Genomic DNA, 55805 nt, shown 5'->3' with positions numbered 1-55805 from the left:
CCAAGGTGCCGCGCGATTCGGTGACCATGCTGGTGGCCGACGCCGACGGCGTGCGCCCGCCGCGGCTGGCGTGGCGCTCGCAGGTGCCGGTGAACCCCGCATCGATCATGAAGGTGGTCACCACCTACGCCGCGCTCGACCTGCTCGGCCCGGCCTACAGCTGGAACACGCCGGTCTACGTCGACGGCACGGTGAGCAACGGCGTGCTCAACGGCAACCTCTACATCAAGGGCCAGGGCGACCCCAAGCTCGTGCTCGAGCGCGTGTGGCTGCTGCTGCGCCGCGTGCAGGGCCTGGGCATTACCACCGTGAGCGGCGACATCGTGCTGGACCGCAGCACCTTCGAGAACACGGCCGAGAACGACCCCGCCGCCTTCGACGGCGAGCCGCTGCGGCCCTACAACGCCTCGCCCGACGCGCTGCTGGTCAACTTCAAGTCGGTCAACATGACCTTCACGCCCGAGCGTGGCGGGCAACACGCGCGCATCAACTACGAGCCCCCGCTCGCCAGCGTGTCCATGCAGCCCACCATCGCGCTGGCGCCCGGCGAATGCGGCGACTGGCGCGCGGCGATCAGGCCCGACTTCAGCGACCCGAACCGCATCCGGTTCAACGGCACCCTTCCGGCGGCCTGCGGCGAGAAAAGCTGGGCCGTGGCCTATGCCGACCCGCGCACCTACGGGCTGCGCGCCGTCGGCGGCATGTGGGCCGAGATGGGCGGCCGCGTCGGCGGGCAGATGCGCGACGGCCGGGTGCCGCCGGGCCTGAAGCCGGTGTTCGAGTTCGGCTCGCCGCCGCTCGCGGAGGTGATTCGCGACATCAACAAGTACAGCAACAACGTGATGGCGCAGCAGGTGTTCCTGACGCTCGGCCTCACGCAAAAGAACCGCGGCACCTTCGAGGCGTCGCGCAATGCGCTGGGCCAGTGGTGGCGCGACCGCATCGGCACGGGCGAGGGGCAGCCGGTGTTCGACAACGGTTCGGGCCTGTCGCGCGAAGAGCGCATCAGCGCCGCGGCGCTCGGCAAGATGCTGCAGGTCGCGTGGCGCTCGCCGGTGATGCCCGAGTTGGTGTCGTCGCTGCCCGCCTCGGGCGTGGACGGCACGCTCAAGCGGCGCGCGCTGCGCTCGGGCGGCGCGGCGCACCTGAAGACCGGCACGCTGCGCGACTCGTCGGGCGTGGCTGGCTACGTGCATGGCGCGAGCGGGCGGCGCTACGTGCTGGTGGCCATTGCCAACGGCGAGAACGCGGGCGCTGCGCGCGCTGCCTTCGATGCGCTGGTCGACTGGGCATATCAAGACAACTAGGCGCCTGGTCGCCTAGCCCGCCGCACCGTGTACTGAAAACTTCTGTAGGTGATAGCCGCTTGCGCGCGGCTGGGGCGCTGCACAGAATCGGACGCCCGTTCGATTCGACACCCGTGCAACACAGGAGAAACGCCTTGAAGACACCGCAACAATCTTCCCGCCTCTCGATGCAAAAAAGGGCGGCATCGGCGGCGCTCACCGGCGCCGCGCTGCTGCTGGCGGCCTGCGGCGGAGGAGGCGGTGGTGGTGGAGGCGGCATCGGAATCGGCCTTCCTCCGCCCGCGACGGATACGGGCCGAGGCTCCGTCGTGACGGACCCGCCCGAGCAGGCGTCGAAGCTGACCGCCGACCAGTTCAGGTCGCTGCTCGAGGCCGATGCTTCGGGCAGAGCGCTGCTTCAGGTGACCGGCACGCCCAAGTGCGGCATCGAGACGCGCTATCTCGAATACCGCACCATCGGCGGCAAGAACGAAGCCACCAACGCCACGGCCGCGGTCATGGTGCCCTCCGGCGCGGACGTGGCCTGCAACGGCGCGCGGCCGGTGGTGCTGTATGCCCACGGCACCACCGCCGCGCGCAACTTCAACATCGCCAAGTGGACCGAAGCCGGCCAGCCGGCGGCCGGCGAAGGCCTTTTGGTTGCCGCCATGTTCGCGGCGCAGGGCTACATCGTGGTGGCACCCAACTACGCGGGCTATGACAAGTCGACGCTGCCCTATCACCCGTACCTGAACGGCGACCAGCAAGGCAAGGACATGGTCGATGCGCTCACCGCGGCGCGCAAGACCTTCTCGGGCATCAACGCGACCGATGCGGGCTCGCTGCTGATCACCGGCTATTCGCAGGGCGGCTACGTGGCGATGGCAGCGCACCGCGAGATGCAGAACACGGGCAAGGCGGTGACGGCGTCGGCGCCGCTCTCGGCTCCCTCAGCCATCGGGCTGCTGGCGGACTACACCTTCCAGGGCTGGCCGGCGCTGGGGAGCACGCTGTTCGTGCCGCTGCTCTCGGCCAGCTGGCAGCAGCAGTTCGGCGACGTGTACGGCAGCACCAGCGACATCTACGAATCGCAGTACGCCGCCGGCATCGACACCCTGCTGCCGAGCCTGACGCCGATCACCACGCTTTTTGCCAATGGAAAGCTGCCGCAGCTGGCGCTCTTTCCGGCGGGCGCCACGCCGGGGCCGGTGAGCCCCGACCTATCGATCTTCTATGGCGCCAACAACCTGATCCGCCAGAGCTACCTGACGCAGGCGGCCAGCGACATCCAGGCCAACCCCTGCCCGGGCAATGCGCTGCCTCCCACGGCGAGTTCGCTCAGCACGACTTCGCCGCTCGATTGCCGGCCGGCCGTGGGCTTTAGAAAGGCGGCGCGCGCCAACGACCTGCGCAACTGGCTGCCGACCCGGCCGGTGCTCATGTGCGGCGGCGCCAACGACCCGACCGTCAACTTCCTGAGCACCCGCGCCACCGCCGGCTACTTCCGCGCCCGGGGCATGCCCGCCGCCGCGCTGACCGTGGTCGACCTGGAAGACAACGCCATCACCGACGCCTATTCCGCCGCGCGCGCCGGCTTTGCGCAGGCCAAGAGCATCCTCGCGCAGAACAGCCCAGGCAGTGAGGCCGACAAGGCGCGGGCGGTCACTCTGGCCTATCACGGCACGCTGGCGCCGCCGTTCTGCCTGGCTTCGGCGCGCGGCTTCTTCCAGGGCGTGCTGGCCGCCGGCGGTTAACCCTTGAGGGGTCAGCCCATCGACGCGCGTTGAAGGCGGTCGCGCACGCCTTCCCACTCGGGCGTGTCCGGCGGCGTCTCGACCCAGATCAGCTTGACGCCTTGCGCGTCGAATTCGCGCAGCACCGCGAACAGCTGGTGCGCGCTGGCCGCGGCGTCGTCGGGCATGCGCCGCTGCAGCACGCGCTGCGAATGGCTGCGCACTCCGGTGCGCGTCCACACCGCGATGTTCGCGGCGCCGGCGCCGAGCACGTCGAGCCCGGTCTGGATGGCCTTGGCATCCATCAGCCGCAGCTTGGCATTGGGGGCGTAGTGCGCCTCCAGCGTGCCGGGGGCGCGCGGATCGGGCGTTTCGAGCACCTCGCGGTCACTCAGGCGCTCGCCCAGCGCGGCCTCGACCTGCGCGCGCGTGATCAGGCCCGGCCGCAGCAGCACGGGCGCGCCGCGGCTGCAGTCGATGATGGTCGACTCGATGCCCACCTCGCAGGCACCGCCGTCGACCACCGGCAGCGAATCGCCGAATTCGTCGAACACATGCTGCGCGGTGGTCGGGCTCACGCGGCCGAACCGGTTGGCGCTGGGCCCCGCTAGGCCGGGGACGCCCTGCTCGGCGCAGGCCTCGAGCAGCGCCTGCGCCACCGGATGCGAAGGGCAGCGCAAGCCGATGGTGTCTTGCCCGCCCGCCGCCGCGGCCGCAACGCCGGGCTGGCGCGTGACGATCAGCGTGAGCGGGCCGGGCCAGAAGGCCTGCACCAGCTTCTGCGCGAACGGCGGAAGCGGCTGCGCAAAGCGCGACAGCGCCTCGGTGCCCTTGATGCCGGCCGCCACGTGAACGATCAGCGGATGGTCCGAAGGCCTCCCCTTGGCCTTGAAGATGCCGGCCACCGCCATGTCGCTGGTGGCATCGGCGCCCAGGCCATAGACGGTTTCGGTCGGGAATGCGACCAGCCCGCCCGCGCGCAGCACGCGCGCGGCTTCGGCAATCGCCTGGGGAGACTGGCCGTCGAGAATCATGCGAAGTCGGCCGCCGTGAGCGCCGGCAGGCCGAGCAGTGTGGAGGCTTGTGACGCCGCGGCGCGCACGCCCTCGAGCGTGGCGCCGGTGAAGGTGATGTGGCCCATCTTGCGGCCGCGTCGCGGTTCGACCTTGCCGTAGAGGTGCAGGTGTGCGCCAGGCAGCGCGAGCACGTCGCTCCAGCGCGGCGCCGCCGGCTTGTCACCGCCCTCGGCGGTGAACCACAGGTCGCCCAGCAGGTTCAGCATGATCGCCGGGCTGTGCTGCCGCGGCGGGGCCAGCGGCAAGCCGGCAAGGGTGCGCACCTGCAGTTCGAACTGCGACACGTCGCAGGCCTCCATGGTGTAGTGGCCGCTGTTGTGCGGCCGCGGTGCCATTTCGTTCACGACCAGCGAGCCGTCGGTCAGCACGAAGAACTCGACGCACAGCACGCCCACGTAGTTGAGCCCGGTGGCAATGCTCTTTGCCGAGTTGATGGCGGCCTGCGCCACCGTCTTGGGCATGTTCTGCGCATGCACCTCGGTCACGGCCAGGATGCCGCCCCGGTGCAGGTTGCGCTGGGGCGGAAAGTGCACGATCTGCCCGTCGCGGCCGCGCGCCACGATCACCGAGCATTCGAACTCGAGCGGCAGCAGCTTTTCGAGCACGCACGGCACGCAGCCCGCGGCCTGCCAGGCGTCGATCAGCTCGGCCCGGGTGGACACGCGCTGCTGGCCCTTGCCGTCGTAGCCGAGGCGGGCCGTCTTGAGAATGCCGGGTAGCAGCCCGTCCTCACCGGCGGCAAGCTGCGCCGCCGTCTCGATGACGGCGTACGGCGCGCACGCCACGCCGCAGCGGGTGAAATGGGCTTTTTCGGCGATGCGGTCCTGCGCGATGGCAATGGCCGCCGCGTCGGGCGCCACGGGCCGGGCGACCGACAGCTTGTCGAGCGACGGCGCGGGCACGTTCTCGAACTCCGTCGTCACCGCGTCGGCCAGGCCCGCGAGCCGCGCCAGGCCGTCCACGTCGGCGTAGTCGGTATGGATGTGGTGGTGGCTCACACGGCCCGCCGGGCTGTCGGCGTCGGGATCGAGCACGGCCGTGAAGTAGCCCATGCGCTGGGCGGCGTGCGCGAACATGCGGCCTAGCTGGCCGCCGCCGAGCACACCGAGCGTGGCGCCGGGAAGAATGGGAAGGTCGTTCTTGCTCACAGGGCACCCCCGCCTTGCGGCGAAAAAGGCGATACAGCGCCGGCATCCGCCGCGGGAGGCGGCGGCAGCGTCATGGCCTCGGCCGCGGCGGTTTGCGCGATGCGGAAGGCGTCGAGCCGGGCGCGCAGCGCCGGATCGTTCACCGCCAGCATCGCCACGGCGAACAGCGCCGCGTTGGCCGCTCCCGCATTGCCGATGGCAAAAGTCGCCACCGGAACGCCCTTGGGCATCTGCACGATGCTGTAGAGCGAATCGACCCCCTGCAGGTGGCGGCTGGCCACCGGCACGCCCAGCACCGGCACGGTGGTCTTGGAGGCCAGCATGCCCGGCAGATGCGCCGCGCCGCCCGCGCCCGCGATGATGGCGGTAAGCCCGCGCCCGGCGGCGCTTTCGGCGTACGCGAAGAGCGCATCGGGCATGCGGTGGGCCGAGACCACCTTCGCTTCGTGCTTGATTCCGAATTGCTGGAGAATCTCGACCGCGTTGCGCATCGTCTCCCAATCGGAGCTCGAGCCCATCACTACACCGACCTGAATGGTTTCGTTCATGGTTTCAATTTTACGTTTCACCCCCAGCTGGTTCCGATGATCGACATCACTCTCGAAAATTTTCAGGCCGAACTGGTCGAAGGCTCGGTCGCCACGCCGGTGCTGCTGGACATCTGGGCCGAATGGTGCGGACCGTGCAAACAGCTCGGCCCGGTGCTCGAAAAGCTCGAAACCGAGTACGCCGGCCGCTTCACGCTGGCCAAGCTCGACGCCGACAAGGTGCCGCAGATTTCGTCGCAGCTGTCCGAGATGTTCGGCGTGCGCAGCATTCCGTTCTGCGTGATGTTCAAGGACGGCCAGCCGGTCGACGGCTTCGTCGGCGCCATTCCGGCCGACAAGATCCGCGAATTCCTCGACAAGCACGTGCCCGGCGCCGAAGAGGTCGAGGCGGCTTCGGAAGAGGCTGCGGCCCAGGAAGCGCTGGCCGAGGGCGACACCGAAGGCGCGCTCGAGCGGCTGCAGCATGCGGTGGCCACCGACCCGGCCAACGACGATGCGCGCTTCGACTACATCAAGCTGCTGCTGCAAGAGGGCCGCATCGACGATGCCAAGGTGGCTTTCGCCCCCGTCATCGCCAAGACCACGCTGGTGCGCCGCTTCGATTCGCTGCAGCGCTGGATGGACGCCATCGACTTTGCGGCGCCGGCATCCGGAGCCGCGCCGTCATTGGCTGATTTCGACGCCAAGATTGCCGCCGGCAAGCGCGACTTCGACGCCCGCTTCGGCCGCGCCCGCCTGCTGATGGCCGAACAGCGTTGGACCGACGCCATGGACGAACTGCTCGAGATCCTGATGCGCGACAAGAGCTGGAACGAAGAACTCGCGCGCAAGACCTACATCGCGATCCTCGATCTCATCGAGCCGCCGAAGGTGAAAGTGGCCGACGGGCAGATTCCGCCGGACGATCCGCTGGTGGCCACATATCGCCGCCGGCTCAGCAGCGTGGTGTTGAGTTGAGCAACGAATTGCTCATTGCAATGAGCAATTAGATAGAAAAGCGACTGGAGAGTCGCTTTTTTATTGCCCTTCCTAGCCTCATATAGATATCATTACTACTCAATTCGACGTAAAAGCGTACGCTAATGATCCAACTCACTGAAGAACTCGAAAAGGCCCGGAAGGCAGCGAGCCTGAGCCAGGAGGCCTTGGCGACCCAAGCCGGCCTTTCGCGCATGACGGTGCAGCGCATCGAAAGCGGCCAGATCGATCCACGGCTTTCAACGCTGCTCGAAATGGCGCGCGTGCTGGGGCTCGAGCTCATGACGGTGCCCGCCGCGCTGCGCCCGCAACTGGAGGACTTCGTGCGATCGGGTGGCCGGCTGCTCGGCCAGCCGGCAGGCGCAGGCGCACCACCCTCCATTGCACAGAGCCTGGCTGACGAAGGCCGGTGAGCACCAGCGCCGCGTTCAACACCGGCATCCGCTATCTGCGGATGTACCTGCATGCGCCCGGCGGCAATGCACAGGCCGCGGGCCGGCGGCGTGCCATCGGCTATCTCTCGCAGTACGGCGACATTCTTCGCGTGTCGTTCGACGAGGCCTACATCGCCGATCCGGCACGCCCCACGCTCTCGCTGGCCTACCGGGGCGCCGACGAGGCCGCGACCCGGGCCATCCTGGCTTCGGCCCGCGACGCCCGGGTGTCGCGCAGCGACGGCCACTGGCCAAGCTACTTTCAGAACCTGCTGCCCGAGGGGCACAACCGCGAACGCCTGGCCTTGCAGCGCGGCTGCAGCGCGGACGACGAATTCGAGCTGCTGGCCGCCGCCGGCCACGACCTGATGGGCGCGCTCGAGGTCGAGCCCGTGCCCACGGCCGAAGGCATTCCCGACACGGTCCGGCACTGGCACACCGCGCTCGGGCTGGACGTGCTCGAACCGGGCTTCGTCGAACTGCCGGTGGAAGACGCGGCCGCCATTCCGGGCGTGGTGACCAAATTCTCCGCCGTGCAGGATGGCCGGCGCTACGTGGTGCGGCGCCATGGTGCGGCCGGCTCATTCATCCTCAAGCTGCCGACCACGCGCCACCCCGACCTGGTGGCCAACGAGCACACCGGCTATCGCCTGTGCGGCGCACTCGGCCTTGACTGCGCCGAGGCCAGCGTGATCGAGCGCACCGAAGCCGACCTGCCCGAGCAGGTGCCGTTCGGACAGATCCTTGCCGTGCGCCGCTTCGACCGCACGGCCGACGGCGGCCGCATCCACATGGAAGAGTTCGCGCAGGTGCTGCAGTACGAGCCGCGCCAGAAGTACGGCCGCGGGCTCAACGTCGACTGGCCCGCCATGCTGCGCGTGCTGGACCGGCTGTCGCCCCACCCGGTGGCCGACGTGCGCGAATGCGTGCGGCGCATCGTGGCTTTCATCCTGCTGGGCAACAGCGACGCCCACCTGAAGAACTGGGCATTGCGCTACCCCGACGGCGTGGCGCCGGTGCTGGCGCCGCTCTACGACCCGGTGTGCGTGGCGGCTTTCTTCGAAGACGTGCCGGCGGTCGACTACGCGGTCAACCGCGCCATCGATGCACGCCTGCGCGCCTTCGACTGGCCGGCGCTCGAAGCGCTGCTGCGCGCGGCCGGGCTGCTGCGCCCGTCCCGGCTCATGGCCATCGCGCGCGATAGCGTGCGCCAAGCGCAGGCCGAATGGCCCGCGCTGCTCGACGACCCGGCCACACCAGCCAGCGTGCGGACCTGCGTTCGCGCACGCCTGGCAGGCGGTACGGCATTGGCGAGCTAGGCCGGCGTCGAATACGATTGCGGGCGATTCAACTTGTTGCAATTGAGAAGAAGGAAAACCGGCCATGCGTTTCCTCGCCCGCCACCGCGCCCGCCTCGCGCTTCCCGTTTTCGCGGCCGTCGTCCTCGGGGCCGCGCTGTCCGGTTGCGGCAGCGGCATCAGCCTGGACGAACCGATCGAGGGGCCGGTCTGGCGCCTCGTGCAGCTGGGCAACGAGCCCGTGGCGCCCGGCGGCGATGCGCAGATCCAATTCGACCGCAGCAGTGGCCGCGTCAGCGGATCGGGCGGCTGCAACCGGGTGTCGGGGTCGTTCACGCGTAGCGGCAGCACGCTGCGCATCGGCCAACTGGCCTCTACCCGCATGGCCTGCGCGGACCCTGTGCGCGGCGCGAATGAAGCGCAATTCATCTCGGCGCTGCAGGCCGCCGCCACCTATCGGTTGGCCGGCCCGGGGCGGCTTGCATTGCTCGACGCAAGCGGCCGGACGGTGGCAACGCTGAACTCGGCCAGCCGCTGAGGCGGCCGGAGCCGGCTACCCAGCGAGCTCAGCCGGTAAGGCGCTCCAGCGCTTCCCGGTACTTGGCCGCGGTCTTCTCGATCACTTCGGCCGGCAGGCGCGGCGCCGGCGGCGTCTTGTCCCAGGGCTTGCCGTTGATCTTGGTGGCCTCGAGCCAATCGCGCACGAACTGCTTGTCGTAGCTCGGCGGGTTGGCGCCGGCGGCCAGCGCGGCCTGGTAGCCCTCGACCGGCCAGTAGCGCGAGCTGTCGGGCGTGAGCACTTCGTCCATCAGCACCAGCGTGCCGGCTTCGTCCAGGCCAAACTCGAACTTGGTGTCGGCAATGATCATTCCCTTGGTGAGAGCGATCTGCGCGGCGGTTTCATAGATCTCGAGGCTGGTCTCGCGAATTTGCTGCGCCAGCTTGGGACCGACGATCTCGACCACGCGGTCGTAGCTGATGTTCTCGTCGTGCTCGCCGGCCGCGGCCTTGGCGGCGGGCGTGAAGATCGGGCGCGGCAGCTTGCTTGCGTTGGTAAGCCCTTCGGGCAGCGGAACGCCGCACACGGAGCGGCTTTCCTGGTATTCCTTCCAGCCGCTGCCGGCCAGGTAGCCGCGCACCACCGCCTCGACCGGAATCGGCGTCAGGCGCTTGACCAGCATCGAGCGGCCAGTTACCTGCGGCACTTCTTCGGCCGTGACGACGCTCTCGGGCGCTTCGCCCGTCAGGTGGTTGGGGCACAGCTGGCCAAGCCGTTCGAACCACCACAGCGCCATTTGCGTGAGGATTTCGCCCTTGCCCGGAATCGGCTCGCCCATGATCACGTCGAAGGCGCTGAGCCGGTCGCTCGCGACCATCAGGATGCGGTCTTCGCCGACGGCGTAGTTGTCGCGCACCTTGCCGCGCGCAAGCAGGGGCAGGCTCTGGATGGAGGAGGTGTGGACGGTGGTCATGGGGCGATGCTGTGCGGAAACGGGTGACGGGGAAAACGGATTGTGCGCGCAGAAAAAAGCCACCGCGAACGGTGGCCTGCGAATCGCGGAAAAAGTTTCTTCTTCAGACCACTTCTTGCGCGAGCTCGCCCTTGGCGTACTTGGCGGCGACCACTTGCAGCGTCTCGCCCTTGATCTTGGCGCCCTGGCCTTCGCAGCCGAACTCGATGTAGCGCTGCTTGCAGATCTGCTTGGCGGCTTCGCGCGCGGGCTTGAGCCATTCGCGGGCGTCGAACTTCTCGGGGTTCTCGGCCAGGAACTTGCGCACCGCGCCGGTCATGGCCAGGCGGATGTCGGTGTCGATGTTGATCTTGCGCACGCCGTACTTGATGGCTTCCTGGATTTCCTCGACCGGCACGCCGTAGGTTTCCTTCATGTTGCCGCCGTACTTGCGGATGATCTCGAGCAGGTCTTGCGGCACCGACGACGAGCCGTGCATCACCAGGTGGGTGTTGGGCAGGCGGGCGTGGATTTCCTTCACGCGCGAAATCGACAGGATGTCGCCCGTGGGCTTGCGGGTGAACTTGTAGGCGCCGTGGCTGGTGCCGATGGCAATGGCCAGCGCGTCGAGCTGCGTGGCCTTCACGAACTGGGCGGCTTCCTCGGGATCGGTGAGCAGCGCGGAGTGGTCGAGCACGCCTTCGGCGCCAATGCCGTCTTCCTCGCCGGCCATGCCGGTTTCGAGCGAACCCAGGCAGCCCAGTTCGCCTTCGACCGTAACGCCGACCTTGTGCGCCAGCTGCACGACCTTGCGGGTCACGTCGACGTTGTAGTCGAAGGAAGCCGGCGTCTTGCCGTCTTCGTGCAGCGAACCGTCCATCATCACGGAGGAAAAGCCGAGGTCGATGGCACCCTGGCAGATGGCCGGGCTCTGGCCGTGGTCCTGGTGCATGACCAGCGGAATGTTCGGGTACTGCTCGATCGCGGCCTGGATCAGGTGCTTGATGAAGGCTTCACCGGCGTATTTGCGGGCACCGGCGCTGGCTTGAAGGATGACGGGCGCGCCGGTTTCCTTGGCGGCCTCCATCACGGCCTGGACCTGTTCGAGGTTGTTGACGTTGAAGGCCGGAATGCCGTAGCCGTTGGCGGCTGCGTGATCCAGCAGTTCGCGCATCGAGACGAGTGCCATGGGAAATACCTCGCGGAAATAGGGGAAAAAGAAGGCGGAAAGACGAGAGAAAACTGCCGCAATTCTATCGAGCCCCCTTGTGGGACGGCACTGACAGGTACCTCAGGGGAACGGGCAGGGCTGTGGCGCGCGCCCCTAGATCGGCAATTGCGTGGTCGACAGCACCTGCTTGAGCACCACGAAAGTCCGGATCTGCCGCACGCCCGGCAAATACAGCAGCTGCTCCGCGTGCAGGCGGTTGAAGCTGTCGTTGTCGCGCGTGCGCACGAGCATGAAGTAGTCGAACTCGCCCGTGACCACGTGGCATTCGAGGCAGCCCGACACCTTTTGCGCGGCCTTTTCGAAGTCGGCAAACGAGTCGGGCGTGGAGCGGTCGAGCACCACGCCGATCATCACCAGCATGCCGAGCTCCAGCGCGTCGGCATCGAGCAGCGCCACGATGCCCTTGATGAGCCCGGCGGCCTTGAGCCGCTCCACGCGGCGCAGGCAGGCGGGCGCGCTGAGGTTGACCTTGGCGGCCAGCGCCACGTTCGACACCGAGGCGTCGCGCTGCAGGGCGCGAAGGATGGCGCGATCGGTGCGATCCAGCTCTGCCGCCGCCTCGGCCGCCTGTGCCGGGGTGGCACGCAACTTTGTTTTGCTCATCTTTGTCTTGGCGAACCAAAAATCTCTGATCGCCCGATCTTGTCTTTTTTTACGCCGTAATTCCACCAAAATTTGCAAGCACGTTTCGGCGGCTCCTTCCTACCATCGATGCATCCCTTTTCTGGAGCAGCACCGATGAATCTCAAGAAATTCCCCCGCCACGCACTCACCTTCGGCCCCACGCCAATTCACCCGCTCAAGCGCCTGAGCGCTCACTTGGGCGGCGAGGTCGAGCTCTATGCCAAGCGCGAGGACTGCAACAGCGGCCTGGCCTTCGGCGGCAACAAGACGCGCAAGCTCGAATACCTGATTCCCGAGGCGCTCGAGGGCGGCTACGACACGCTGGTGTCGATCGGCGGCATCCAGTCGAACCAGACGCGGCAAGTGGCGGCCGTGGCTGCGCACCTGGGCCTGAAGTGCGTGCTGGTGCAGGAGAACTGGGTCAACTATTCCGATGCGGTGTACGACCGCGTCGGCAACATCGAGATGTCACGCATCATGGGCGCCGACGTGCGGCTCGACGCCGCGGGCTTCGACATCGGCATTCGCAAGAGCTGGGAAGAGGCCATGGCCGACGTGCGCAAGGGCGGCGGCAAGCCCTTTCCGATTCCGGCCGGCTGCTCGGAGCATCCGCGCGGCGGCCTGGGATTCGTGGGCTTCGCTGAAGAAGTGCGGCAGCAGGAGGCCGAACTGGGCTTCAAGTTCGACTACATCGTGACCTGCTCGGTCACGGGTAGCACGCAGGCCGGCATGGTGGTGGGCTTTGCGGCCGATGGCCGAGCCGACCGAGTGATCGGCATCGACGCCTCGGCCAAGCCGCAGCAGACCTTCGAGCAGATCGTGCGCATTGCCAAGGGCACGGCCGAATTGGTGGAACTGGGCCGCGACATCACCGAGAAAGACGTGGTGCTCGACCGCCGCTTCGGTGGACCCGAATACGGCCTGCCCAACGAAGGCACGCTGGAAGCGATTCGCCTCTGCGCGCGCCTCGAAGGCATGCTGACCGACCCTGTGTACGAGGGCAAGTCGATGCACGGAATGATCGAGAAAGTGCGCTTGGGCGAATTCCCGGCCGGCTCGAAGGTGCTGTACGCGCACCTGGGCGGCGTGCCCGCGCTGAACGCCTACAGCTTCCTGTTCAGGAACGGCTGAGCAACCTCCGTTCGCGCGACAGATCTCGGTCAGGTAGGAACCCACTCAGCCCGTCTATCGTTCCGGCGATTTGCCTCGATCCGTCATCGCGGTTTGACGCGCAGATACTCCCCGGAAGGCTTGGCAGACTTGTCCGTCCTGACACACAGGTGTCCGTCGCACAGCGTGACATCGGCCTCGTTGTAGGCCTTGAGCAATGCGGCAGAAATCTGGTTCTTCGAGATTTCGTCGTGGTATTGACTCGACAACCAAGCACCGCCCGCCAGCATCAACACCAGGCTGCCCAGCGTGATGCCTGCAACCTTCCAGATCAGGTGGCGGTGCAACGTCTCGGCACGTCGTAGCTGCGCGCTCAAGGCAAGAGAAGACTGCTGGATTTGTTCGCCTGCTTCGCGCAGGCGCCGTTCATAGTCTGAAACCGGCCGCTCGATGCCGCTGCGGACATCTGCAAGCACCGCCTCTGGCAGTCGGCCCAGCTGCTCGTTGGCGGCTTGGCGCACCACTGCCGGCAGCTGTTGGGAAAGCTTTTGCAGTTCCGAGCCGGATTGCTCGCATCGGCGCTCGAACTTTTCGACCAGTGCGCTCATCTTGCTCGCCAACGCCAGCATGGTTTGATCGTTCATTTTTATTTGCCTCGCCTGTTCCGCGCGTGGATGGAGCTTTAGTGGCGCATGACCATCACTGGCGCATTCATTGCAGGCTGCTGCTGAGCTTGAGCCTGTTGCTGCGCAACCCATTGCTCCTGGCGATTTACCTCCGCGATGCCCTCTGCAATCACCTCTCGGCCCGGCGGCAGGTCCGCCAGCGTCTGTTGCATTCTTCTGAAGGTGGCGTCATCGGCGCTCAGCATGCGGTCCAGAAATGCGGACAGGTCGTCGGTGGGTGAGGGCTCCTTGGATGGCGTCTGCGGCGTGCGTTGCGCTTCGCCCATTGCTCCTGCAGGCGCGGCGCCAGGCAGCATGCGGCTCGCCTCGACTTCACAGAATTGGCCGTAGGTTTGCCTGGTGTTCGATGTGACGTTGCCCCTGTTGTTCTGAGCCAGTTCAAAGACGGCCGCCTCCATGACCTGGGCGACGGTCATGTGGCCGGGTTCTTCCCGGGCGGCATCGGCAATGCGTTGGGCGATCAGATGGTCCTGGCCTTCGCCGCGGCTGCCGTGCACCCCTTCACCGCGCCAGCGGGATTCCAGTTGAACTTCCTGTTCCGTAAGGGGCCGTTGCTCGAGTTCGGCGGCCAAGCGATTGGTTTCCAGGATTTCTTCGCGCACTTTGACTTCGTTGTAGTGGGCGTAGCCTTCGGTCAAGTGGCAGGCGCTCTCGTAAGCGGCTTTGTCTTTTTCAGTCAGCGCGTTGGCGCGCACGGTCGCGATGGCGGCATTGGGTTCTTCGACGCGGAAGTGCCCGAGTTCGTGGGCCAGGATGCTGACTGTGCCTTCGGGGGTGTTGAAGCGGCTGGAGGCAATGTGGAGGTAGCCTGGGATGTCCTTGCTCATCGGCGTGCTGTACTCGCCCGCATCGGTCTTGGGATTGACCTTTGCAGCGACGGTGTAGTCACTGGCTGCATAAGCGCGCATGTCGGCCTTGAGGGCTTCCGACCTGTTGATCATCGCGAGTGCATCGGGCGAAATGTTGTAAGCCTTGAATTTGTTCGTTTTATCGGCCAACCACTCTGCTGTGATGGCTGTGGTAAACGTGCTCATTTCTTGCTTTCCCCTCTAATTCTTCAGTGATTCAAGGTCGCGCTGAACGGTGATGCCTCCCACGCATTCGTAGTAACTGAAATCGAATTCAATTCGCCCGTTCCTAGGCCCCTTGAAGAAGCGGTGAGTGACATAGAAGATGCCCTGGAGCTTTCCTGTTTGAAAGGGCGGCGTTGGCACCACCCCTGGCAACGCCACAGCAGGCGCTACGGTGCGGTGTGGCGAGACGGTGAAGCCATCGCCGAAGGTGGCGATCACATCCGCCAGTGTCACGCATGATTTCCTGATGTCGACGGCAAAGCTGAAATACCTTTTCCCCCCAAATCTTGGTCTGTCGTCATCTGCACGCGTGTAGTAAAAGTTGCTGACCCCCGCTGGCAAATGTCGAAGCTCTTCTGCCTCCGCCTCTGCCCCCGCTGGGATTCGCCTAGGGACGTTTCTGGACTCGCTGTCGTCCCGGTCGTTCTTGATCTTCAGCGTTTCATGAAACAAGCGGTTTGGATCGGAAAGGTCATCCGTCCGCGCGATGCACCATGCCAGTTCGACGATGGGGTGTTTCGGAGGCCGAGCTTTGGCGCTCTGGACCGCGCATGACGCTGCCGTGGAGGAGTTGAAATTCGACCCCGCCGGCAGAACGCCGCACCCTGCAACGGACACAGCCGTCGCCAAGGCCAGCAGCACCGCTTTGAATGCGTGCAATTGCTTCATTGATGTTCCTGCCCTCCGGGTGTCACGGTCACATCCGCCAGTGTCACGCAGGATTTCTTGGGGTCGGTTCAAAACCAACGCGCCTTTCCCCGCCGATCGTGAACTTATCGACGTCTATCCGTCGGAAGGATTGAAATTCGACACACGCGGCAGAACGCCGCACCCTGCAACGGACAGCGCCGTCGGCAAGGCCGGCAGCACCGCCTTGGATGTATGCAATTGCGCATTCGATGTCTCCCGCCCTTACGGCGTTCGAGACATCGTCGATGCCCGATCGATCAGCTCGCCCGGCAGATCTTCAGCATGTTGGTGCCGCCCGGGGCACCCATCGGCTCGCCGCAGGTGATCGCGTAGACGTCGCCGGTCTGCACGATGCCGCGCTTCTTCAGGTGGGCTTCGGCCTGCTCGAGCGCGGTGTCGCGGTCGCTCTCCGAATCCATCAGCAGCGGGCGCACGTTGCGGTAGAGCGCCATGCGGCGCTGCGTGGCAAGGCGCGACGTCAGCGCGTACATCGGAATGTGCGCGCGGTGGCGGCTCATCCACAGCGGCGTGGAGCCCGACTCGGTGAGCGCCACGATCGCCTTGGCGCCGAGGTGGTGGGCCGTGAACAGCGCGCCCATGGCAATCGACTGGTCGATGCGGCTGTAGGTCTTGCCGCTGAAGTCGGCGTCAAGGGTCTTGTCTTCGGCCGATTCGGCGGCTTCGCAGATGCGGCTCATCTCCTGCACGGTTTCGAGCGGGTAGCGGCCCGAGGCGGTTTCGGCCGAGAGCATCACCGCGTCGGTGCCGTCGAGCACGGCGTTGGCCACGTCGCTCACTTCGGCGCGGGTGGGCACGGGGTTGGTGATCATCGACTCCATCATCTGGGTCGCGGTGATCACCACCTTGTCCATGTCGCGCGCCATGCGGATCATTTTTTTCTGCAGCGCGGGCACGGCGGCGTTTCCGACTTCGACCGCCAGGTCGCCGCGCGCCACCATGATGCCGTCGCTCGCGCGCAGGATTTCTTCCAGCTTGGGAATGGCTTCGGCGCGCTCGATCTTGGCGATGAGCCCGGGCTTGTGCCCGTACTCGGCCGCGGCCACGTTGCACAGCTGGCGCGCCATTTCCATGTCGGTGGCGTTCTTCGGAAAGCTCACCGCCACGTAGTCGGCCTGGAAGCTCATCGCGGTCTTGATGTCTTCCATGTCCTTGGCGGTGAGCGCCGGCGCCGTGAGGCCGCCGCCCTGCTTGTTGATGCCCTTGTTGTTGGAGAGCTCGCCGCCCAGCTTGACGGTGGTGTGCACCGCCTCGCCCCGCACCGCGTCGACCGTGAGCACGATGAGGCCGTCGTTCAGCAGCAGCCGGTCGCCGGGGCGCACGTCGCGCGGCAGGTCCTTGTAGTCGAGGCCGACGGCATCGGCATCGCCCGGCTCGGTGCGCGAGGCGTCGAGCACGAACTTGGCGCCCGGCTCGAGCCAGACCTTGCCCTGCGCGAACTTGCCGACGCGGATCTTGGGGCCTTGCAGGTCGGCCATGATCGCCACCTCGCGGCCGATCTTGCGGGCGGCTTCGCGCACCATGGCGGCGCGGTCGATGTGGTCTTGCGCGGTGCCGTGGCTGAAGTTGAGCCGCACCACGCTGACCTTGTTCAGGATCATCTGTTCCAGCAGCTCGGGCGTATTGGAAGCCGGGCCGAGCGTGGCGACGATCTTGGTGGCGTGGCGGGGAAGGCGATCCGTGATCATTGAGCTTGTCTCCATTTTGTATCCGCTACTGTATACACTTTGTGCGACAACAGGAAGCGGGCACCGCGGCACGGGCGCGAAAAATCAGCCCGCAGCACGCTTGGCAAGGATTTCGAAGGCCGGGAGGGTCTTGCCCTCGAGCACCTCGAGGAAGGCGCCGCCGCCTGTCGAGATGTAGCCGACCTGCTTCTCGATGCCGTACTTGGCAATGGCCGCGAGCGTGTCGCCGCCGCCTGCGATCGAGAAGGCGCTGCTCTCGGCAATGGCCTGCGCAATGGCCTTGGTGCCGCCCGCGAAGGCGTCGAACTCGAACACGCCCACGGGGCCGTTCCAGACGATGGTGCCGGCTTTGCGCAGTTGCGCCGAAAGGATCTCGGCGGTCTTCGGACCGATGTCCAGGATCAGGTCGTCATCGGCCACGTTGTTCGCGTCTTTTACCGTGGCGGGCGCGTCGGCCGCAAAGGTCTTGGCCGTGACCACGTCCACCGGAATCGGCACGTCGGCGCCGCGCGCGCGCATGGATTCGATCACTTCCTTGGCTTGGTCGACGAGGTCGGGCTCGGCCAGGGACTTGCCGATCTTGAGGCCGGCCGCGAGCATGAAGGTGTTGGCGATGCCACCACCGACGATGAGCTGGTCGACGTTGGCCGACAGGCTCTTGAGAATGGTGAGCTTGGTGCTCACCTTGGAACCCGCCACGATGGCCACCAGCGGCCGCTTGGGCAAGGCCAGCGCCTTCGAGATGGCGTCGAGCTCGGCTGCGAGCAGCGGGCCGGCCGCGGCCACCTTGGCGAACTGCGCGATGCCGTAGGTGGTGGCTTCGGCGCGGTGCGCGGTACCGAAGGCGTCGTTCACGTAGATGTCGGTGAGGGCCGCGAGCTTGCGGGCCAGCGCTTCGTCGTTCTTCTTCTCGCCCTTGTTGACGCGGCAGTTCTCGAGCAGAACGACCTGGCCGGGCTTCACGTCGACGCCGTCGATCCAGTTGGCCACCACCGGAACCTCGCGACCCAGCAGCTCGCCCAGGCGCTTGGCCACGGGGGCAAGCGAGTCTTCGGGCTTGAACTCGCCTTCGGTCGGGCGGCCCAGGTGCGAGGTGACCATGACGGCGGCGCCGGCGTCGAGCGCCAGCTGGATGCAGGGCACCGAGGCGCGAATGCGCGTGTCTTCGGTGATGTTGCCTGCGTCGTCCTGCGGCACGTTGAGGTCGGCACGGATGAAGACGCGCTGGCCGGCGGCCTTGCCCTGCGCGCAGAGGTCGGTGAATCGAATGACGTTCATGGTCTGTGTTTCGTGGAAGACAAGTCGCCTTGCATTGTAGGTTTCGCTCAGCGGCAGCTCTACACGCCTCTTGCGGCGTTCCGATGCTTTGCGTCAACCTTTCGGCTGCGCCCTGGCGAAGCGTTCGAGCACTTCGACAAAGCTCGCCGCAGCCGGCGACAGGGTGCGCCGCGCGGCGCTGTAGATGCAGACCTCGCGGTGGAAGTCGGGCGACTCCAATCGCACCATCTGCAGGCCGTGGGCGCGCACGAGCGATGCGGAATAGGTCGGGCATACGGTCAGCCCCAGCCCCGAGGCCACCATGCCGAGCGCGGTGGTCATGTACGACACCTCCTGGGTGCCCGGGCGCAGCATGTAGTCGCGCTCCGCCGGGCCCAGTTCGGGCAGCACGCGCTGGCGAAAGTCGCGCGTGGGGGCAATGAAGGTGTACGGCCCGAGCTCATGCCAGCGCACCTTGCGGCGCCTGGCAAAGGCGTGGTCCGGCGGGCAGATCAGCCAGTGCCTGTCGCGCAGCAGCGTGCGGCGTTCGATCGCGCCGTCAACGGCCACGTCCTGCCCTACAGCGAGTTCGACATCGCCGGCCGCAACGCCGGCGAGCAGGTGTTCGGGCAAGGTATCGGCAAGGCGAACGTCGACATCGGGGTACGCCTCGCGATAAAGAGCAATCACCCGCGGCATCAGTGTGCAGGCCATCAGCTGGGGCGCTGCAAGGCGCAACACTCCTTTCTTCTTGTCACGCAAATCCGTCACGCCGGCCACCGCGCTCGTCAGGTCGCCGAGCAGCCGGTGCACTGAGGGCAGGAACTCGCGCCCCGCTTCGGAAAGCTGCACGCGCCGGGTGTGGCGGTCGAGCAGCTTCACGCCCATTTCGCGCTCGAGTTCGCGCACCAGCACGCTGAGCGCCGATTGCGTGAGATGCAGTTGCTGCGCCGCAGCAGTGAAGCCGCCCGTTTCGGCCACCGCAGCAAAGGCGCGCAATTGGCGCAGGGTCAGATTCATATGTTTATTTCATCAATCGATGAATTAATTTCGATTGCATCATAAGACGCGGCGTCGCCCAATCACGGCTCACCGGAGACAAGAAGCCATGCCGACGACCGACCCCACGGCGCCCCCACCCGCCCCACCAGTGCGTGGACTGCACCACTTTGCCTGGCGCTGCCGCGACAGCGAGGAGACCCGCCGCTTCTACGAAGACCTGCTGGGCCTGCCGCTCGCGCACGTGATCAAGAGCGACCACGTGCCGAGCACGGGCGAGTACTGCCCCTACGTGCACATCTTTTTCCAGATGCGCGACGGTTCGTACATCGCCTTCTTCGACCTGGGCGACGACATCGCCGCGCTGCCTTCGCCCAACACCCCCGCGTGGGTGAACCACATCGCGCTGCGAGTGGATTCGGTGGGCGACCTGCTCGCCGCCAAGGCGCGGCTGGAGAACGCCGGCGTTGAAGTGCTGGGCGTAACCGACCACCACATCATCGAATCGATCTACTTCTTCGACCCCAATGGCATTCGCGTGGAGCTGACCACGCCGACCGTGCCGCAGGCCGAGATGGAAGCGCATGCGCTGCGCGCCCGTTCGGACCTCGACACGTGGACCGTGCGCAAGGCCGAGCTGCGCGCCGCAAGGGGCACCGCAAATGTCTGAATTGCAGCTCGCCGTCATCGACGTGAAGCCCGGCGCTGCGATGGAGAGCCAGTCGGGCCTGCAGATGCTGCGCCCGCGCATCTACGGCGCTTTTCGCGCGCCGCAAGGCCCAAAGAAGATCGCGGCCATCGTGATGCATCCGACCAGCAACTTCATGGGCCACTACCTCATCGGCCCGCTCGCCGACCGCGGCATCTGCTGCATGGGGCTGAACTCGCGCTACATGGGCAACGACACGGTGCTGCTGATGGAGCGCGCCATCCAGGACCTGGGGGCCGGCGTGCAGTACCTGCGCGCGGCCGGCTACGAGAAGGTGTTCCTGGTCGGCAACTCGGGCGGCGCGGCGCTCGCGAGCTTCTACCAGGCGCAGGCCGAGAAGCTCACCGCCACGCACTTTCCGGACGGCGACCCGACGCACCTGCACCCGGACGACCTGCCGCCGGTCGACGGCATTGCCCTGTGCGCCGCGCACCTGGGCCGCACGCGGCTGATGCGCGACTGGATCGACCCTTCAGTCACCGACGAGCACGATCCGCTGTCGGTGGACCCCGAGCTCGACATGTACGACCCGCGCCACCGCGTGCCCTACGAGCCCGAGTTTCTCGCCCGCTTCAGCGCGGCGCAGAAGGCGCGGCTCGACCGCATCGAGCAATGGTGCATCAACCGGCTCGCGCTGCTGCGCGGCACACCGGGCGCACCGCGCGACCAGACCTTCATCGTCTACCGCACGCATGCCGACCCGCGCTGCGCGGATCTTTCGCTCGATGCCAACGACCGGCAGCCGGGCAGCGTATGGGGCGATGCGCGGCAAGTGAACTACTCGGCCAATGCGATGGGACGCACCACGTCGCTCACGGCGTTTCTTTCACAGTGGTCTTCGCGCTCGCAAGCGGACGGGCCCACTAATCTCGCGCGCACCACCGTGCCCAAGCTGCTGCTCACCTACACGGGCGACCAGTCGACCTTTCCGAGCACACGGGATGCGTGGATGGCCGCCGGCGGCGCGCGCATCCGCAATGTCGACATCGTGGGCGGCAACCACTACCTGGCGGGACAGCCTGAGCTCGTTCCAAAGGCGGCCGACGCGATTGCCGAATTTGCCCACGCGCTGTAGACCGGACATGGAAACCTTTGCATTCGCGCCGGCCTACGAGCTACCGAGCTGGCCCTTCACCCCGCCGCCCGAACTGGGCGGCACAAAGACCGTTCGCCACCCGATCGTGATCGTCGGCGCCGGGCCTTCGGGCCTCACGTTGGCCTGCGACCTGGCACAGCGCGGCGTGCGCGCCGTGCTGCTCGACGAAGACGACACCGTGGGTGTTCGCGGCGCCTCGTCGCGCGGCATCTGCTACGCACAAAAGAGCCTGGAGATCTTCGAGCGCCTGGGCATCTACGAGCGCATGGCCGCCAAGGGCATCACCTGGTCATTCGGGCGCACCTTCTCGGGCGAGCAGGAGGTCTACAACTTCAACCTGCAGGCGAACAGCGTCTCCAGGCAGCCGCCTTTCATCAACCTGCAGCAGTTCTACGTCGAATGGTTCCTGGTCGAGCGCATCCTGGAACTGGGGCTGACCGACGTGCGCTGGAAGAACCGCGTGGCCAGCGTCGAGCAGTTGCACGACGGCGTGCGCATCGAGGTCGAGACGCCCGCCGGCCGCTACACCATCGAGGCCGACCGGCTGATCGACGCCACAGGCGCCAACAGCCCGATCCGCGCGCAGCTGGGCATTGATGCGCACTCGTCGCGCAGCACCGACCGCTGGTGCATCAGCGACGTGCGCTTCAAGAAGCCGCTGCCCACCGAGCGCTGGACCTGGGTCGACGCACCCTTCAACGAAGGCCGCGGCGTGTGGCAGCACCTGATGGCCGACGGTGTGTGGCGCATCGACTACCAGATGCCCGAGGACTGCGACACGAGCTACATCAGCAAGCCCGAAGTGGCCGGCGCGCGGCTGCGCGAACAGCTGGGGCCGGGCGTGGAATTCGAGTTCGTGTGGATCGGGCCGTACGGCTATCGCGACCATCTGCTCGACAGCTTCCGCCGCGGGAATGTGTTCTTCATCGGCGATGCCGCGCATGTGGTGAGCCCGTTCGGCGCGCGGGGCGGCAACAGCGGCATCCAGGACGCGGCGAATCTCGGCTGGAAGCTGGCGCTCGTTGCGCAAGGGCAGGCGAGCGATGCGCTGCTCGACAGCTACGACGCCGAACGCCAGCCCGCCGCGCAAGAGAACCTGCGGGTCACGAGCCGGTCGGCGCGCTTCCTTGCGCCGCGTTCGCCGGCCGAGCACACGCTGCGGCGCGCGGTCGTGTCGCTGGCGGCGCGCCATCCGTTTGCGCGGGCGCTGGTGAACACGGGCCGCATGTCGGTTGCGAACGACTATCCACCCGCGCCGCAATTGCCTGAAGGCGGGCGCAGCGTGCAGAACCTGCCGCTGCGCTGGGCCGACGGAAGCGAGACGACGCTGATGCAGCTTCTGGCCGACGGCACGCAGTGCATCGGTCTGTGGCTGGCGCCGACACGCACCGAGGCCACGGCGGCGATGGAATCAACCGCATCGTTGCCGCTGCGCCTGCTGGCCATCGGCGGCGACAGCGGCTTGCCGACGCTGCAGGTCGACGACCGGGTCACGAACCACCTTGGCCTGCGCGACGCGGGCAGCCTGGTGCTCGTGCGCCCCGACGCCTACCGCGCCGCGACGTTGACGAATGCCACGTCCGCGGCCATTGCCGACGCGCTGCGCACAGCCCTTCCCCGGAACACCAACTCATGATTACCGAGCCCCGCATCCCCGATCCGGACGGCTTCTACGCCGCCCTGCTCGCAGCGCACGAAGGCTTGAGCGAAGCGCAGAGCGCCGACCTCAACGCCCGCCTCGTGCTGCTGCTGGCCAACCAGTGCGGCGACCAGGCCGTGCTGCTCGACTGCATCCGTGCAGCGGCCGAAGACACTACGACCATTCAAGCCCCATGAACGCCAACGTCTCCTTCGCTTCCGCCTCCGACACACGCGAGCAGAAACCGCAACTGCGTGAGCTCGCGCCCGGCGTGTACGGCTACATCAGCGACTTCGATCCGAACTGCGGCTTCGTCGTCGGCGACGAGGAGGTGGTGCTGATCGACACCCGGCCCACGCCGCGCATGGCCCGCGACTTTCTCGCCGCCATTCGCACAGTGACCGACAAGCCGATCAAGACCATCGTGCTCACGCACTACCACGCGGTGCGCGTGATGGGTGCAAGCGCGTTCGACGAGGTCGAGGCCATCATCGCGAGCAACGGCACGCTCGACTGGATCCGCACGCGCGGACAGGCCGACTTCGATTCGGAGGTCGGGCGTTTTCCGCGCCTGTTCGCGGGGGTGGAAGAGATTCCGGGCCTCACCTTCCCGACGACGAGCTTCGAGCGCGAGATGAGCCTGTGGCTCGGTCCACGACGCGGCCTGGGCCGTGAACTGCGCCTGATGGCGCTGGGCCGCGGCCATTCGAGCGGCGACACGGTCGCGTGGCTCCCCGACTGCGGCGTGCTGTTCTCAGGCGACGTGGTGGAGAACCACTGCGGCGTGTACGCGGGCGATGCCTACATCGGCGACTGGGCCGGCACGCTCGACGCGGTGCGGGCATTGAAGCCGCGCGTGCTGGTGCCCGGACGCGGCGCCGTGCTGCAAGACGAAGCCGCCTGCGCCGAAGCCATCGGCCTAACCCAGGCTTTTCTTGGCACCCTGCTCGACAGCGTGAAAGCCGGCATTGCCGCGGGCGAAACGCTCAAGGGCTGCTTCGCGCGCGCAGAAGCGGCGATGACCCCGCGCTTCGGCGCATGGCCGGTGTTCCAGCACGTGCTGCCCTTCGACGTGTCGCGCGCCTATGACGAACTGCGCGGCATCGAACACCCCGTGGTGTGGACGGCGGAGCGCGACCGCGAGCTCTGGCAGACGCTGCGCGGGGACTGACCCGCTACCGATTTTCAAAACAAGCAACGGAGACACAAGCGATGAAACGATTTCTTCCCCTGCTGGCCGCAACCCTCGCGCTGGCTGCCGCAGTGCCTTTCGCATCTGCCCAACAGGCCGCCTACCCGAGCCAACCCGTCAAATGGATCGTGCCCTACGTGGCCGGCGGCGGCACCGACAACCTGGCGCGCGCGCTGGCCGAGGCCATGCAGCCTTCGCTCGGGCAGCCGCTCATCATCGACAACCGGCCGGGCGCATCCACCAACATCGGCGTGTCGGTGCTGATGCAGGCCAAGCCCGACGGCTACACGATCATGCAGGCCGAGAATGCAGCATTGCTCTTCAACGAGCACATGTTCGCCAAGCTGCCCTACAAGCCTGCGAGCGACTTCACCTACATCGGCACCATCGGCCGCTTTCCGGTGGCGCTGGTGGTGCACCCGGACTTTCCCGCGAAGAACGTGGCCGAGTTCGTGCGCTACGTAAAGGCCAACCCCGAGAAGGTGAGCTACGCGTCGCCCGGCAACGGCTCGCCGCACCACATGGCGATGGAACTCTTCAAGCAGAAGGCCGGTATCAGCATCACGCATGTGCCGTACAAGGGCGCCGCACCCGCCATGACCGACCTGATGGGCGGCCAGGTGCCGACGATGATGCTCGACCTGGCTTCAGGCCTGCCGATCATCAAGGCGGGCAAGGTGCGGGTGCTCGCGATTGCACTTCCTCAGCGTGCGGGCGCGTTGCCCGAAGTGCCAACCTTCGTCGAGGCCGGGTTCAGCGACGTGAACGCCTATGCCTTCCACGGCCTGATCGGCCCGGCCGGCATGCCGCCGGAAGCGGTCGCGCGCATCAACAGCGAGCTGCAGAAGGCGATGAAGGCACCCAAGGTGGTGAAGCTGTTTGCGGATTTCGGCTTCGAGCCGCTGCCGGGCACGCCGCAGGAGTTCTACAAACTGTCGCGGGCGGAGAGCGAGCGCTGGGGCAAGATCATCCAGGCCGCGGGCGTGAAGCTGGACTAGAGAAAGGGCCGACTGCTACCAGCCGAGCCACAGGTGCAAGGGCAGGTACACCGCCATGCCCGCCAGCATCGTGCCGAGCACGCCGCGCCGCCAATAGTAATAAGCGGCGCCAACCACCGTGGCGTACAGGCGTGCATCGTGCAGCGTGGTGATCAGGTGGCCCTGGGTCATCACGATCTCCGGCGCGATCACACCTGCCAATGCCGCGGCCGGCGCGTAGTGCAGCGCGCGGTGCGCCCAGTCGGGCAAGCCCCAGGGGCGGTCGAGAATGAAGAAGAAGCACCGCGTGAGCACCGTGACCCCGGCCAGTCCGACGATGATTGCGAGCGTCCAGAAATCGGTGGTGCCGCTCATTTGTTGTCTTCCGCATCCGGGTCGAGCCCGAGCTGCTTCTCGAGCCAGAAGCACAGCAGCACCGCCGTGCCGATGGCCACCACGATGTTGAGCTTGAGCGGCAGCGCATAGGCCGCCACCGCGGTAACGCTGGCAATCAGCGCGGCCAGCATGCGCAGCGGCGTGGTCGCCATCGAGCAGACGATGGCCACCAGGCTCAGCACGCCCGCAAAACCGAGGCCCCAGTTCTGCGGAATGAAGTTGGCCAGCGCAATGCCCAGAAGGCTCATGCCCATCCACGAGCACCAGGTCACGAAGTAGTTGCCGGTGAGATAGGCCTCCTGCGCCTTCTGCTCGTCGGGCCCGACCGGCGGCGACGTATACCGCCGGGTGAAGAGCGCATAGCTCAGGTCGGCGGTGAGATAGCCGTGTGTCATGCGGCGCCAGCGCGGCATGTGCATGAGGTATGGCCGAAGGTGCAGGCTGAAGACCACGAAGCGCAGGTTGACGCAAAAGCCGGTGGCCAATATCACCCAGGCCGGCGCGCCTGCGAACAGCAGCGGAATGGCGGCGAGCTGCGAACTGCCGGCGTAGACCAGCAGCGTCATTGCCACGGATTCCAGCACGCTCATGTTCGACTTGACCATGGCAACGCCGGTCATGAGGCCCCAGGCGCCGATGCCCAGAGCGGCCGAGGACATGTCTCGGATGCCGGCGCGGAATTCTGGGCGGCGGCGGATGGCTGCGGACAGGAACATCAGCCGAACACCTGCCCGGGCTTCAGGTCGAAGCCGCGCAGGAAATCGGCCACGGCCAGGCGCTTGCCGCCGGGACGCTGGAGTTCGGTGACCATCACGATCGAGCCGGCCGCGGCCACCGCAACGCCCGCGTCGGTAACAGCGAGGATGGTGCCGGGTGCGGCCGATTGTTCGGCGGGCGCGGCGTAGGCGGCCCAGAGCTTGATGGTTTCTCCATCGAGCACGCTGTTGGCACCGGGAAAAGGATCGAACGCGCGAATGCGCTGCACGATGGCGTCGGCAGGCTGGTTCCAGTCGACCTGCGCTTCATGCTTTTCGACCTTGTTGGCGTAGGTCACGCCTTCGGCAGGCTGCGGGGTGCGCTCCAGCTTGCCGATATCGGCCAGCGCCTCGACGATCATGCGGCCGCCCAGTTCGGCCAGCCGGTCGTGCAGGCGGGCGGTGCTGTCGTTGCCGATATCCACTGACTCGCGCAGCAGCATGTCGCCCGTGTCCAGGCCGGCGTCCATCTGCATGATGGTGATGCCGGTTTGCGTGTCGCCGGCTTCAATGGCGCGGTGGATCGGCGCTGCGCCGCGCCAGCGCGGCAGCAGGCTGGCGTGGATGTTGAGGCAGCCGAACTTCGGCAGGTCCAGCACCCATTGCGGCAGGATGAGCCCATAGGCCGCAACCACCATCACATCGGGTTTTGCCGCCAGAAGGGCCTCGCGCGCGGCTGAAGCGTCTTCCGGGTACTTGCCGTCGAGTCGCAGGCTACGGGGCTGTATCACAGGCCAGTTGTTGGCCACGGCACATTGCTTGACGGGAGAGGCCTGCAGCTTCATGCCGCGCCCGGCGGGTCGGTCGGGCTGGCTCAGCACCAGCACCACTTCATGTCCGGCCGCGGCAATGGCCTCGAGCGCGACGCGCGCAAACTCGGGCGTGCCCGCAAAAACGACCTTGAGCGGGTTCAATCCCGGATCCGATCGAGTTCGAGGTCATCCCCCGTGTGATAGCGGCGAACCACGCCGGTGGGGTCGATATAGATATAGAGCATGCGGCGCTCGTTCACGGCCTTGTAGCGCCAGGTCCAGACGGTGCCGTCGAAAGAACTGACGCGGCTGATTTCATAGGGCCGGCCATAGAAGGCGACCACGTCGTTCTGGCGCCATCGGTCAACCTTGATGTCGTGGCCGAAGCGCGCCTCGTTGAGCACCTGCGTCACGGAAACCACCTTGCCGGAGGCATCGACGTCGATGTCGATCACCTCGTAGCCGGCCGGCATCCGCGAATACTGCAGGCGCTCGCCGCCGCCGGTGAGCGGGTAGCGGCCCGTCGGAGGCCCCAGGCGCTGCAGGGTTTCGGCCGTCGTGGTGCCCGGCACGATGCGCGTCGGTTCGCTGGCGCAGCCGGCCAGCAGCAGCCCGGCGGCGACGATAAAAGCACTCGGCCAGGCAAGGCGCATCCTCAGGCCCTGCCTTCCCTGGCCTCTTCGCGCTGCTGCTTGAGCAGCTTGCTCTTGATGCGGTTGCGCTTGAGCGGCGACAGGTATTCGACGAACACCTTGCCCAGCAGGTGGTCGAGCTCATGCTGGATGCACACGGCGAGCAGGCCTTCGGCCTCGATGGTGCGCAGCTCGCCGTTTTCGTCCAGCGCCTGCACCTTGACCGACGTGGAGCGCATCACGCCGTCGTAGATGCCGGGCACCGAGAGGCAACCCTCTTCGTTCAGCACCTTTTCGTCGCTTGCCCAGATAATTTCGGGGTTGATGAGCACCAGCGGCTCGTTGCGCTCTTCGGAAACGTCGATGACGACCAGGCGCTCGTGCACGTCGACCTGGGTGGCGGCCAGCCCGATGCCGTTGGCGTCGTACATGGTCTCCAGCATGTCGGCAACCAGGGCCTTGATGCGTGCATCGACGCCCTGTACCGGCTTGGCAACCGTGTGCAGTCGCTTGTCCGGGTAACTCAGAATGATTCGTTTGGCCATGAAAAACGGGAAAAGTTGTGGCTATTTTCGCCAATTCCGCGACGCGATGAGCTCGGATCGCCTGAAAACGTTGCCCTTTAAAGGGCTTCGGGCGCAGAATTCGTAGCAAATTGTGAGATTCGTATGCGCACCGATACTTTGATGCGCTCACCCATCCAGACATGAAAAAGCTCCGAACCCCTGTCCGCCAGCGCCCGCATCTTTTCGCCACGTTGGCAGCCCTTGCGGTAATCAGCGGCGGCACGACGGCCTGGGCTCAGAACTACCCCGTCACTCCGCAGCAACGCGCCACGGCACAGCAAACCGCCCAGAACGGCGTTCCGCTGAGCGAACTGGCGGCCAGCGCGCCGGACGAATACACGGTCAAGCCCGGCGATACGCTCTGGGCCATTTCGCGCCTCTACCTGCTGCGCCCCTGGCGCTGGCCGGAACTGTGGGGCATGAACATCAACGAGATCGCGAACCCGCACCGCATCTACCCGGGCCAGGTTCTCTACCTGGACAAGACCGGCGGCCGCGCGCGCCTCACCATGCGCCGCGGCGCGGGCGGCAGCGCAGACGGCGGCACCATCAAGCTGTCGCCGCGCACGCGTTTCGATTCGCTGGCCGGCATGGCGCTGCCCACGCTCAACCCGAGCATCATCGAGCCGTTCCTGAGCGAGCCGATCGTGGTGGACGCCGACACGCTGCAAAGCGCGCCGCGCATCGTGGCCGGCAACGACAGCCGGGTGCTGCTGTCGCGCGGCGACCGTGCCTATGCGCGCGGCAATGCCGATACGCCGTTGCTCGAAACGCCGGGTCCACTGAAGAACTTCCGTGTGTTCCGCAGCGCCACGCCGCTCAAGGACCCGGGAACCGGTGAAATCCTCGGCTACGAGGCGCAGTACCTGGGCAAGGCCCAGCTCCAGCGCGGCGAATCGACCACGGTCGAGACCCAGAAGGACAAGGACGTCATCACGGTGGTGCCGGCCAGCATCGACATCATCGCGGCACGCGAGGAAATCCGCGCCGGCGACCGCCTGCTGCCCGAGCCGCCGCGCCAGCTGCTGAGCTACGCGCCGCGCGCGCCCTCCACGCAGGTCGAAGGCCGCATCATCTCGGTCTACGGCAATGCGGTTCAGTTTGCGGCGCAGAACCAGGTGGTGGCCATCAACAAGGGCACGCGCGACGGCGTCGACAGCGGCCACGTGCTGGCCATCCTGAAGAACGGCGAAACCATTCTCGACCGCACTGGCGAACGCAAGGAAACGATCAAGCTTCCGAACGAACGCATCGGCCTGCTGATGGTGTTCCGCCCGTTCGAAAAGGTGTCGTACGCGCTGGTGCTCGAAATCACCGACACCCCGCGCGCCGGCGACTTCCTCGTCAATCCCTGACGCCTTCACGCTTTCCATTTTTCGCTTCGTTTGGAACGCGCAGAACTCGCAGGCTGGTTGCGGCTTTCACTGACGCCGGGCATCGGCGACGGCGCCGCACGCAAGCTTCTTGCGGCCTTCGGGCTGCCTGAGGGCATTTTTGCGCAGCCCGCCGCGGCGCTCCGGCAGGTGGTGTCCCAGGCGCAGGCCGACGCCTTGCAGCAGCCGCCCAACGGCCTTCAGGCGCAAATCGACTTGACCTGGCAGTGGCTGCAATCCGGCCCGGATGACGGCACCGCCCGCCGTATCGTGACGCTGGGCGATGCGGGCTATCCGGCGTCGCTGCTCGAAATGGTCGACCCGCCGCTGATGCTCTATGTGCTGGGCGCAGCGGACTTCGACCTGACACAGCTCACCAACAGCATTGCGGTAGTGGGCAGCCGCAACCCCACGCCGCAGGGTGCCGCGAATGCGCGCGCCTTTGCACGGGCGCTGGGCGACGCGGGCTTGCCGGTGATTTCGGGGCTGGCGCTCGGCGTGGACGGCGCCGCGCACCAGGGCGCGCTTGACGCGGCCGGCGATGCGCCCCGGCTCGCGACCGTGGCCATCGTGGGGACCGGCCTCGACCGCGTCTACCCGGCCCGGCACCGCGACCTGGCGCACCGCATCACGCAGCACGGACTGATCGTGAGCGAGCTGCCGCTCGGCACGCCTCCGCTCACGCAGAACTTCCCGAAGCGCAACCGCCTCATTGCCGGCCTGGCGCGCGGCACGCTGGTGGTGGAGGCCGCACTCCAGTCGGGTTCGCTGATCACGGCTCGCCTGACCTCGGAACAGGGCAAGGAAGTGTTCGCCATTCCGGGCTCGATCCATTCGCCGCAATCGCGCGGCTGCCACGCGCTGATCCGCCAGGGTGCAAAGCTGGTCGAGTCCGTCAACGACATCATCGAAGAACTGCCCGACCTGCGCGCAGCCAGCGCGAATGCGGGTCTTTTCGGCGATGCGGGCGCCTCCTCTTCAGCCGCTGAAAATCCGCTGCTCGAGGCCTTGGGCTTCGATCCGGTGAACCTCGACGCCCTGAGCGCACGCACCGGCTGGAGCGCAGCCGCGCTGCAGGCCAAGATGCTCGAGCTCGAACTCGACGGCCATGTGGCGCGCCTGCCCGGCGGGCTGTTCCAGAGAACGGCGGCGGCTTAGTATTTTTCTCCCCCCAAAAAGGAGGGAAGAAGTGACATGAAGCCCGGGAGCTCGCAACAAGCTTCGGCTATATTGGGCTCATGTTCGAAGTGCTTGTTTTTGTCTACGAAAACTATTGGCGCGGCGATGCCTGCCCCGAACCCGGACAACTGGGCCGCAAGCTCAGTGCCCACGGCTTCGAGGCAGAAGAGATCCGCGATGCGCTGCACTGGCTTGACGGCCTGAGCCTTGCAACCCAAGGCATGCAACTCGAGCGAAGCGCCGATGACGACGCCATTGCCACCGTCACGCTGCGGGGCGCCCCCGAAGCCGCGCTGCCCCAGTCGAGCAATGCCATGCGGGTGTATTCCCAGGCCGAGCAGGAGCACCTGGGCGCCGACTGCCTCGGCTTCATCCGTTTTCTCGAGTCGTCGAACGTGCTGTCTTGCGGTTTGCGCGAAATCGTCATCGAGCGCGCCATGGCCGCACCGGGCGATCCGGTTGCGCTCGACGAACTCAAGATCATCGTGCTGATGGTGCACTGGAGCACCGGCATCGAGCCCGACGCGCTGGTGCTCGACGAACTCTGCGAAAGCCGCGAGGGCCGCATCGCGCACTAGCCGGCTAGTTCAGCAGGCGCTCCGGGTTGGCGTCGAGCTTGGCGAGCGCCTCGCGCGTGGCGCGCACCGTGAGTGTTTCTTCCTCGGCCGGTACCAGAAGGCCGGCTTGCAGGTAGTTGGCCAGCCGGCCGACCTGGATGAGAAAGCTGCGGCCGTCGGCCGAAGCGAACAGGTGCAGCTGCTTGCGGTCGCTGCGCCAGACGAATTGAACCTGGCTCACGCGGTCGTTGTGGTCGAGCATGAACCAGTTGCCCACCTGGAGTTCGTGTGCCCACTCCAGCATGTCTTCGGCCACAACGGCGCCGGAGGTATCGGGCACCACCTCGATCGAGGCCGCATCCACGCCGAGCAGCAGCTCGATGCTGTTCGCATCCAGCGGCAGGTTGGAGGCGCCGCCTTCGTCGCTCACAAAGTCTTCCAGGTGCGCCAGGCGCTCGGCCATGGCCTCGATCTTGGCGGCGGGAATGGCCTCGGTCTTCGACAGGAAGGCATCGGACAAGGTCGCGCCGATGGTCTTGATGTGGGCTTCCTGGGGCTCGTCGATGATGCCCAGCAGGTTCATGCCCAGGCGCAGTCGCTGAAGCAGCTGCGGCAGGTCCTGGATCACGCGGGCGCGGTCGGCGCGGTTGGGCTTGGCGCTCGCGGCCCACACCAGCTCGGAGGCGACGCGCTTGAGCATGACCGTCTGCTCGCCCTGGGCGCCGTAGCGCAGTGCGGCAATGGCCAGCACCTCGGCCCAGACCTTGAAGAGAAACTCGCGGATCTCGTCGCGCACCGGCATGTCGTTGAGCATCTTGCGCAGCTCGATGGTGTACTGGATCGCCATCGTTTCCTTCTGCTCGACCTGCTGCGCCACGCTCATGACACGCTGGGTGGTGTCGCTTTGCGTGAGATAGCGCCCGAGGAACGCGACGAACTCGTCGAATACCAGCTTGAAAACGCGCTGCCCGGTTTCGGGGTATTGCTCGATCACCTGCACCACGCGGCGGATTTCGCCTTCGAGCGCACTGCCCGAAATGGCCGCGGCATCGAAGCCCATCACGCAAGAGCCCATGCGGTCGATCAGCATGCGCGCCGGATGCTGCAGGGTGCCGAAGAACTCGGGCTCGGCAATGGCCACGCGCAGCACGGGCATCTGCAGCCGCGCAAACCACACGCGGGCCGAGAAAGGAATGCGCTCCTCCGCGAGGATGGCCTGGAACATGAGCGCCACGATCTCGACGGTGGCCTTGTCGGCCGTAGTGGGCGCGCGCTTCTTGATCTCGGCGCTGCGCCGACGCAGATCGACCGACGCCTGCTGGAGCATGGTGGCTTGATCGCCGGGGCTGTTCTGCATGTACTGCGTGGCGGCCATCCTGTAGGCGGCTTCGGCATCGGCGATCACGGCTGCAAAGGTATTGGAAACGGCCCGCGAAGTGCCGCCGCCCCCGCCACCCCCGCCGGCGCCGCCCGCGGGCGCGCTGCCGTCCGTTCCGGCGACCGACTGCGGCGACGAAGACATGGTGGACTGCATGTCTGCCGCACCGATGCGGGCGGCGACAAAGCGCTTGAGGCTGAGCAACGCCGTCTGCGCGCGCTGGCGGGCAAGCAGCAGCGGCGAGCCGCCAGTCGTTGCGAGCGGCACCGACGGCGCAAAGCCCCGCGCTTGCGGCGACGCTTCCGACGAGCCATGGCGCGAGGCGGCACCCGGAGCCTGGCTGGCACCGCCGCCGGCATATGGCGACCCGGGCACCGTCGCCGGTCCGCTGGAGCCGCCGGAACCGCCGGTTCGGCGCACGAAATTCTTGAGATCGATCTCCTCCATCACGCCCTTGGAGACCAGGAACGCGTTGGCGTCTTCGTAGGCCTTGACGACCGCGCCGACCAGGAGCTGCTGCACGGTGTCCTGCACGCGGGCCCAGAGCGCGCGGCTCAAGCCGGCCGCCAGCCACTGGTCCACCAGCAGCTTGGACAGCGCTTCGGGCCTGAGCACGTCATGGGCGTCCAGCTCGGTGGTGCCTTCGAGGTGCTGGATGCGCAGCCGCAGGTCGCTGAGTTCGAAGCTCGCTTTTTCCTGGATCGCCTGCGCCAGGCGGGACGACAGGATGTTGCTTTCCATCACGTCGTCGCCGATCAGTTCGAGCCGCAGCCCGCCTGTGGACGATGCGCCGGCCGCCGCACCCGGCGTGTTCACCGACTTGCGCCAGCTGGTCTGGGCCAGCGAAACCCATTGCGTGGCCTGCCCCTGGAATGCCACGAAATCGTCACGGCTTTCCTGCATGGCGCGCGCGCTACCGACTTCCGAAGCCTGCCTGGTCAGGCGGTCCCGAATGGCCTGCGCCAGGGGAACGATGACGCTCCCGGTCGCCAGCACGAAACGCTCACGCGTCTCGCGTGCGAGCTGCAAGGAAGAGGCGGACCGCGCAATACTCATTGAAAGATCGGGAAGGCCGGTGAAGCTCTATTCGGCAACAGCCGAGAGCTTGCATCGGGAAAAGCAACTGCACAAGTGTGCATCAGCTTCCTTGCAGTTGCTGACTTCCCGCGGCACTTTCGTTCGATCCGGTGCCGTCAGACCACGGCGCCGGCGTTCGGGTCGTCCTCGGAATCGCCGTCGCGCTTGACCGGGGTGCCCTTGATGAGGTCTTCGCGCTTGATGCCGAGCCACATGGCGATGGCCGCCGCCACGAAGCACGACGAGTAGATGCCGAAGCAGATGCCGATGGTCAGTGCCAGGGCAAAGTAGTGCAGCGTCGGGCCGCCGAAGAAGAACATCGAAAGCACCACCAGCTGCGTCGAACCGTGCGTGATGATGGTCCGGCTGATGGTCGAGGTGATCGCGTTGTCGATGATCCCCACCGTGCTCATCTTGCGGTAGCGGCGGAAATTCTCGCGCACCCGGTCGAAGATCACGACCGACTCGTTCACCGAATACCCCAGCACCGCGAGCACCGCCGCCAGCACCGCAAGCGAGAACTCCCACTGGAAGAAGGCGAAGAATCCCAGGATGATGACCACGTCGTGCAGGTTGGCCAGCACGGTGGCCACGGCGAACTTCCATTCGAAGCGCACCGCCAAGTAGATCATGATGCCGATCACCACCATGCCGAGCGCTTTCAGCCCGTTGGTGGTGAGCTCGTCGCCCACCTGCGGCCCGACGACTTCCAAGCCGCGCTGCGTGGCCGAGGGGTCGACCGACTTGAGCGCCTGCATGACCTGCGCGCTTTGCTGGTCGGAGCTCATGCCCTTTTGCGCCGGCAGGCGGATCTGCACGTCGCGCGACGTGCCGTAGCTCTGCACTTGCACGTCCGGATAGCCGAGCTTGCTGACGGCCTCGCGCACCTTGCCGATGTCGGCGGACTGCTGGTAGGCCACCTCCATCACGGTGCCGCCCGTGAACTCCACCGACAGGTGCAGCCCGCGATGCAGCAGGAAGAACACCGCCAGCGCGAAGGTGGCAAAGGAAATGATGTTCAGCACCAGTGCATGGCGCATGAACGGGATGGTCTTGTGGATGCGGAAGAATTCCATGGCGCTTGTCCTTGACCTTTACTTGCCGTCAGCCACGGCGGTGCCGTCGGTCTTGGGCCGCCACACGGTGCCGATCGACACCGACTTGAGCTTTTTCTTGTTGCCGTACCAGAAGTTCACGAGACCGCGCGAGAAGAACACGGCGGAGAACATCGAGGTGACGATGCCGATGCAGTGCACCACCGCAAAGCCGCGGACAGGGCCCGAGCCGAAGGCCAGCAACGCAATGCCGGCGATCAGCGTGGTCACGTTGGAGTCCAGAATCGTGCCCCAGGCGCGGTCGTAGCCGGCATGAATGGCGGCCTGCGCCGAGGCGCCGTTGCGCAGCTCTTCGCGCACGCGCTCGTTGATCAGCACGTTGGAGTCGATGGCCACACCGATGGCCAGCGCCATGGCCGCAATGCCGGGCAGCGTGAGCGTGGCCTGCAGCATCGAGAGAATGGCCACCAGCAGCATCAGGTTGACGGCCAGCGCAATCGACGAGAACAGGCCGAACAGCGCGTAGTAGGCGCACATGAACACCATGATGGCCAGGAAGCCATACATCACGCTCTTGAAGCCCTTTTCGATGTTGTCGGCGCCCAGGCTTGGGCCGATGGTCCGTTCCTGGATGATTTCCATCGGCGCGGCCAACGAGCCGGCGCGCAGCAGCAGCGCGAGGTCGGCCGCTTCGGCCACCGTCATCGAGCCCGAAATCTGGAAGCGGTTGCCGAGTTCGCCGTTGATCGACGGGGCCGTGAGCACTTCGCCCTTGCCCTTTTCGAAGATCAGCATGGCCATGCGCTTCTTGTAGTTCTCGCGGCTCACGTCGCGCATGATCCGCCCGCCCTTGGCGTCCATGGTCAGGTCGACCTTCGGCTGGTTGCTCTGCTGGTCGAAGCCGGGCTGCGCATCGGTGAGGCTTTCGCCGGTGACGAGCACCTGCTTCTTCACAATCACCGGGCGGCCGTTGCGCTCGAAGAATTTCTCGGAGCCGAAGGGCACCGGTCCGCCGCTCAGTTCGGCCGCGCGGCCTTCTGCGCTTTCGTCGACCAGGCGCATTTCGAGCGTGGCGGTGCGGCCCAGGATGTCCTTGGCCTTGGCCGTGTCCTGCACGCCGGGCAACTGCACCACGATGCGGTCGAGGCCCTGCTGCTGGATCACAGGCTCGGCCACGCCGAGTTCGTTGATCCGGTTGTGCAGGGTGGTGATGTTCTGCTTGAGCGCCGCGTCCTGGAGCCGGCGGGCGGCCTCGGGCTTGATGGTGGCGGTGAGGCGCCAGTTGGCGCCGTCTTGCGCTTCGGTGGTCGCGAGATCGGGGAACTGGTCCTGGATGAGCTGCTTGGCCGTTTGCAGCGCCGCCGCGTCGCGGAACGAGACCTCGATGGTCTGGCCGTTGCGGTTCACCGAGGTGCCGCGAATGCCCTTGTCGCGGAAGGTGGTGCGCAGGTCACCCGCGAACGACTCGGCCTTCTTGTCGATGGCGCCCTTCATGTCGACCTGCAGCAAGAAGTCGACGCCGCCGCGCAGGTCGAGGCCCAGGTACATCGGGAACGCGTGCAGCGACGTGAGCCACGCCGGGGAACGCGAAACCAGGTTCAGCGCCACCACGTAGGGCGGGTCGGACGCATCGGGCACCAGCGTGCGCTGCAGAACGTCGCGCGCCTTCAGTTGCTCGTCGGGCGTGGCGAAGCGCGCGCGCAGCGAGCCGCCTTCGAGCGTGAGCAGGTCGGGCGTGAGCCCGGCTGTTTTCAGCGCCTCCTCGACCCGGCCCTGGGTGGCGGCGTCGACCTTGACGGTCGACTTGGCCGCGGACACCTGCACGGCAGGCGCCTCGCCGAAGAAATTGGGCAGGGAATAGATCAACCCCACAAGCAGCACGATCACGATGATCGCGTACTTCCAGACCGGATAACGGTTCATGAGAGAGCGCTTTTCAGAAACGAAACACGGCGTGACTTGAGGCCTTGCTCCACAAAGCGCAAGGCCGGGCCACGCATTTATTGCTTACTTGACGGCGCCCTTGGGCAAGACCTGGACCACAGCGCTGCGCTGGATCTTGATCTCCACGCCATTGGCGATCTCGAGGCCGAGGTACTGGTCGCCGAGCGAAGTGATCTTGCCGAGCACGCCGCCGGCCGTGGCCACCTCGTCACCCTTGGCGAGCGCCTCGATCATGGCGCGGGCTTCTTTCTGGCGCTTCATTTGCGGGCGGATCATCACGAAATACAGCACCACGAACATCAGCACCAGGGGCAGCATGCTCCCGAGCGAAGACAACATGTCGCCACCGCCGGAAGCAGCGGGCGCGGTTTGGGCGAAAGCAGAGGAAATGAACAAGAGAGTCTCCAGCAGAGAGAAGAGGAATGTCAGAAGCGCGGAACGGGCCCGCGGTTCCGCGGCCCCGTGGAAAAGGCCGCGAGTCAGAGCGTGAAGCGGCATCGGCCGCGCACAGCAGCGGGCATTGTATTCGTGGCAATGCCCCGCTCCGCGCGCTTATCCGGCGCGCCGGGCAGGGCTTTCCAGGGCTTGGGGCGCGCGTCTGGCGCTATCTTTTCGGGAGCACAGTACAGCCGGAGGCCGGCTGCTCCCAAGAATCAGGCCGCTACGCGCTGCGCCGTCTGCGGGTTGCGCCACTTGGCGAGCAGTTCGCTCCAGCGGGTGCGCGCGGCAGCCAGGTTGCGCTCCTTCACATGGCCGTAGCCGCGAATCTGCTCGGGCAGGCTGGCAATCTCCAATGCCAGGGCGTGGTTCTCGGCGTGCAGGCCGGCAATCACCTCTTCGATGCTCGCGCGGTATTCACCAATGAGCGCGCGCTCGGTCTTGCGCTCTTCGGTGCGCCCGAAGATGTCCAGGGTCGTGCCGCGCAGGCCCTTGAGCCGCGCCAGCAGCCTGAAGCCGGAGAGCATCCACGGGCCGAATTGCTGCTTCTGCAGCTCGCCCTTGGTGTTCTTCTTGGCGATGATGGGCGGCGCAAGGTGGTAGTTGAGCTTGAAGTCCTTGCCCATCTCGCCCTCGAACATGCCCTCGACCCGGTCCAGGAAGCTGCGGTCGGTGTGCAGGCGCGCCACTTCGTATTCGTCCTTGTACGCCATCAGCTTGAACAGGTAGCGGGCGACCGTTTCGGTCAGCGCGGTCTTGCCCAGCGCCGATTCGGCCTGCTGCACCTTGCCCACGAACTGGCGGTATTCGTCGGCATAGGCCGCGTTCTGGTAGCCCGCCAGGAATTCAGCCCGGCGCGCCACCAGGCTTTCGACGGTTTCACGCTTCTTGAACTCGATGACCTGGCCGGGGCGCACACGCTTTTGCAGCGCGCCCGGGTTGGCGGCCGCCTGGCGGCCCCAGGCGAAGGCGGTCTTGTTGTTCTCGACCGCCACGGCGTTGAGTTCGATGGCGCGCAACAGCGACTCGAGCGCCAGCGGGATCCAGCCCTTTTGCCAGGCAAAGCCCAGCAGCATCGGGTTGGCGTAGAGGCTGTCGCCCATCAGCGTGGTGGCGGCCGCGTCCGCGTCGAAGGTGCCGAGCGCATCGGTGCCCACGACGCGTGCGATCTGGTTCGCGCAGTCGTCTTGCGGATTGACCCAGTTGGCGTTGCGCACAAAAGCGGCCGTGGGCGTGCTGTGCGTATTGAGCGCCACGTGCGTGCGCCCTTCGCGCATGCGCGCCAGGGTTTCGGCGTTCACCGCCACCAGCGGATCGGCCGCCAGAATGAGGTCGGCCGCGGCGGTGCCGACGCGCGTGGTGCGAATCGCGTCCTGCGATTCGCCGATGAGCGCATGGCTCCAGGTGGCGCCGCCCTTCTGTGCCAAGCCGGCCGCGTCCTGCGTGACGATGCCCTTGCCCTCGATGTGCGCCGCCATGCCCAGCAGCTGGCCGATGGTGATCACGCCCGTGCCGCCGACGCCGGCGACCACGATGCCCCACACCTGGTCGCGCGCCAGCACCGGCACGGCCGGCTCGGGCAGCGGGCCGAGTTCGAGCGGCGTATCGGCCTTGTTCTTCGTCTTCTTCTTGAGCTGCCCGCCTTCAACGGTGACGAAGCTCGGGCAGAAGCCCTTGAGGCAGCTCATGTCCTTGTTGCAGCTGCTCTGGTTGATGGTGCGCTTGCGGCCGAACTCGGTTTCGAGCGGCTCCACCGACAGGCAGTTGCTTTTCACGCTGCAGTCGCCGCAGCCTTCGCAGACCAGGTCGTTGATGACCACGCGCTTGGCCGGATCGACGGCCGTGCCCCGCTTGCGGCGGCGGCGCTTCTCGGTGGCGCAGGTCTGGTCGTAGATGATGGCGGTGGTGCCGACAATCTCGCGGAACTCGCGCTGAATCTCGTCGAGCAGGTCGCGGTGCTTCACCGCCACATGGTCGCCGGGGATGGTCACGCCTTCGTACTTCTCAGGCTCGTCGGTCACGATGACGACCTTCTTCGCGCCTTCGGCATGCAGGCTTTCGGCAATCTGCAGCACCGAGTGGCCCTCGGGCCGCTCGCCGACCTGCTGGCCGCCGGTCATGGCCACCGCGTCGTTGTAGAGAATCTTGTAGGTGATGTTCACGCCCGCGGCAATGCTCTGGCGAATGGCAAGCAGGCCGCTGTGGAAATACGTGCCGTCGCCCAGGTTCGCGAAGATGTGCTGGTCGGTGGTGAAGGGCTGCTGGCCCACCCACGGCACGCCCTCTCCGCCCATCTGCGTGAAGCCGATCGTGGAGCGGTCCATCCAGGTCGCCATGAAGTGGCAGCCGATGCCGCCCATGGCACGAGAGCCTTCGGGCACCACGGTGCTGGTGTTGTGCGGGCAACCCGAGCAGAACCAAGGCTGGCGGTCCGCGCCTTGCACGCCGCCCACCTTGAGCACTTCCATCGAGCGCTCCTTGGCTTCGAGGATGGCGATCTGCGCATCGATGCGCGCATGCATGTCGGCGCCGGCCTGGTCCAGGATCCCGAGCTTGCGCAGGCGCTGGGCAATGGCCTTGGCGATGAGCGCGGGGTTCAGGTCGGCATTTGCGCGCAGCAGCGTGTTGGCGGTGGGGTTGGGCATGGCCCATTCGCCGCCGGAGAAATCGCCGTCGAGCTCGTTGAACTTGCCGAGCACGTTGGGCCGAACGTCGGCGCGCCAGTTGTAGAGCTCTTCCTTCAGCTGGTATTCGATGACCTGGCGCTTCTCCTCGACCACCAGGATTTCCTGCAGGCCGGTGGCAAAGTCGCGCGTGAGCTGCGCCTCCAGCGGCCACACCACCCCCACCTTGTGCAGCCTGATGCCCAACTGGCGGCAGGTGGCGTCGTCCAAGCCGAGGTCGATCAACGCCTGCCGGGTGTCGTTGTAGGCCTTGCCGCTGGCCATGATGCCAAAGCGATCGTTCGGGCCTTCGATCACGTTGTGGTTGAGCCGATTGGCGCGGATGTAGGCCAGCGCGGCGTACCACTTGTAGTGCATGAGCCGCGCTTCCTGCTCGAGCGCGTGGTCGGGCCAGCGGATGTGCAGGCCGCCGGGCGGCATCTGGAAATCGGTGGGAATGACGATCTCGACGCGGTCCGGGTCGATCATGGCCGTGGCGCTCGACTCGACGATTTCCTGGATCGTCTTCATGCCCGACCAGATGCCCGAGAAGCGGCTCATCGCAAAGGCGTGAATGCCCAGGTCCAATATTTCCTGCACATTGGCCGGAAAGAACACCGGCGTGCCGCAGGCCTTGAAGATGTGGTCGCTCTGGTGCGCGGCCGTGCTGCTCTTCGAAATGTGGTCGTCGCCTGCCACCGCAATCACGCCGCCCCATTCGGTGGTGCCGGCCATGTTGGCGTGCTTGAAGACGTCGGAGCAGCGGTCCACGCCCGGGCCCTTGCCGTACCAGATGCCGAAGACGCCGTCGAACTTGTTGGTGCCCGCGGGCGAGAAGCCCAGTTGCTGGGTGCCCCAGAGCGCCGTGGCGGCAAGCTCTTCATTCACGCCGGGCTGGAAGACGATGTTCTGTTCCTTCAGGAACTTGCTGGCCTTCCATAGCGCCTGGTCATAGCCGCCGAGCGGAGAGCCGCGATACCCGCTGATGAAGCCCGCGGTGTTCTTGCCGGCCTGCTTGTCGCGCAGCCGCTGCAGCATGGGCAGCTTGACCAGCGCCTGCACCCCGCTCATGAAGGCCCGGCCGTAGTCGAGGCTGTATTTGTCGTCGAGCGTGACGGTTTCCAGCGCCTTGCGGATGTGCTCGGGCAGCGGTGCGTTCATGTTTGTCTGTCTCCGTGTGGCAGGGCCTTGTGGGCCTGGCTGATGGGTGTGGGTCTGTGCCCGGGTCGGGCGCGGGCCCATGATCACGCAAAGTGTATGCCGGGGCCAGCGACAGGTGTTTGCGTTCTTCGCCTCAAAAAAACGCCTTTTAGAAAGAATCTTGCTTAATATCGGTACTTATGGAAAGCATTGACAAGTTCGACCTTGCAATCCTGCAAGAACTGCAGGCCGATGGCCGCCTGACGAATGCCGAGCTTGCGCAGCGCGTAGGCCTTTCGGCCGCACCCTGCTGGCGCCGGGTGCGCGCGCTGGAAGAAGCCGGCTTCATCAAGGGCTACCACGCCGAGATCGACCGCCACAAGATCGGGCTTGGCGTGCTCGCTTTCGTGCGAGTGGACACCGAACGTGTGACGCACGACGCCACCCAGCAACTCGAGGACGCCATCCGCAAGCTGCCCGAGGTGGTGGCCTGTCACTACATCAGCGGCACCGGCACCTTCGAGCTGCAGGTGGTGGCGCAGGACCTGGACAGCTTTTCGGCCTTCGCGCGCCAGCACCTCATGAACCTGCCGAACGTGAAAGACCTGCACACCAGCTTCTCGCTGGGCGAAGTGAAGGCCAGCAGCGCCTGGCCGCTCGGGCACTTGGCACGCTAGCTGCAACCTAGAATTCCCGCCCACCCCATACATATAGATGCCGCCAGCTGGCGGAACAAGAGGAAGAGGACCCCGCATGAACTCCATCCGCCGCGCCCTGGCGCTCGGCCTTGCCGCCGCCACGCTCGCCTTCGGCGCCCAGGCACAGAACCGCGAACTCACCGTGGCCTCCAGCGCCACCTACGCGCCCTTCGCCTTCGAGAACAAGGACAAGCAGATCGTCGGCTTCGACATCGACATCATCAACGCCATTGCCAAGCAGCAGGGCCTGAAGATCAAGGTGGTCAACACGCCGTTCACCGGCATCTTCGGCGCGCTCAACAACGGCGACGTCGACCTGGTGATTTCGGGCGTGACCATCAACGACAAGCGCAAGCAGAGCTACGACTTCACGCCGCCCTACTTTGCGGCGCGACAGCTCATCGCACTGCCCAAGAGCAGCACGGTCGCGTCGCTGAAGGATCTTGCCGGCAAGAAGATTGCCGTGGTGAGCGCCTCCACCGCCGACGACATCGCCTCGCGCGAGTTCGGCAAGACCAGCCCCAACATCCGCCGCTTCGAGAGCACGCCGCTCATCATTTCGGAGCTGGCCGGCGGCGGCGTCGATGCCGCCATGGGCGACAACGGCGTGATCGCCTACCGCGTGGCGCAGAACCCCGAACTCAAGACCATCGACGACAAGTCCTTCCCTGAAGAGGGCTTCGGCATCGTGGTGAAGAAGGGCGACAAGGCGCTGCTCGACAAGCTCACGGCCGGCCTGGCCGCCATTCGCGCCGACGGCAGCTACAACACGATCTACAAGAAGTGGTTCAACAAGGACCCGAACGCCCGATGAGCAGCAGCACGTCCGGCCCGGGCGCAAGGGAGCACTAGATGGAACAGCCGATCCTGTTGTTCGGATGGTTCCGCTGGGACATCCTGGTCGAATACAAAGACCTGTTCTGGCAAGGCGCCTGGATGACGCTGCGCATGACGGTGGTGTGCGTGCTGCTGGGCGCAAGCTGGGGCCTGTGCCTGGCGCTGGCGCGGCTCGCGCAGCCGCGTCATGCGCCCTGGACGTGGGTTGCGCGGTTCTTCCTGCGCTGGCCGGCCACGGTGTACGTGAGCTTCTTTCGCGGCACGCCGCTCTTTGTGCAGATCCTGCTGATCCACTTCGCGGTGATGCCGGTGTTCATTCACCCGAGCACGGGCCTCCTGATCGACGGCGACCTGGCGCGCACGCTCAAGCAGGAACACGGCGCGCTCATTTCGGGCGTGGTGGCGCTCACGCTCAATTCGGCGGCCTACATCTCCGAAGTGTTCCGCGCCGGCATCCAGTCGATTTCGCGCGGACAGTTCGATGCGGGCCGGTCGATCGGCTTCACGCCCGCGCAGGTCATGCGCTACGTGGTGCTGCCGCAGGCCTTCCGCCGCATGCTGCCGCCGTTGGGCAACAACGCAATCGCCTTGCTCAAAGACACGTCGCTGGTCTCGGCCATCGGCCTGGCCGAACTGGCCTACGCCGCACGCACGGTGGCCGGCGCCTATGCGCGCTACTGGGAGCCGTACCTTGCGATTTCGGTGGTGTACTGGGTGATGACGCTGATGCTCACCACGATGCTGCGGCGGCTCGAACACCGCCTGGCGCGCAGCGACAGGGGATAGGCACAATCGGGCGACATGCCACCGATTTCCCCCGAAGAGACACCCATTCCCCCCGCGCGGCCGCAGCCGCCGAAGTTCGCGGCGCTGGAGCCGCTCAAGCTGCCCGTGTTCCGCATGCTGTGGAGCACCTGGCTCATCGCCAACATCTGCATGTGGATGAGCGACGTGGCGGCGGCGTGGATGATGACTTCGCTGACCACCTCGCCCATCTGGGTGGCGCTGGTGCAGTCGGCCTCCACCTTGCCGGTGTTCCTGCTGGGGCTGCCCAGCGGGGCGCTGGCCGACATCCTGGACCGCCGGCGCTGGCTGGTGGCCACGCAGTTCTGGCTGGCGGGCACGGCCATCGTGCTGTGCGCGGCCATTGCGCTGGACATGATGACCGCACCGCTTTTGCTGGCACTCACTTTCGCCAACGGCATCGGCCTGGCGCTGCGCTGGCCGGTGTTCTCGGCCATCGTGCCTGAGCTGGTGCCGCGGCCGCAGCTGCCGGCGGCGTTGGGCCTGAACGGCATTGCGATGAATGCCTCGCGCATCATCGGCCCGCTCACGGCCGGCATGCTGATTGCCAGCGCGGGCAGCGTCTGGGTGTTTGCGCTCAACGCGGTGCTGTCGGTGGCCTCGGGCTTCGTGGTGCTGCGCTGGCGGCGCGAGCACAAGCCCAATCCGCTGGGGCGCGAGCGGCTCATCAGCGCCATGCGCGTGGGTGTGCAGTTCGTCTGGCAGTCGCAGCGCATGCGGGCGGTGCTCTCGCGCATCACGATCTTCTTCTTTCACTCCACCGCGCTGCTTGCGCTGCTGCCGCTCCTGGCGCGCAACCTCGAGGGCGGCGGCGCGGGCACCTTCACGCTGCTGCTGGCCGCCATGGGCTCGGGCGCGATCGTCGCGGTGCTGTTCCTGCCGCGGCTGCGCCAGGCGCTGGGGCGCGACCAGCTGGTGCTGCGCGGTACGGTGCTGCAGTCGCTCGCCACCGGGGTGATGGCTTTTGCGCCCAACGCGTGGGTTGCGGTGCCTGCCATGTTCTTCGGCGGCATGGCGTGGATCACGGTGGCCAATTCGCTCTCGGTGTCGGCGCAGCTCGCGTTGCCCGACTGGGTGCGCGCACGCGGCATGTCCACCTACCAGATGGCCATCATGGGTGCGAGCGCGATCGGCGCGGCGCTGTGGGGCCAGGTGGCCACCGTCACCAACCTGCGCTCCAGCCTCGAAATTGCCGCGGTGAGCGGCACGCTGATGATGCTGGCGGCGCTGCGCTGGGTAACCGACGTCTCGGGCGAAGAGGCCGACATGAGCCCCGCGCGCGCCGGATGGGCGGCGGGCCCGCCCGCGGAAACGCCCGAAGAAAACGGCCGCGTGGTCATCACCATCGAATACATGATCGACCCGGCACGCGCGGCGGCCTTCCACCTCGTGATGCACCAGACGCGCCGCGCACGGCTCGGCCAGGGCGCCATCGGCTGGGAACTGCTGCACGACATCTCGGAGCCCGGCCGCTACGTGGAAGAGATCGTCGACGAAAGCTGGACCGACCACCTGCGCCGCTTCAACCGCGCCACGGCTGCCGACATGGCCTTGCGCGAACGGCGGCTGGCGTTTCACATCGGCGAGTCGCCGCCCGTGGTGACTCGCTATGTGGTCAAGCGCTGAATCAGACCGGCCGCTTTGGTTTGGGGCAGTTGTTTTTGGGTGATCGGCCTGTCTGGGTAACTACCGACTCATCTTTTTTTGACCGATTGGATAATTTAGACCATCATCCCGCCCTGATTGCCCGTCACCACGAGGTACGCCACGATGAACCCGGTCCCCCTGCGCAGCCGCTTCTGGTCCGACCTGACCAGCGAAGAGTTCTCCCGCCTCGACCGTGAACGGCTCATTGCCGTGCTGCCGGTCGGCGCCACCGAACAGCACGGGCCCCATCTGCCCATGTCGACCGACACGGCCACCATCGACGGCATGGTGCGCGCCACCCTCCCGCACCTGCCGGATGACCTGCCGGTGCTGTTTCTCCCCACCGTGCCCTACGGCAAGAGCAACGAGCACTCGCGCTACCCGGGCACGCTCACCGTGTCCGCGAACACGCTGATCTCGCTGTGGAAGGACATCGGCGCCTGCGTTGCAAAAGCCGGGGTGCGCAAGCTGGTGCTCTACAACAGCCACGGCGGCCAGATGAGCGTGATGGACATCGTAGCGCGCGACCTGCGCGAGGAACACGGCATGATGGTCGTGGCCGCCAACTGGTACACGCTGGGCCTGCCCGAAGGCCTGTTCACCCCGCACGAGGGCAAGCACGGCATTCACGCGGGCGACCTCGAAAGCTCGGTGATGCTGCACCTCACGCCCGACTACGTGCGGAAGGACCAGTTCCAGAACTTCAGCTCGATGACCGAGCAGCTGGCCGCTGAAAACAAGTTTCTCTCGATCACGCCCAGCGGCAAGCTCGGCTGGCAGATGCACGACATCAACCCTGCGGGGGCCGCCGGCGATGCCACGCGCGCCACTGCCGATAAGGGCGCCGCGGTGCTCGACCATGTGGGCCGGCGCTTCGTCGAGCTGCTGCACGAGGTCGACCGCTTTCCGCTTTCGCGCCTTGCCAACGAGCCCGCCTGGAAATGAGCTCCACCACCGCCACTCCGCCGCTGGTCAGCCTGCGCCACGTCAGCAAGCGCTTTGCCAACGGCACGCTCGCACTGCAGGGCATGACGCTCGACATCGGCGAGCACGACTTCATCAGCTTTCTCGGCCCATCGGGCTGCGGCAAGAGCACCGCACTCAGGCTCATCGCCGGGCTCACCCGGCTCAGCTCGGGCGACATGCACTGGTCCGGCGCCAACACCGGAAAGACGCAGAGCGACCGCGACCTGGGCTTCGTGTTCCAGGAGCCCACGCTCATGCCGTGGGCCAAGGTGTTCGACAATGTGTGGCTGCCGCTCAAGCTGGCCGGCATGAGCCGCGATGCGGCCGCGCCGGTCGTGCAGCAAGTGCTGGAGATGGTCGGCCTCTCGCGCTTTGCCGACGTGTACCCGCGCGAGCTTTCGGGTGGCATGAAGATGCGCGTGTCGATTGCGCGCGCGCTGGTCACGCATCCGCGCCTGTTGCTGATGGACGAGCCCTTTGCCGCGCTCGACGAAATGACGCGCATCAAGCTCAACAACGACCTGCTCGCCATCTGGCGCGAACATCGCTTCTCGGTGGTGTTCGTCACGCACAGCGTGTACGAGTCGGTGTATCTCTCCAATCGCATCGTGGTGATGGCCGCCCGCCCCGGCCGCGTGATCGACGAGATCCGCATCGATGAGCCGTACCCGCGCGGCGAAGAATTCCGCACCTCGAGCCGCTACAACGCGCACTGCACGGCGGTGTCGCAATCCCTGCACGGAGCGCTGCATGACGTCGATCACTGAGCCCGTGGCGCCCGCCGCCGAGGTGGCGGCGGACCCGGCCGATGCGGCGCCGTCGGAAGCAATGCTGCGCGCGCATGAAGACAAGCTGCGCCGGCGCGATTCGGTGCTGCGCATCGTGGTGCCGGCGGCCATCGTCATTGCGCTGCTGCTGGCATGGGAATGGATGGTGCGCGCCAACAACATTCCGCACTACATCCTGCCCGCGCCTTCGCTCATCCTGCGCACGCTGTTCGACAACTGGGCGTCGCTTTCAAGCGCGCTGTGGTTCACGGTCAAGCTCACGCTGCTGGCGCTGGCCGCGGCCATCGTCGGCGGTGTGCTGCTGGCGATTGCGTTCGCGCTCTTCAAGTGGGTGGAGATCGGCCTTTTCCCGATTGCCGTGATCCTGCAGGTAACGCCGATCATCGCAATTGCGCCGCTGATATTGATCTACGTCTCGAGCACCACCGCGGCGCTGTTGCTCTGCGCATGGATCGTGGCTTTCTTTCCGATCCTGTCGAACACCGTCGTCGGCCTGAAAAGCGCCGACAGCAATCTGCGCGACCTGTTCCAGCTCTACAAGGCCTCGCCCTGGCAGACCTTCCGCTACCTGCTCGCGCCCAGTGCGCTGCCGTACTTCATGGCGGGCCTGAAGATTGCCGGCGGGCTGAGCCTGATCGGCGCGGTGGTGGCCGAGTTCACGGCAGGTACGGCGGGCAAGGAAACGGGGTTGGCTTCGCGCATTCTCGAATCAAGCTTTCGCACCGAGATCCCGATGATGTTCGCGGCGCTGCTGCTGGTGTCGCTGCTCGGTATCGTGGTCTTCATCGTGTTCGCTGCGTTGTCGCGCCTGGTGCTCGGCCATTGGCATGAAAGCGAAATGCGCCGTGAACGCTAGCACCATGGCAGCAGCGCAAGTCGACTGGAGCGCCCTGCATGCGGACCTGCGCGGGCTCAACGTCATTACCGCGCCAAACCAACGCAAGCAGCTGTCGAAAGACTTCTACTGGTACAGCCCCATCCTCACCGCGCAGCTCGCGGGCTGCGTGGCAGACCTCGTCGTGAAGGTCAGCACCGAGGACGATGCGCGCCAGGCCGCGGCCGTGGCCGCCAAGTGGAAGCTGCCGCTCACCGTGCGCGCCGGAGGCACCGGCAACTACGGCCAGTGCGTGCCGCTCGAAGGCGGCATCGTGCTCGACGTAACGCAGATGTGCCGCGTGCTCGACATCCAGCCGGGCCGCATGCGCGTGGAGGCCGGCGCGCGCATGCACGACATCGACCTTGCCGCGCGCGAGACAGGCCAGGCGCTGCGCATGTGGCCCTCGACCTGGCATGTGGCCAGCATCGGCGGTTTCATCGCGGGCGGCTTCGGCGGCATCGGCTCCTTCCGCCACGGCATCCTTCGCGACCCGGGCAACCTGCTGCGCGCGCGCGTGATGACGGTGGAGCGCGAGCCGCGCACCATCGAGCTGCACGGCGACGAAATCCAGCAGGTGCACCACGCCTACGGCACCAACGGCGTGATCCTCGACGTGGAGGTGGCGCTAAACCCGGCAGTCGAATGGGTGCACTGCACGGTGCTGTTCGACACATACCGCGGCGCACTCGACTTCGGCATTGCCGCGCAGGCGCCGACGCTGGACATCTTCTTGCTCTCGACCGTCGAAGCGCGCTTTTCGCCCTACTACACGGCGATGCGCGACCGCTTCCCAAGCAACCGGCATGCGGTTTTCACCATGGTCTCGCCCGAATCGATGGCGGATTTCCGCGCGCTGGCCAATACGCACGGCGGCACGATCTCTGTCGCCGGCACGGAGGCCGAGCTGCTCGCCGACGGTCTGCCGCCCGCCTATGAATGCGCGTTCAACCACACCACCCTGCAGGCGCTGAAGGCCGACCGCGGCTGGACGTACCTGCAAGTCGCCTACGCCCAACCATTCGACCCGGCAGTTGTCGAGCGCCATCTGCAAATCTTCGGTGACGACGTTCTGCAGCACCAGGACTTTGCGCGCGCCGGCGGCGAATGCGGCACCTTCGGCATCCTGCTGGTGCGATGGAAGGGCGAGGCCCACCAGTACGAAGTGATTCGCGAGATCGAATCGCAGGGCGGCTGCCAGATCTTCAATCCGCATGTGTTCACCATCGAGGACGGCGGAATGAAGACCATCGACACGCAGCAGATCGAGTTCAAGAAGCGCAGCGATCCTATGGGTTTGATGAACCCTGGAAAGACGCGCGGCTGGACTCCCGATATGGCTGTGGAGCGTTGAAATGACGTCGTGCTTTGTCTTTGGCGGCGTTGGTCTCGAGGGCAGCTGTTCGTGGTGCGCACCCGCCGCGTGCCCAAGTGCACAGGGCATCGGGTGCTCCGCGCAGCGAAATAAAGGAGGAGGGGCGCAGCCCCGGGGGACATTCGCGGAGGGGAGTACCCGGTGGCCTTTGCACACGCCCTGAACACAGCGCCAAGAACAACAGCACCTCCAAAAACGGCGCCCAAAAGTTCCATCAGACGCCCGCTGACATGAAAATCCCCCGCAGCATTCAACCCAGGAGTCCACTGCCATGCGCGTTCCCGCTCTGACCATCCGTCCGCTTGCTCTAGCCCTTGCCCTCGCGGCCGCTGCCTTCGCCGCACAGGCGCAGGAAAAAGTGGTGTTTGCCACCAACTGGAAAGCGCAGGCCGGCCACGGCGGCTTCTACCAGGCACTGGTGGACGGCACCTACAAGAAATACGGGCTCGACGTCGACATTCAGCAGGGCGGCCCCATGGTCAACAACCGGCCGATGCTGCCGGCCGGCAAGGTCGACTTTCTGATGACCGGCAACCTGCTGCAGTCCTTCGACAACGTGAAGAACGGCGTGCCCACCGTCGTGGTTGCGGCCTTCTTCCAGAAAGATCCGCAGGCCATGTTTGCGCACCCGGGCCAGGGCTTCGACACCTTCAAGGACATGGCCAAGGCCCCCGTCGCCTTCATCGGCAAGGACGGCCAGTTCAGCTTCTGGCAGTGGATGAAGTCGGAGCACGGCTTCAAGGATTCGCAGCTCAAGCCCTACACCTTCAACGTGGGCCCGTTCCTGGCCGACAAGAAGTCTATTCAGCAAGGCTACGCCATCTCGGAGCCGCTGTCGATCAAGGCGCAGGCCGGCTTCGACCCCGTGGTGCAGCTGCTGGCCGACAACGGCTTTTCGACCTACTCGACCACCATCGAAACGCGCGCCGACCTCGTCAAGACCAAGCCCGAAACCGTGCGCAAGTTTGTCGAGGCCTCGATCATCGGCTGGAACAACTATCTCTACGGCGACAACAAGGCAGCCAACGAGATGATCGCCAAGATCAACCCCGACTCGCCTGTGGCCGCATCGCAGGGCTCCATCGAACTCATGAAGAAGATGGGCATTGTCGACAGCGGCGAATCGCTCACCAAGGGCATTGGCGCGATGGACGAAGCACGTGTGAAGGACTTCTACGACAAGATGGTGAAGGCCGGTTTGTACAAGCCCGGCGAGATCGACCTTTCGAAGGTCGTGACCACGCAGTTCGTCAACAAGGGCGTCGGGCTCGACGTTCGCAAGAAGCTCGCCGGCAAATAAGCGGCTCGGTTTTTTCCCGCGGGCCGCGCGGGGCTTGCGCCGGGGTCAGATGCCGGCGCCTGGGTTGCCATAAGGCACTGCGCGGCTCTTTGTTCCCTGGGCTCTGACCCCGTCTCGCCGACAGGCGAACCGGCCCTCTCTTTCATGAAAACGCTCGTCGTCCACTGCCATCCGAACCCTGAGAGCTTCAACCACGCGCTCTACCGCACGGCCCTTGCGGCGCTGGAGCCGCGGCACCCCGTCAAGGCCATCGATCTGTACGCCGAGGGCTTCGACCCGACGCTGACGCGCGAAGAGCGCATCGCCTACTTGGACAACCCCGAACTCATCCGCGAACGCGTGAAGCCCCATGTCGAAGCGCTGCTGTGGGCCGAGCACCTGGTGTTCGTCTACCCCACCTGGTTTCATGGACCGCCGTCCATGCTCAAGGGCTGGCTCGAGCGCGTGTGGCTGCCCGGCGTTGCGTTCCTCCCCGCAGAGCGCAAGGGGCAGGTTGCCAAGTCGGGCATGCGGCACATCCGGCGGTTGACGGTGGTGACCACGGGCGGCTCGCCGCGCTGGTTCGTGATGCTCATCGGCGACCCGGGCCGACGGCTCTTCACGCGCGCGCTGCGGGCGCTGTTTGCGTGGCGCTGCAAGGTCACGTGGCTGCAGCTGCACGACATGAACGCAGTCACCGAACGCGACCGCATCCATTTCATCGAACGCGTGTCGCGCAAGCTGCAGAGCATCTAGCCAGGGAGACACACACCATGAGCCTTGAACGCATGCTCACCGTCCGCGTCGAACGCATCTCGCGGCAGACGCCGGAAATTCTGGCTTTCGAGCTGGCGCATCCGTGGGGCCGTGGACTGCCGGGCTATGAAGCCGGCGCGCACATCGATGTGTTCATGCCCGGGGGCTTCTCGCGCCAATACTCGCTGGCGCGATGGTCTTCCGATGCGCCGTCGAATGCCGCCTCGTACGTGATCGGCGTGAAGCGCGAGGCCCAAAGCCGCGGCGGCTCGGCCTCGATGCACGAGCGCGTGCGCGAGGGCGACCTGCTGGCCATCAGCGCGCCGCGCAACACCTTTCCGCTGCGCGAAGCGGCAACGCGGCACTTGCTGCTGGCCGGCGGTATCGGCATGACGCCGCTGCTGGCCATGGCCCAAGCGCTTGCGGCACGCGGCGCCAACTTCACCCTGTGCGTGTTCGCGCGCAGCGAAGAGCACCTGGCCTTTGCAGACGCACTGCATTCGCCGACGCTCGCACCGCACCTGCGGCTGCACCTGGACCAGGGCGATGCCACGCAGCGCATCGACCTGCGTGCGCTGCTGGCCGAGCGTGCACCCGGCACGCACCTGTACGTCTGCGGCCCCGGCGGCTTCATGAAGGCGGTGCGCGAAGCGGCTGCGCACTGGCCCGAAGACGCGCTGCACGCCGAATACTTCGCCGCGCCGGCCGATGCGAACACCAGCACCGGCCTGCCCTTCACGCTGAAGCTCGCGCAGCGCGGCATCACGGTGCCGGTGGCGGCCGACCAGACCGCCGTCGATGCACTGCATGAAGTCGGCATCGACATTCCGGTGTCATGCCAGCAGGGCCTGTGCGGTACCTGCGTGGTCGAAGGAGACGGCGAAGGCGCGGAGCACCGCGACTTCTGCCTCACGGGCACCGAGCGCCGCACGAAAGTGGCCCTGTGCTGCTCGCGCGCCAAGGGCCAGGAACTGGTACTGCAGCTGTGAATGCGCGGCCCGCAATCGGCACTACCGACGAAAGCATCGGCGAGGCGCCCGCCACGCGCGGCCGTTCGCGCAAATACACGCAGGTGCTCGGCGTCATCAACCAGGCCGCCATCGAGGTGTTTGCCAGTGAGGGACTGGCGGGCGCATCCACCCAGGCGATTGCCGACAAGGCTGGGCTTTCGAAGGCGCAGCTGCACTACTACATCGAGAGCAAGGAAGCGCTGTACCGCCAGATCCTGCAGGACATTCTCAACGACTGGATCGTGGTGTTCGGCTTTGCGGACGAGGCCTTCGGCCCGCGCAAGGTGCTGGGCGACCTGATCCACCGGAAGATGGTGTTCTCGTTCGAGCACCCGCTGCGCTCGCGTATTTTTACGGCCGAGATGATGCACGGCGCCCCCGTGCTCAACAGCATGATGGACACGAGCAAGCAGCGCACCGACCAGGCCGCCGCCGTGATCCAGAACTGGATGAACCAGGGCCTGATGGACAAGGCCGACCCGATGCTGGTGCTGTTCCACATCTGGGCCGTGACGCAGTTCTATGCCGACCACGCCACGCAGGCCGCGTACTTTCGCAACGTTGCGCAAGACGGCGACGACAGGGACCGGCGCTACCTGATCGAGCAGGTGACCGAATTCCTGCTGAAGGGCGCGGGCGTCAAATAGGCCGGTGCTGCGGCAGGTACATGGTGGCTTCCACTTCCACCAGCACTTCGTCGCCCGGCAGGAAGCGCGACACCTCGACCACCGTGCTCACCGGCGGCTCGCCCGGATAGAACAGCCCGCGCACGCGGTTGTAGAACGCATAGTGCGGCAGGTGCCGAAAGTACTGCACCAGCTTGACCACGTCTTCCATGGTGCCGCCGTGCTCGGCGGCAATCTGGCGGATGCGTTCGAGCACGAACCAGCTCTGCGCCACGATGGGCGCTTCGAAGATGTCGACCGACATCTGGCCCGTGGCATAGCCCACGCCCTGCAAGGCCGTGCGGGCTTCTTCGGGGATGGCGTCGTAGCCGGCCACAGCGCGTCGCGTGGCCGGATCGACCGCGACCACGCCGCTCATGAAGACGAAATCGCCCACGCGCTTGGCGGCGGCGTAGTTGGCCATTGGCTTGCCCATACTCGTCGTGCTTTTCATTGTGTTTGCTCCAGAATTTGACCGGCACGGATTACGGTGCGTTGGCGCCCGCGCGGTCCGATGAGTTCATGCTCATCGGTGGCCGCGAGCAGCACCAGGTCGGCGGGGCAGCCCGGCGCAATGCGTCCGTCCCACGCAAGGCCGAGCGCCTTCGCGGGGCTGACGGTGATCGCATCGAACCATTCGCCCGCGGGTGCGAGGTGCGCCATTTGCACGCCAAGGCCGAAGGTTTCCAGAAGATCGTAGCTGCCATAAGGATAGAAGGCGTCCTGCACGTTGTCCGTTGCCAGGCTCACACGCAAGCCCCGTGCCGCCGCCTCGTGGATGCGCGTGATGCCGCGTTGCACGGGCGTGCGGTCCCAGGCACCCTGGAGGTACAGGTTGGTGGTCGGCAGCGAAACGATGTGAAGACCCGCGCCGGCGCACAGTGCCAGCGTTTCGTTGGCCACCGCATCGTCCTGGGCGGTCAGCGAGCAGCAGTGGCCGCAGACCACGCCGCGCCGGAACTCGCGCGCGCGAATCAACTGCGCAATGCTGCGCAAGCCGCTCGCGTCGGCGTCGAGGCCTTCGTCGACATGAAAGTCGAGACCCAGGCCATGGTCTTGTGCCAGGTCGAAAACGCGGCCTAGCTTGTGCAGCAGGCCTTCGTTGCGATAGACGAAGGCACCGAGCGTGCCGCCCGCGCGTTTTACCTCGCGCGCGATGCGCTCGCCGGCGTCGAGGTCCGCAAACAGATCCAGCGGGGTGAGAGAGACGAACTGCAGCTCGATGCGCCCGCGCCATTCATGGCGCAAGGCTTCGAACACTGCGAGCGCGGCCGGCGGCTCGGCCTGCACCCAGTCGATGTGCGTGCGCAGCGCGCGCGTGCCTGATTGCCAGGCGTCGTGCAGCGCGCGTGCCATGCGCGGTCGCAGCGCTTCGCCGGTCCAGCCCGCGCGGTGCTTGTCCATGCGTTCGATGGCCGCGAACAGGTTGCCCTCGGCCGCGCCGACCTCCTGCACGGTGTAGTTCTTGTCGATGTGCGCGTGCGCTTCGACCAACGCACTCAGCAAGGTGCCACGCGCGCTCGACTGCGACGCGCTCGGCACGACGGCCTGCACACGGTCGCCGGCCAAGGTCACGTCGAACACCTGCGCATCGCCCGCGGCAAAGCCTCGCAGCCGCGTCGGAATGCGCACGGACTCGAGCTTCATGCGTGCTGTTGCAGTGCCCGCAGCCAGCCCAGGCCGGCCGAAGTGCCGCCGGGTTCCATGCCGCGGCTGGGCCGGTATTCGCAGCCGATCCAGCCCTGCCAGCCGCACTGCGCCGAGACTTCGTCGATCAGGTCGAACAGGTATGGGTAGTTCTGCTCGCCGATGTCGGGCTCGTGGCGCTCTGGAACGCCGGCAATCTGAATGTGGCCCACGCGGCCGGTCGGCAGGTACTTACGGATCTTCATGGCCACGTCGCCTTCGACGATCTGGCAGTGGTAAAGATCCATCTGCACCTTGAGGTTGGGCGCGCCCACCATGTCGACGATTTCGTGCGCGTGGTCTTGCCGGTTCAGAAAGAAGCGCGGAATGTCGCGCGTGTTGATCGGCTCGATCAGCACGTCGCGGCCCGCCTTGGCGGCTTCGGCGGCGGCCCAGCGCAGGTTGTCCACATACACAGGCTGCACGGCTTCGCGTTCCAGGCCCTCGGGCACCAGGCCCGCCATGATGTGGATGCGCGGGCAGTCGAGCGCCGCGGCGTAGTCGATGGCCTTGGCCATGCCTTCGCGAAACTCGGCGTCGCGGCCCGGCAGGCAGGCAAGGCCGCGCTCGCCGCCGTCCCAGTTGCCCGGGGGGCCGTTGAAGAGCACCTGCTGCAGGCCGTTGTGCTTCAGGCGCGCAGCAATCTCGTTGCGGTCGAAGGCATAAGGGAACAGATATTCGACGGCCTTGAAGCCATCTTTCGAGGCGGCTTCGAAGCGGTCAAGAAAGTCGAGCTCCGGATAGAGCATCGAGAGGTTGGCGGCAAATTGAGGCATGGGGTGCTTTTTACTATTACCAGCGCGCGCCGAAAGTGCGGCGCAGTTCGTCGATCTGTTCATCGCTCAGCGGCTGGGGTTTGGCCGTGCCGGTGAGCAGATGGAGCTTTGCGGTTTCTTCGAGTTCCTCGAGCACGGCCATGGCGGAGGCCGGAGTCTCGTGCCACACATTGGGTCCGAGGCGTTCGAGCATCACGGCACGAATCGGCGTGCCGGCCGCACCGCGGCGCTCAATGGCTTGTGCGACCAGCTCGGCCGCTTCGGGCGCGCCGGGGCGGTGATAAGGAATAAGCGGCACGTGACCGACCTTCATCACGAAATACGGCGTGAGCGCGGGCAGGAGTTCATCGCCTTGCGCGCCAAGCGTGAGTGCAACGCAGTGCGTGCTGTGCGTGTGAATTACGCAGGCCGTGCCTACATCGAATTTGCGCGCCGCCGCATAGATGCGCGTGTGCAGCGCAATGGTCTTGCTGGCTCGGTCGCCGGCTGTCTGGTTGCCCTGAGTGTCGAGCTTGGCCAAGCGCGCGGGGTCGAGGAAGCCGAGGCAGGCATCGGTTGGCGTGATGAGAAAGCCGTCATCGAGCCGCACGCTGATGTTGCCTGCCGTCGCATGCACATAGCCGCGTTCGAAAAGGCTGCGGCCTACGCGGCAGATTTCTTCTCTAGCCTGGGTTTCGTTCATGTCGCTTTTCCGCGCTTTGTATTGCGTCGTTCAGGGCGTGTGCACAGGCCACCGGGTACTCCCCTCCGCGAATGTCCCCCGCCTTCGGCTCCTCCTTTATTTCGCTGCGGGGAGCA

54 protein-coding genes (1 of these 54 running past the window's edge) are annotated in these 55805 nt (G+C 66.2%); 28 read left to right on the top strand and 26 right to left on the bottom strand.

Features of this window, described 5'->3' with window-relative positions; genetic code table 11:
• On the top strand, nt 1-1307 hold the 3' portion of the coding sequence (gene dacB, locus V9K97_RS23820) for a D-alanyl-D-alanine carboxypeptidase/D-alanyl-D-alanine endopeptidase (protein ID WP_337321118.1). 124 nt of this gene lie to the left of the window's left edge; only the last 1307 of its 1431 coding nucleotides appear in the window; its start codon lies off the left edge, out of view; its stop codon occupies nt 1305-1307.
• A gap of 167 nt (nt 1308-1474) precedes the next feature.
• The gene (locus V9K97_RS23815) at nt 1475-3040 is read left to right on the top strand and encodes an alpha/beta hydrolase family protein (RefSeq protein ID WP_337321140.1); all 1566 of its coding nucleotides are present in this window, start codon (nt 1475-1477) and stop codon (nt 3038-3040) included.
• A gap of 11 nt (nt 3041-3051) precedes the next feature.
• Here the strand turns inward: V9K97_RS23815 and V9K97_RS23810 are convergent, their stop codons facing one another.
• The 3 genes from V9K97_RS23810 to purE are packed head-to-tail and all read right to left on the bottom strand — an operon-like array spanning nt 3052 to nt 5791.
• Nucleotides 3052-4053, bottom strand: a complete 1002-nt coding sequence (locus V9K97_RS23810; protein WP_157616346.1) for an L-threonylcarbamoyladenylate synthase — start codon at nt 4051-4053, stop codon at nt 3052-3054.
• Nucleotides 4050-5243 (bottom strand): 5-(carboxyamino)imidazole ribonucleotide synthase, encoded by a 1194-nt coding sequence (locus V9K97_RS23805; RefSeq protein ID WP_337298315.1) that lies wholly within the window; start codon nt 5241-5243, stop codon nt 4050-4052. Before V9K97_RS23805 ends, V9K97_RS23810 begins: the two co-directional genes overlap by 4 nt.
• Nucleotides 5240-5791 carry a 5-(carboxyamino)imidazole ribonucleotide mutase gene (purE, locus tag V9K97_RS23800; RefSeq protein ID WP_337321117.1) on the bottom strand — a complete coding sequence of 184 codons (552 nt, stop codon included), beginning with the start codon at nt 5789-5791 and terminating at the stop codon, nt 5240-5242. The genes V9K97_RS23805 and purE overlap by 4 nt, the downstream gene beginning before the upstream one ends.
• 36 nt (nt 5792-5827) lie before the next feature.
• Here purE and V9K97_RS23795 point away from each other — a divergent pair, with 36 nt between their 5' ends.
• The 4 genes from V9K97_RS23795 to V9K97_RS23780 all read left to right on the top strand — a co-directional run bounded on the left by V9K97_RS23795 (nt 5828) and on the right by V9K97_RS23780 (nt 9039).
• Nucleotides 5828-6748, top strand: a complete 921-nt coding sequence (locus tag V9K97_RS23795) for a tetratricopeptide repeat protein (protein ID WP_337321116.1) — start codon at nt 5828-5830, stop codon at nt 6746-6748.
• Nucleotides 6749-6873: 125 nt separating this feature from the next.
• On the top strand, nt 6874-7182 hold the full coding sequence (locus V9K97_RS23790; RefSeq protein ID WP_126748556.1) for a helix-turn-helix domain-containing protein: 309 nt from the start codon (nt 6874-6876) through the stop codon (nt 7180-7182).
• Nucleotides 7183-7223: 41 nt separating this feature from the next.
• Nucleotides 7224-8522, top strand: coding sequence for a type II toxin-antitoxin system HipA family toxin (locus V9K97_RS23785; protein ID WP_337321138.1), 1299 nt, complete (start codon nt 7224-7226; stop codon nt 8520-8522).
• A 64-nt stretch (nt 8523-8586) separates the two neighbouring features.
• On the top strand, nt 8587-9039 hold the full coding sequence (locus V9K97_RS23780; protein ID WP_258502905.1) for an META domain-containing protein: 453 nt from the start codon (nt 8587-8589) through the stop codon (nt 9037-9039).
• A 28-nt stretch (nt 9040-9067) separates the two neighbouring features.
• On the opposite strand, the gene V9K97_RS23775 is transcribed toward V9K97_RS23780, so the two are convergent.
• From V9K97_RS23775 to V9K97_RS23765, 3 genes are all read right to left on the bottom strand, one after another.
• Nucleotides 9068-9973 (bottom strand): phosphoribosylaminoimidazolesuccinocarboxamide synthase, encoded by a 906-nt coding sequence (locus tag V9K97_RS23775; RefSeq protein WP_258502906.1) that lies wholly within the window; start codon nt 9971-9973, stop codon nt 9068-9070.
• Between the two features lie 103 nt (nt 9974-10076).
• Nucleotides 10077-11141 carry a class II fructose-bisphosphate aldolase gene (fba, locus tag V9K97_RS23770; RefSeq protein ID WP_258502908.1) on the bottom strand — a complete coding sequence of 355 codons (1065 nt, stop codon included), beginning with the start codon at nt 11139-11141 and terminating at the stop codon, nt 10077-10079.
• A gap of 135 nt (nt 11142-11276) precedes the next feature.
• Complete coding sequence (locus V9K97_RS23765; RefSeq protein ID WP_337321115.1) at nt 11277-11786, bottom strand: Lrp/AsnC family transcriptional regulator; 510 nt, start codon at nt 11784-11786, stop codon at nt 11277-11279.
• Nucleotides 11787-11921: 135 nt separating this feature from the next.
• Here V9K97_RS23765 and V9K97_RS23760 point away from each other — a divergent pair, with 135 nt between their 5' ends.
• Nucleotides 11922-12938 carry a 1-aminocyclopropane-1-carboxylate deaminase gene (locus V9K97_RS23760; protein WP_337321114.1) on the top strand — a complete coding sequence of 339 codons (1017 nt, stop codon included), beginning with the start codon at nt 11922-11924 and terminating at the stop codon, nt 12936-12938.
• An 83-nt stretch (nt 12939-13021) separates the two neighbouring features.
• Here V9K97_RS23760 and V9K97_RS23755 read toward each other — a convergent pair whose 3' ends face one another.
• The 6 genes from V9K97_RS23755 to V9K97_RS23730 all read right to left on the bottom strand — a co-directional run bounded on the left by V9K97_RS23755 (nt 13022) and on the right by V9K97_RS23730 (nt 19349).
• Nucleotides 13022-13561, bottom strand: a complete 540-nt coding sequence (locus tag V9K97_RS23755) for a hypothetical protein (protein ID WP_337321113.1) — start codon at nt 13559-13561, stop codon at nt 13022-13024.
• 38 nt (nt 13562-13599) lie between these two features.
• The gene (locus V9K97_RS23750) at nt 13600-14637 is read right to left on the bottom strand and encodes a hypothetical protein (RefSeq protein WP_337321112.1); all 1038 of its coding nucleotides are present in this window, start codon (nt 14635-14637) and stop codon (nt 13600-13602) included.
• Nucleotides 14638-14652: 15 nt separating this feature from the next.
• Complete coding sequence (locus V9K97_RS23745; protein ID WP_337321111.1) at nt 14653-15345, bottom strand: hypothetical protein; 693 nt, start codon at nt 15343-15345, stop codon at nt 14653-14655.
• Nucleotides 15346-15623: 278 nt separating this feature from the next.
• Nucleotides 15624-17072: a pyruvate kinase gene (gene pyk / locus V9K97_RS23740; protein ID WP_157616358.1), complete on the bottom strand. Its 1449-nt coding sequence runs from the start codon at nt 17070-17072 to the stop codon at nt 15624-15626.
• Nucleotides 17073-17156: 84 nt separating this feature from the next.
• Nucleotides 17157-18350 carry a phosphoglycerate kinase gene (locus tag V9K97_RS23735; RefSeq protein ID WP_337321110.1) on the bottom strand — a complete coding sequence of 398 codons (1194 nt, stop codon included), beginning with the start codon at nt 18348-18350 and terminating at the stop codon, nt 17157-17159.
• Nucleotides 18351-18443: 93 nt separating this feature from the next.
• Complete coding sequence (locus tag V9K97_RS23730) at nt 18444-19349, bottom strand: LysR family transcriptional regulator (RefSeq protein ID WP_337321109.1); 906 nt, start codon at nt 19347-19349, stop codon at nt 18444-18446.
• 88 nt (nt 19350-19437) lie between these two features.
• On the opposite strand from V9K97_RS23730, the gene V9K97_RS23725 reads away from it, so the two are divergent.
• Genes V9K97_RS23725 through V9K97_RS23700 form a run of 6 tightly spaced genes read left to right on the top strand, consistent with a single transcriptional unit; the run spans nt 19438 to nt 24962 of the window.
• Entirely contained in the window at nt 19438-19998 is a 561-nt protein-coding gene (locus V9K97_RS23725; protein ID WP_337321108.1) for a VOC family protein, read from the top strand.
• Nucleotides 19991-21112 carry an alpha/beta hydrolase family protein gene (locus tag V9K97_RS23720; RefSeq protein ID WP_337321107.1) on the top strand — a complete coding sequence of 374 codons (1122 nt, stop codon included), beginning with the start codon at nt 19991-19993 and terminating at the stop codon, nt 21110-21112. Before V9K97_RS23725 ends, V9K97_RS23720 begins: the two co-directional genes overlap by 8 nt.
• Before the next feature lie 7 nt (nt 21113-21119).
• On the top strand, nt 21120-22769 hold the full coding sequence (locus tag V9K97_RS23715) for an FAD-dependent oxidoreductase (protein WP_337321105.1): 1650 nt from the start codon (nt 21120-21122) through the stop codon (nt 22767-22769).
• Nucleotides 22766-22969: a DUF2783 domain-containing protein gene (locus V9K97_RS23710; protein ID WP_337321103.1), complete on the top strand. Its 204-nt coding sequence runs from the start codon at nt 22766-22768 to the stop codon at nt 22967-22969. The genes V9K97_RS23715 and V9K97_RS23710 overlap by 4 nt, the downstream gene beginning before the upstream one ends.
• Nucleotides 22966-23943 (top strand): MBL fold metallo-hydrolase, encoded by a 978-nt coding sequence (locus V9K97_RS23705; protein ID WP_337321102.1) that lies wholly within the window; start codon nt 22966-22968, stop codon nt 23941-23943. Before V9K97_RS23710 ends, V9K97_RS23705 begins: the two co-directional genes overlap by 4 nt.
• Nucleotides 23944-23984: 41 nt before the next feature.
• Nucleotides 23985-24962 (top strand): Bug family tripartite tricarboxylate transporter substrate binding protein, encoded by a 978-nt coding sequence (locus tag V9K97_RS23700; protein WP_337298299.1) that lies wholly within the window; start codon nt 23985-23987, stop codon nt 24960-24962.
• Nucleotides 24963-24977: 15 nt separating this feature from the next.
• Here V9K97_RS23700 and V9K97_RS23695 read toward each other — a convergent pair whose 3' ends face one another.
• From V9K97_RS23695 to def, 5 genes are read right to left on the bottom strand one after another with little or no spacing between them, the layout of a single operon-like run.
• A complete protein-coding gene (locus V9K97_RS23695; protein ID WP_337298298.1) occupies nt 24978-25316 on the bottom strand; it encodes an AzlD domain-containing protein in 339 nt (112 codons plus the stop codon).
• On the bottom strand, nt 25313-26053 hold the full coding sequence (locus V9K97_RS23690; RefSeq protein ID WP_258502921.1) for an AzlC family ABC transporter permease: 741 nt from the start codon (nt 26051-26053) through the stop codon (nt 25313-25315). Before V9K97_RS23690 ends, V9K97_RS23695 begins: the two co-directional genes overlap by 4 nt.
• Nucleotides 26053-27006, bottom strand: coding sequence for a methionyl-tRNA formyltransferase (fmt, locus tag V9K97_RS23685; RefSeq protein WP_337321100.1), 954 nt, complete (start codon nt 27004-27006; stop codon nt 26053-26055). The genes V9K97_RS23690 and fmt overlap by 1 nt, the downstream gene beginning before the upstream one ends.
• The gene (locus tag V9K97_RS23680) at nt 27003-27497 is read right to left on the bottom strand and encodes a hypothetical protein (RefSeq protein WP_337321097.1); all 495 of its coding nucleotides are present in this window, start codon (nt 27495-27497) and stop codon (nt 27003-27005) included. Before V9K97_RS23680 ends, fmt begins: the two co-directional genes overlap by 4 nt.
• Before the next feature lie 2 nt (nt 27498-27499).
• Complete coding sequence (def, locus tag V9K97_RS23675) at nt 27500-28021, bottom strand: peptide deformylase (protein ID WP_258502924.1); 522 nt, start codon at nt 28019-28021, stop codon at nt 27500-27502.
• A gap of 161 nt (nt 28022-28182) precedes the next feature.
• On the opposite strand from def, the gene V9K97_RS23670 reads away from it, so the two are divergent.
• From V9K97_RS23670 to V9K97_RS23660, 3 genes are all read left to right on the top strand, one after another.
• Nucleotides 28183-29397 carry a LysM peptidoglycan-binding domain-containing protein gene (locus V9K97_RS23670; protein ID WP_126748576.1) on the top strand — a complete coding sequence of 405 codons (1215 nt, stop codon included), beginning with the start codon at nt 28183-28185 and terminating at the stop codon, nt 29395-29397.
• A 30-nt stretch (nt 29398-29427) separates the two neighbouring features.
• Nucleotides 29428-30573, top strand: a complete 1146-nt coding sequence (gene dprA / locus V9K97_RS23665) for a DNA-processing protein DprA (RefSeq protein ID WP_337321095.1) — start codon at nt 29428-29430, stop codon at nt 30571-30573.
• 80 nt (nt 30574-30653) lie between these two features.
• Entirely contained in the window at nt 30654-31172 is a 519-nt protein-coding gene (locus V9K97_RS23660) for a DUF494 family protein (protein ID WP_126748578.1), read from the top strand.
• A 4-nt stretch (nt 31173-31176) separates the two neighbouring features.
• Here the strand turns inward: V9K97_RS23660 and V9K97_RS23655 are convergent, their stop codons facing one another.
• The 5 genes from V9K97_RS23655 to V9K97_RS23635 all read right to left on the bottom strand — a co-directional run bounded on the left by V9K97_RS23655 (nt 31177) and on the right by V9K97_RS23635 (nt 40867).
• Nucleotides 31177-33585: a DUF1631 family protein gene (locus V9K97_RS23655; protein WP_337321093.1), complete on the bottom strand. Its 2409-nt coding sequence runs from the start codon at nt 33583-33585 to the stop codon at nt 31177-31179.
• Between the two features lie 137 nt (nt 33586-33722).
• The gene (gene secF / locus V9K97_RS23650) at nt 33723-34682 is read right to left on the bottom strand and encodes a protein translocase subunit SecF (RefSeq protein WP_258502931.1); all 960 of its coding nucleotides are present in this window, start codon (nt 34680-34682) and stop codon (nt 33723-33725) included.
• Nucleotides 34683-34700: 18 nt separating this feature from the next.
• Nucleotides 34701-36584, bottom strand: a complete 1884-nt coding sequence (secD, locus tag V9K97_RS23645; RefSeq protein ID WP_258502932.1) for a protein translocase subunit SecD — start codon at nt 36582-36584, stop codon at nt 34701-34703.
• Nucleotides 36585-36668: 84 nt separating this feature from the next.
• Nucleotides 36669-37001, bottom strand: coding sequence for a preprotein translocase subunit YajC (gene yajC, locus V9K97_RS23640; RefSeq protein ID WP_126748582.1), 333 nt, complete (start codon nt 36999-37001; stop codon nt 36669-36671).
• A 257-nt stretch (nt 37002-37258) separates the two neighbouring features.
• On the bottom strand, nt 37259-40867 hold the full coding sequence (locus V9K97_RS23635) for an indolepyruvate ferredoxin oxidoreductase family protein (RefSeq protein WP_337321090.1): 3609 nt from the start codon (nt 40865-40867) through the stop codon (nt 37259-37261).
• Between the two features lie 179 nt (nt 40868-41046).
• Between V9K97_RS23635 and V9K97_RS23630 the strand changes: the two genes are divergently transcribed.
• From V9K97_RS23630 to V9K97_RS23575, 12 genes are all read left to right on the top strand, one after another.
• Nucleotides 41047-41523: an Lrp/AsnC family transcriptional regulator gene (locus tag V9K97_RS23630; protein WP_337321089.1), complete on the top strand. Its 477-nt coding sequence runs from the start codon at nt 41047-41049 to the stop codon at nt 41521-41523.
• Nucleotides 41524-41599: 76 nt separating this feature from the next.
• Nucleotides 41600-42358: a basic amino acid ABC transporter substrate-binding protein gene (locus tag V9K97_RS23625; RefSeq protein ID WP_337321087.1), complete on the top strand. Its 759-nt coding sequence runs from the start codon at nt 41600-41602 to the stop codon at nt 42356-42358.
• Between the two features lie 38 nt (nt 42359-42396).
• Nucleotides 42397-43167 carry an amino acid ABC transporter permease gene (locus tag V9K97_RS23620; protein WP_337321085.1) on the top strand — a complete coding sequence of 257 codons (771 nt, stop codon included), beginning with the start codon at nt 42397-42399 and terminating at the stop codon, nt 43165-43167.
• A gap of 15 nt (nt 43168-43182) precedes the next feature.
• A complete protein-coding gene (locus V9K97_RS23615; protein WP_337321083.1) occupies nt 43183-44811 on the top strand; it encodes an MFS transporter in 1629 nt (542 codons plus the stop codon).
• 144 nt (nt 44812-44955) lie between these two features.
• The gene (locus V9K97_RS23610) at nt 44956-45777 is read left to right on the top strand and encodes a creatininase family protein (RefSeq protein ID WP_337321081.1); all 822 of its coding nucleotides are present in this window, start codon (nt 44956-44958) and stop codon (nt 45775-45777) included.
• Entirely contained in the window at nt 45774-46565 is a 792-nt protein-coding gene (locus V9K97_RS23605) for an ABC transporter ATP-binding protein (RefSeq protein WP_337321079.1), read from the top strand. The genes V9K97_RS23610 and V9K97_RS23605 overlap by 4 nt, the downstream gene beginning before the upstream one ends.
• Nucleotides 46549-47442, top strand: coding sequence for an ABC transporter permease (locus tag V9K97_RS23600; RefSeq protein ID WP_337321077.1), 894 nt, complete (start codon nt 46549-46551; stop codon nt 47440-47442). The genes V9K97_RS23605 and V9K97_RS23600 overlap by 17 nt, the downstream gene beginning before the upstream one ends.
• Before the next feature lie 4 nt (nt 47443-47446).
• Nucleotides 47447-48814 (top strand): FAD-binding oxidoreductase, encoded by a 1368-nt coding sequence (locus V9K97_RS23595; protein WP_337321075.1) that lies wholly within the window; start codon nt 47447-47449, stop codon nt 48812-48814.
• A gap of 292 nt (nt 48815-49106) precedes the next feature.
• Nucleotides 49107-50135 carry an ABC transporter substrate-binding protein gene (locus V9K97_RS23590; RefSeq protein ID WP_258502939.1) on the top strand — a complete coding sequence of 343 codons (1029 nt, stop codon included), beginning with the start codon at nt 49107-49109 and terminating at the stop codon, nt 50133-50135.
• Nucleotides 50136-50279: 144 nt separating this feature from the next.
• Complete coding sequence (locus tag V9K97_RS23585; protein WP_258502940.1) at nt 50280-50870, top strand: NAD(P)H-dependent oxidoreductase; 591 nt, start codon at nt 50280-50282, stop codon at nt 50868-50870.
• A 17-nt stretch (nt 50871-50887) separates the two neighbouring features.
• On the top strand, nt 50888-51859 hold the full coding sequence (locus V9K97_RS23580) for a PDR/VanB family oxidoreductase (RefSeq protein ID WP_337321073.1): 972 nt from the start codon (nt 50888-50890) through the stop codon (nt 51857-51859).
• Entirely contained in the window at nt 51856-52527 is a 672-nt protein-coding gene (locus V9K97_RS23575; protein ID WP_337321072.1) for a TetR family transcriptional regulator C-terminal domain-containing protein, read from the top strand. The genes V9K97_RS23580 and V9K97_RS23575 overlap by 4 nt, the downstream gene beginning before the upstream one ends.
• Here the strand turns inward: V9K97_RS23575 and V9K97_RS23570 are convergent.
• From V9K97_RS23570 to V9K97_RS23555, 4 genes are read right to left on the bottom strand one after another with little or no spacing between them, the layout of a single operon-like run.
• Nucleotides 52520-52999 carry a RidA family protein gene (locus tag V9K97_RS23570; RefSeq protein ID WP_258502944.1) on the bottom strand — a complete coding sequence of 160 codons (480 nt, stop codon included), beginning with the start codon at nt 52997-52999 and terminating at the stop codon, nt 52520-52522. The two genes, V9K97_RS23575 and V9K97_RS23570, sit on opposite strands and share 8 nt — an antisense overlap.
• A complete protein-coding gene (locus V9K97_RS23565; RefSeq protein ID WP_337321069.1) occupies nt 52996-54192 on the bottom strand; it encodes an amidohydrolase family protein in 1197 nt (398 codons plus the stop codon). Before V9K97_RS23565 ends, V9K97_RS23570 begins: the two co-directional genes overlap by 4 nt.
• Nucleotides 54189-55007 (bottom strand): 2-oxo-tetronate isomerase, encoded by an 819-nt coding sequence (gene otnI / locus V9K97_RS23560; protein WP_337321067.1) that lies wholly within the window; start codon nt 55005-55007, stop codon nt 54189-54191. The genes V9K97_RS23565 and otnI overlap by 4 nt, the downstream gene beginning before the upstream one ends.
• Nucleotides 55008-55023: 16 nt before the next feature.
• Nucleotides 55024-55689 carry a class II aldolase/adducin family protein gene (locus V9K97_RS23555; RefSeq protein WP_337321065.1) on the bottom strand — a complete coding sequence of 222 codons (666 nt, stop codon included), beginning with the start codon at nt 55687-55689 and terminating at the stop codon, nt 55024-55026.
• Nucleotides 55690-55805: the final 116 nt, after the last annotated feature.

The sequence above is a fragment of the Variovorax sp. CCNWLW186 genome, from assembly GCF_037203865.1.
Classification (GTDB): domain Bacteria; phylum Pseudomonadota; class Gammaproteobacteria; order Burkholderiales; family Burkholderiaceae_C; genus Variovorax.
The sequence above is the reverse complement of the archived record's forward strand: the minus strand, read 5'-3'. Positions and strand labels throughout refer to the sequence as shown.

Coding starts and splice junctions, on each gene's coding strand:
- V9K97_RS23815 (WP_337321140.1), top strand. CDS start 1,475: ATGCAAAAAAGGGCGGCATCGGCGGCGCTCACCGGCGCCGCGCTGCTG.
- V9K97_RS23810 (WP_157616346.1), bottom strand. CDS start 4,053: ATGATTCTCGACGGCCAGTCTCCCCAGGCGATTGCCGAAGCCGCGCGC.
- purE (WP_337321117.1), bottom strand. CDS start 5,791: ATGAACGAAACCATTCAGGTCGGTGTAGTGATGGGCTCGAGCTCCGAT.
- V9K97_RS23795 (WP_337321116.1), top strand. CDS start 5,828: ATGATCGACATCACTCTCGAAAATTTTCAGGCCGAACTGGTCGAAGGC.
- V9K97_RS23790 (WP_126748556.1), top strand. CDS start 6,874: ATGATCCAACTCACTGAAGAACTCGAAAAGGCCCGGAAGGCAGCGAGC.
- V9K97_RS23785 (WP_337321138.1), top strand. CDS start 7,224: ATGTACCTGCATGCGCCCGGCGGCAATGCACAGGCCGCGGGCCGGCGG.
- V9K97_RS23780 (WP_258502905.1), top strand. CDS start 8,587: ATGCGTTTCCTCGCCCGCCACCGCGCCCGCCTCGCGCTTCCCGTTTTC.
- V9K97_RS23775 (WP_258502906.1), bottom strand. CDS start 9,973: ATGACCACCGTCCACACCTCCTCCATCCAGAGCCTGCCCCTGCTTGCG.
- fba (WP_258502908.1), bottom strand. CDS start 11,141: ATGGCACTCGTCTCGATGCGCGAACTGCTGGATCACGCAGCCGCCAAC.
- V9K97_RS23765 (WP_337321115.1), bottom strand. CDS start 11,786: ATGAGCAAAACAAAGTTGCGTGCCACCCCGGCACAGGCGGCCGAGGCG.
- V9K97_RS23760 (WP_337321114.1), top strand. CDS start 11,922: ATGAATCTCAAGAAATTCCCCCGCCACGCACTCACCTTCGGCCCCACG.
- V9K97_RS23755 (WP_337321113.1), bottom strand. CDS start 13,561: ATGAACGATCAAACCATGCTGGCGTTGGCGAGCAAGATGAGCGCACTG.
- V9K97_RS23750 (WP_337321112.1), bottom strand. CDS start 14,637: ATGAGCACGTTTACCACAGCCATCACAGCAGAGTGGTTGGCCGATAAA.
- V9K97_RS23745 (WP_337321111.1), bottom strand. CDS start 15,345: ATGAAGCAATTGCACGCATTCAAAGCGGTGCTGCTGGCCTTGGCGACG.
- pyk (WP_157616358.1), bottom strand. CDS start 17,072: ATGATCACGGATCGCCTTCCCCGCCACGCCACCAAGATCGTCGCCACG.
- V9K97_RS23735 (WP_337321110.1), bottom strand. CDS start 18,350: ATGAACGTCATTCGATTCACCGACCTCTGCGCGCAGGGCAAGGCCGCC.
- V9K97_RS23730 (WP_337321109.1), bottom strand. CDS start 19,349: ATGAATCTGACCCTGCGCCAATTGCGCGCCTTTGCTGCGGTGGCCGAA.
- V9K97_RS23725 (WP_337321108.1), top strand. CDS start 19,438: ATGCCGACGACCGACCCCACGGCGCCCCCACCCGCCCCACCAGTGCGT.
- V9K97_RS23720 (WP_337321107.1), top strand. CDS start 19,991: ATGTCTGAATTGCAGCTCGCCGTCATCGACGTGAAGCCCGGCGCTGCG.
- V9K97_RS23715 (WP_337321105.1), top strand. CDS start 21,120: ATGGAAACCTTTGCATTCGCGCCGGCCTACGAGCTACCGAGCTGGCCC.
- V9K97_RS23710 (WP_337321103.1), top strand. CDS start 22,766: ATGATTACCGAGCCCCGCATCCCCGATCCGGACGGCTTCTACGCCGCC.
- V9K97_RS23705 (WP_337321102.1), top strand. CDS start 22,966: ATGAACGCCAACGTCTCCTTCGCTTCCGCCTCCGACACACGCGAGCAG.
- V9K97_RS23700 (WP_337298299.1), top strand. CDS start 23,985: ATGAAACGATTTCTTCCCCTGCTGGCCGCAACCCTCGCGCTGGCTGCC.
- V9K97_RS23695 (WP_337298298.1), bottom strand. CDS start 25,316: ATGAGCGGCACCACCGATTTCTGGACGCTCGCAATCATCGTCGGACTG.
- V9K97_RS23690 (WP_258502921.1), bottom strand. CDS start 26,053: ATGTTCCTGTCCGCAGCCATCCGCCGCCGCCCAGAATTCCGCGCCGGC.
- V9K97_RS23680 (WP_337321097.1), bottom strand. CDS start 27,497: ATGCGCCTTGCCTGGCCGAGTGCTTTTATCGTCGCCGCCGGGCTGCTG.
- def (WP_258502924.1), bottom strand. CDS start 28,021: ATGGCCAAACGAATCATTCTGAGTTACCCGGACAAGCGACTGCACACG.
- V9K97_RS23670 (WP_126748576.1), top strand. CDS start 28,183: ATGAAAAAGCTCCGAACCCCTGTCCGCCAGCGCCCGCATCTTTTCGCC.
- V9K97_RS23660 (WP_126748578.1), top strand. CDS start 30,654: ATGTTCGAAGTGCTTGTTTTTGTCTACGAAAACTATTGGCGCGGCGAT.
- V9K97_RS23655 (WP_337321093.1), bottom strand. CDS start 33,585: ATGAGTATTGCGCGGTCCGCCTCTTCCTTGCAGCTCGCACGCGAGACG.
- secF (WP_258502931.1), bottom strand. CDS start 34,682: ATGGAATTCTTCCGCATCCACAAGACCATCCCGTTCATGCGCCATGCA.
- secD (WP_258502932.1), bottom strand. CDS start 36,584: ATGAACCGTTATCCGGTCTGGAAGTACGCGATCATCGTGATCGTGCTG.
- V9K97_RS23635 (WP_337321090.1), bottom strand. CDS start 40,867: ATGAACGCACCGCTGCCCGAGCACATCCGCAAGGCGCTGGAAACCGTC.
- V9K97_RS23630 (WP_337321089.1), top strand. CDS start 41,047: ATGGAAAGCATTGACAAGTTCGACCTTGCAATCCTGCAAGAACTGCAG.
- V9K97_RS23625 (WP_337321087.1), top strand. CDS start 41,600: ATGAACTCCATCCGCCGCGCCCTGGCGCTCGGCCTTGCCGCCGCCACG.
- V9K97_RS23620 (WP_337321085.1), top strand. CDS start 42,397: ATGGAACAGCCGATCCTGTTGTTCGGATGGTTCCGCTGGGACATCCTG.
- V9K97_RS23615 (WP_337321083.1), top strand. CDS start 43,183: ATGCCACCGATTTCCCCCGAAGAGACACCCATTCCCCCCGCGCGGCCG.
- V9K97_RS23610 (WP_337321081.1), top strand. CDS start 44,956: ATGAACCCGGTCCCCCTGCGCAGCCGCTTCTGGTCCGACCTGACCAGC.
- V9K97_RS23605 (WP_337321079.1), top strand. CDS start 45,774: ATGAGCTCCACCACCGCCACTCCGCCGCTGGTCAGCCTGCGCCACGTC.
- V9K97_RS23600 (WP_337321077.1), top strand. CDS start 46,549: ATGACGTCGATCACTGAGCCCGTGGCGCCCGCCGCCGAGGTGGCGGCG.
- V9K97_RS23595 (WP_337321075.1), top strand. CDS start 47,447: ATGGCAGCAGCGCAAGTCGACTGGAGCGCCCTGCATGCGGACCTGCGC.
- V9K97_RS23590 (WP_258502939.1), top strand. CDS start 49,107: ATGCGCGTTCCCGCTCTGACCATCCGTCCGCTTGCTCTAGCCCTTGCC.
- V9K97_RS23585 (WP_258502940.1), top strand. CDS start 50,280: ATGAAAACGCTCGTCGTCCACTGCCATCCGAACCCTGAGAGCTTCAAC.
- V9K97_RS23580 (WP_337321073.1), top strand. CDS start 50,888: ATGAGCCTTGAACGCATGCTCACCGTCCGCGTCGAACGCATCTCGCGG.
- V9K97_RS23570 (WP_258502944.1), bottom strand. CDS start 52,999: ATGAAAAGCACGACGAGTATGGGCAAGCCAATGGCCAACTACGCCGCC.
- V9K97_RS23565 (WP_337321069.1), bottom strand. CDS start 54,192: ATGAAGCTCGAGTCCGTGCGCATTCCGACGCGGCTGCGAGGCTTTGCC.
- otnI (WP_337321067.1), bottom strand. CDS start 55,007: ATGCCTCAATTTGCCGCCAACCTCTCGATGCTCTATCCGGAGCTCGAC.
- V9K97_RS23555 (WP_337321065.1), bottom strand. CDS start 55,689: ATGAACGAAACCCAGGCTAGAGAAGAAATCTGCCGCGTAGGCCGCAGC.